Genomic DNA, 55,554 nt, shown 5'->3' on the forward strand with positions numbered 1-55,554 from the left:
GCCGGATGGTAGGGCCGCGAGCCGCGACCGGCGTACGCGCTGACCAGATGGCTGAGATCGAGCTGATCGACGATCTCCACCACGAACCGCGCCAAGTGGTCTTCGGGCAGGTACTCCTGCACACTCGCCGGGAACAGGTCTGGCGTGTCCCGATCCACCGTCACGAAATTGACCGCCATGCTGCACACTCGCGTCTGCGTGAACCCGGACCTATTGTACCCGGCCTGCGGCCCGATAAGTCGGACAGCCTCCTAGTGGGGCGCATTGCGCGGCCAGTGCTCCAGGTGCTTGCGCATCACATCTTTGACGGCGTCCGGCACATTTTGGAACGCGGCCTGGCGCATGCCGTCGGCCAGGAACTCTGGCATGTCATAGGGCAGCCGACGGCCCATCGCCTGAAACGTCCGATCCATCAGCTCGGGGTCGAGCGAGCGGGTTGCGGCGATGCCGGCGTTGAGATTGATGACACGCCAGGGTCGCCAGGCGTCGCCGCGGTTCTCATCGAGCTGCAGACGCACCGATGCCGCCTGAATGACCTCTTCCATCAGTGCGCACAGCGCCCGCAGCTCAGCCGGCGCACTGGTGGCGTTCACCACCATGCCGAAGCCGTCTGCGGTGCCCTCGAGGTTGTCGATGGTGGCGCCGCGGCGAGCGACCCAGACGCCCATCGCGGCGAACATCCGCGCGACCGTGTCGCGCTTATCCATGATCTCGACCTTGCGCACCAAAAAGGCCAGACGATCCAGGAGGTCCAGCCCGTAGGCGCACAGCTCATCGAGCTCGTCCTGCGCCAACTGCGCTGCACCCATTTCCAGGGCGCCGGCGATTTGGAAAAAATCCGACAGCGCCCGCGCCAGAGCCAACAGCCCGGATTCATCCTCCATGACCGACTGCGCTTCCCCTGCCCTCGCCAGCACGGCCTGCGTGATCTCCAACGCGAGGTCTGAAATGGCATCGTTTTCGATCACCAGAACATTCGTCGACACAATGCTCACCTACACAGACTGGCAGGCCGGCGCATGAATCCAGCCCATCACGGCGCCCGGCGGCGCCCGCGCCAAAAACCATTGCGCTGGCGCTCCAGTATTTCAACCAACGCCGCGCGTCTTGACCTCCGCGCTCCCGCCCCAAATCCTCGGGCCAGCGTTGACGCAGCGCCCTGCCGACCTCATCCACCGGAGACGTCCATGACCGAAACCGCCGCAGAAGCCATCGCCGATGGCAAATACGTCGAACTCACCTACCTCGTGCGCGACAGCAAAACCGGCGACGTGCTGACGGAGGTCTCGCGACCGCTGAATTACGTCCACGGCGTCAACGAGATCCTGGCCCCCGTGATTACCCAAGAACTCCAGGGCAAGACCCAGGGCGAGCGCGTCGACCTGCTGGTGGACTGCAACGAACTCTATGGCCCGAGGGACGAATCACTCGTGATCACCGAAAAGGTCGCCGTCGTGCCGCGTGAATATCGCCAGCTCGGCAGCCAGATCCTGATGGAGAACAACCTTGGGCAGATGAAAAGCTTTCTGGTCACCAAGATCGAAGGGGACAGTATTACCTTCGACGGCAACAACCCGCTCTGCGGCCGGGAAGTCATCTACCAGGTCAAGATCCTGCAGGTCCGCGAGGCCACGCCCGCCGAGCGCGAGCACGGCGGCCAGTTGCCGCCTGCGGCCCCCGAAGCTTGAGTATCCGAGCAGCCATCCAAGGCGCCCGCCGGTACAATCACCGGAGCCGGGCGCCCCGCGCCGACGCATGTCTCCGCGGAGCGTCTGTAGAGGTAGCGTCGTCCGCACCCAACCCGCGACGACGGCCCAACGCCTCAGGGACGCTTCGGCGTCTTGTACTGCACTTCTTTCTGCAGCGAATCCCACACGGTTTGGTATCCCACAAAGCCCTTCTCGTTGGGCTGCATCTGCTTGGTGGTGTAGAAGCGTGCCTTTCCTTCCGGCACCTTAGGCCTGCTCTTGGACTGCTGACTCATGGGTCACCTCTCTCGACATGACATGGTGGAACGATTGGAGCACGGCTACGACACACCATAGCGGCTCCGGCTAACAAAGTATGTGCACCAACGCCATCTCAATGCCGCCGCACACAGTTACCGACGCTGCGTGTCCGACAAATGCCGGCGGTTCGGCATCAGCGGGCGTAGACGACGTCTGGCGAGGCTCTATTCAAGCATTTTCTGCAGTGTTTCGTAGACGAATTCGTGTGTATACGCATTCTCGCCACAATGGGTCAGCGCTGCGTCTCCGGTGCGAAACGTCAGGTACGGATGCACCTCGCTGCCGTCGATCTCGATGGCCGAGGTATCGTCTATCGTACTGGCGACGCTGAAGGCGATGCTCGCCGTCGTCTCTTCCAGGGCCTCACCGCGCAAGCCCGCCTCCTGTAGCTTGACCCGGATACTCTGAACAAGCGCCCGAACGAACAGAGCCTGCTGTTGTTCGAACAACGTCGGGTCCAGGTTTAGGCGCATATGTTCTTACCCCTGCCGCCAGCGAACATGATCGTTATCTTCGGTGTCCGATTACAGCGGCACCGGCTTTACACCCGACAACTCGGGGCGCGGCTCAAGCTTGCCACCGGCCGCGATTTCCGCCTCGGTCGCGTCCCGAACCGTCAGGACTTCGAGTTCGAACACGACGTCCCGACCGCAGAGTGGGTTGTTGCCATCGATGGTCAAGGTTTTCTCATCCATCCGGGTGACCAGAAAGGTCTTCCGGTCGCCCTGCGCGTTTTCCATCACGATGGTCGTTCCCACCTCCCTGTACTCTTCGGGGACGTTGTCGATGCGATCGGTGATGACCAACGATTCGTCCCGCGGGCCGAAGAGCTTGTGACAGTCCAGCTCAACCGCGAGCGTCTCACCGGCGGCCCTGCCCTCCAGCTCGGCCATGACCTGTGATGACAGCACGTCGTTGACACCGTGGACGTAGCCCAGGGGGAAATCCACACCCGTGAGCTCCTGACCCGTTTTCGCGTCGCGCACTTTGTATTGCAGCTCGACGTACTTGTTGTGCTGTATCGTGTCTGTCATGACCTAGAAAATCGAAGCGGCGAAGATTCGGACCTCGCCTTTCTCGTAGCCAAGGACCATCCGCCCCAGCCACTCGCCTTCCTTTTGCGTGCTGCGCACCCGATAGAGGACTGTCACATGCTCGCCGCGGCGGATGAGGCCGAGAAAGTCTCGCTCTTCCACCAGGTTGCGGGAGAGCTCACTGTGGGCGAATTGCTTGCCAAGCTCCACCTCGTTGAGGCCGAGCAGCAGCTGGTACGAGAACTTACGAATGAATTTGCCGTATTGGCCCTTGTTGGAATACTGGATCAGCTCATCCCACAGCGGATGTGCGATCTCCAGGATTTCGTCGTCTGTCTTATCGTTGATATTCATGTCCCGTCGACATCTCGCAACGTCTCAGGTGCTCTGCGACCCGGTGGCCAGGCTATGTGGTCAGGCCATGGCCTGTCGCCGCAGTCTCCCAGTGATGGGGCGTCATGTCCGCCTGTGTCGAGGTGGTTATCGTCGGCGTCTGCCGGCTGACGCACGGGCCACACGGCTACAGATCTACCGCAGAAGCCATGTCCCACCGGTGCCGGGCCCCAGGGCACCCTCCCTGGTGCCCTTGCGGGGTATGCCTAAGCCGCCTTCGCTGCGGGCTCATCCTCGATCAGATGATAGCAGGGCGCCTTTTCCATGGTGTACTCGCCGGTCTCCGGATCGCGACGGGACACCGTCAGCACATGCCAGTTCTCATCATCCACTTTCATCGCGTCACCGCGATAGTAGTAGCCCGGCCAACGGGTTTCCTTGCGGAACAGGGTGTGATGCATGACCGCCTCGGATGTGAGGTGGCGATGCTTCAGCTCCCAGGCCCGCAGCAGCTCGTGGATATTCTCGGCCGCAAGCTTGTCGAGGTCTTCCTCCAGCAGCTTCAGCTTTTTCAGGCCGATGTGCAGCAGCTTCTCGTTGGTCATGTAGTTGACCGTGACGCCGCCGCAATACTCGTCCATCAGCTTCTGCAGCCGATCGAGACCCTGACGCGGATTGATGTAGTTCGGGTTGACCGTCCCCGCGGTGATCTCGTTGCGATAGACCTTGTAGTGCTCCATCGGCTTGTAGATCTCTTCCTTGCGGCGGTTGATCTGGGCGTCGGAAATGCGAATGCCCTCGGCCTTACCGTCGTCGATGTACTTGCAGGCGGCCTTGGCCGCGAGACGGCCTTCGGTGAAGGAGCCGGAGGAGAACGCGTGCGGCGTACCGCCCACCGCGTCGCCGGCGCCGAACAGACCCTCGACCGTGGTCATGCGGTTGTAACCCCAGAAGTAGTCATCCGGCGACACGTCCTCGGGGCCGCTGCACCAGGCGCCGCAACCCGTGGCGTGAGAGCCCATGACGTAGGGCTCGGAGGTGGTCAGCTCCGGGTTCTCGTACTTTGGATTGACGTCGGTGGCGGCCCACAGCACCGCCTGGCCAACGGTCATGCCCAGGAAGTTGTGCCAGCCGATCTCCTCGAGATGCGGATCCTGGAAGGCTTCCATGGTCACCATGTGGATCGGGCCGCGACCGGCGTTCACCTCATTGATGAATGCATGGTTGCGCAGACAGGTCGGAATCGGCCTGTGTGTGCGGTGCGATGCCTCGATGTCGAGGTAGCGCTTGCCGACCATCTTCTCTAGATCGGGGAACCACTTGGATTCGTATTCTTCGCCCAGTCCGTTCTGGGTGTAGGTCTTCAGGTGCAGGAAGTATGCCCCCACCGGCCCGTAGCCGTCCTTGAAGCGCGCGAGCACGATGCGGTTTTCCATCTGCGTCATCTTCGCGCCGGCGCCGATCAGCAGCCCATAGGCAGAGCCGGAGGACCAGGGCGCATACCACACCCGGCCCGCGCCTTCGCCCACGGAGCGCGGCTTGAAGATGTTGGAAGCGCCGCCGGCGGCCACGACGACGGTCTTCGACTTGAAGACGTGATAGTCACCGGTGCGCACATTGAAGCCCACGGCACCGGCGACGCGGTTGTCCCTGGTCTCATCCATCAGCAGATGGGTGACGCAGACACGGTTGAAGACCTTGTCTGCGGACTTCTTGGCGGCCTCTGCCACGATGGGCTTGTAGGACTCGCCGTGGATCATGATCTGCCAGCGACCCTCGCGCTGGTAGGCGCCGGTCTTGGGGTTACGCATCAGCGGCAGACCCCATTCCTCGAACTGGTGCACGGTCGAGTCCACGTGCCTCGCCATATCGAACAGGAGGTCTTCGCGGACCATCCCCATCAGGTCGATACGGGCATAGCGGACATGGTCTTCGGGATTATTCTCACCGAAGCGGGTGCCCATGTAGCAGTTGATGGCGTACAGGCCCTGGGCCACGGCACCGGAACGGTCGATGTTAGCCTTCTCGGCGACGACGATTTTCTTGTCCTTGCCCCAGTAGCGGGCCTCGAACGCGGCGCCGGTGCCACCCAGGCCTGCGCCACACACCAGGACGTCGATGTCGTCCTCAACCACTGTTTTGTAGCCCATTATTCGTACACCCCTGTCTTGAGTTTGAGACCAGCCGACTCGAGCGTGTGCAGACCGCCATCATCGAATCGGATGTATTTCGGCTCGTTGTACAGCAGCTGGCTGTCACGCACCTCCTGGCTCGGCGGCGGCGCGTCGGCCAGCTGGGGGATATGCTTGCCCCAGGGCTTGGTGGTGATGGGCGCCAGCAGGTTCATGTCCTTCTCGCCATTGCGGAAGATGATGCGCCAGGCGATGACACCCTTCTCCTCGTCGCGGCGCACGCGGACAGAATGTCCGAGGGGCGCGAAGTCCGCATAGCCGCGAACATCGATGGCATTGTGCGGGCAGGCCTTGACGCAGGAGTAGCACTCCCAGCACATGTTCGGCTCGATATTGTAGGCACGGCGCACCTTCGGATCGATGTGCATGATGTCCGAGGGGCAGATGTCGACACACTGGCCGCAGCCGTCGCAGCGCGTCATGTAAACGAAGGTTGGCATATGCAATTCCTCTTCGTGATGAAGTCAGCGGCTAAGCATCAGTAGTGGCTGGGGGCCTCACGCTTGATGCCCAAGCCCATGTTCGGCGGATTGTCGCCCATGTACTCCGGGATGTCGGGATAGCGCTCCTTGCACTCCGCGCTGGACAGATCCGGAATCTCCGGCAGCTTGTCGCGGGAGCCGTCGGCGACGGCGACTTTCTTTTGGAAGGCGGCGGCGGGCTTGAAGAACATGTGGGCAAACTTCGACCACAGGATCGTGCTGAAAAGCGTGGTGGACGCCGCAATGAACACGATGAAGGCGATGATGCTCAGCGCCGAGGCGGCACCGGTGATGGCCTGCATGGCGGACCAGACCAGCGCGAAGGTCGCCGTTAGCAGGAGCGACACGACGAACAGATCGGACTGATGCACGTTGTACCACTGGTTGCCCTCAGCACGGACATCGACCCGGATCTTGAACCAGAACCAGTAGCCACCAAAGCAGATCGACAAGGCACCGAGATGCCAAAGGAGTGCGGTGATGGGTGTGCCGCCTTCGGCCGCCGGCAATCCGAAGATCAAGATGGCCGTGGTCACCACGAAGAAAATGAACCCATACATCGTAAAGAGATGCGAGATCCGGCGATCGCGATTCTCGAACTCGCTTGAGCGCAGCACCTCGTTGGCGAAGGTGCTGACGGCCAGACCGATCTTCTCGCCGCCACTGACCTCGCGCTTGGCGATTTTCTTCAGCGCCTGACCTTTCTCGAAGAAGTACTTGCCGCTTTTCTTGTGGACGACATCAAGCAGGGTGCCGCCGATGACCAGAAAGACCATCAGAACGACATACGCTTGCATGACCCCCGGTTCCAGCGGCAGGCTCGCGGACAGAACCTCGAAAGGGTTACTTGTGATCATTGGGATGGTGACTCCACTTGGCTGATGTCCTCGACTACATCAAGGGATATGGACCTGAGCTGCCCGCGCTCGGGGCAGACCGGCGATGCCGATCGAACGGATATCCCACCACTCTACCAAGGTGTCAGCTGGGGTATCCGCTGGTGTATCGGCAAAGTTGCGCCTTGTGGCGACAACGATCCCGCAGTCTAAGCCTCTCGGCCTGTGGCGCGCGACTCATACATTTTTCGGGCACCATAACCAATGCTAATGAGGGTTCCTGCTGGGGCCAGTGGCTGGTGTGATAGCGGTTTTCCCGAGGTACGTCAACGGGCGGCTCACCGAGCGCCTGTGTCTCGGCGCCGCCATCACTGCCGGCTCTGGCCACCGCGCGCGGCCTTGCCCGCCTGGTGCTGCGCTCCAGCGCTCGCCGTCGGCGACGTGGACCACATCGGCATCCGCGGGCGCGCGCCTCGGCGCCGGCGAGCGTGTGCGCGCGGCCACAGCGCCGATGGGCCCGCCACCGCATCATCCGTCAGCGACCGCTGTCACCCGTCGTCGCTGAATGGATCATCGGACAATAACCCCACGATAACTGGTGCATAAGTCAGCACGGCACCCTGCAAGACCCCGAGGCGCTCAACGGTATCGGCGAGTCGCACCCGTAGGGCCTGATCCTGCGGCCGTGCCAGCAATTCCCGCAAAACATCGAGCACCGGAGCGATTTCTTCAGCGCCGACATGCTGCTCGAGCAGCATCAGCGCTTCCTCGATGCTCGTCACATCCAGACGGTGATCGAATCCGGTCATTTGCTCAGGCCCCGGCAGGTGGCGATGTTGCGGCGACAGGGTTTGACGGGGCCCCGGCGCACCGCCGGCCCGGTGGTCTCGTCATGCGATGGGCGACGGCGACCGACGGCGTCATTGATAAAGGACGCCATCTCGACGTCCCAGCGCGTAGGCGGACTCCCCCGCCGCCATGCGCAGTCGCGCTTCGATCCGAATCTTGTCCATCACTTCACGGTCGGCGATTTCCGGATAAAGCGGATAGAAGCGCGCCACATCCAGGGCATTGGCCTTGGCCGCCACCTCCATACGCCGCCGCTCATTCGGGCTCACGCCATGCAGCATGAGTAAGCGCGGCGCCTGGCGCTGCAAGTAGCGCTGACACAGGTCCCGTTGCTCGTCGTCATCCCAATCTTCGCGAATCAGGAATGGCGGAAAGGCTTCGGTCTCGTGATACCGCCGGGTGAACCAGCGCGCCTTCGGCTTGCTGCCCGCGCGCTCGGCCACGCGCCGTTCCAGCCGATAGTTCACCGGTCCGTAGGACATGCTGCGCTCGGTCTCGCTGGCTTCGATGGGCATCACAGCAGCCGGTAGCGCGGCCCACTCCGTCAGCTTTGGAAATGACGCCATTTCCGAGGCGTCGATGCACGAGAAAATCAAGGCCAGCGGTGACTCGTCTTTGGGATCGAGCAGCCAGTATTCGTAGCGATCTGCGGCCGCAAACGGCAGTTGTGCGTCCAGCAGAAACTGTGCGAGGTCGAGTATGCGCTGGTCGACCTGACCGCCCGCCGCCGACGGATTGTCGATCACCTGCTGCAGATCGCAGTACCTGATATGCGCCGCCCGGGTGAAACGACCGCGGTGGCCGCCCGGCCCCACACCGGGGCCACGACTTTTGGCATAGATGAATTGGAACTCCCACACATCACCGTCGATCGAGAGCGCACGAGCATCCGCAGACTCGGCGATTTGCACCTGCGCCGAAAACGGCTGCAGGATGCGCTGTGAGTGAGCTTTGATCATGGACGCGACATCACCATCGGGGTAGGTTCTCGGGGGCCGGGCACATGGGGACAGGTGGACGGGGCTGGACGCATGGCGTTGGGCGGATACGTTGCCGCAGGTTGCTATGCGGCATCGCCCTCGGGGACACGCCCGACCGACATCGAAGCCAGGCCTGAACGATCTGCTGAACGGTCCCGCCGCAGCGACGTTGCGAACACCGCGGGCAGTCCGGTGACACCGGGCCAGATGCACGACGGCTGGTGTAAACCGCAATGCACCGCCTGGGAATCCATGATAACGGGAAGTGCATCCGACGGAAAGCGGGCCGCCCGGGGACACCGAGGTGACTCGCCGCGCCGCTCTGCAGCGGGCCGACGGGAGGCGACAGAAAGGGTGGGGATGGCCCAGATCCGTCCATGCGCCGGAGCCCCGGGTGACACCCGGGCGGGCGACGGCTGCGGCTGCCGCCGGTCGCATTCTGGTAAGTGCTTGATTGAATGGCGCGCCTGACAGGATTCGAACCTGTGACCCCTGCCTTCGGAGGGCAGTACTCTATCCAGCTGAGCTACAGGCGCGGGGAAGGGGCGAACAGCGGGCCGCTGGATGGCTCGATGCCCGACGCACAAGGATAATCTGCTCAGGCGCGGTTGTCCACGACGGCCGACGCACAGAGGCGTGGTTTCGTGGCTGTTTCTGTGGCGGCGCATGCGCGATTTGCTGCCTGAGGCCTGACGCTGCGCCGGGTCGTGCGGCGCCGCATCCAGCGCCGGGCCGCTTCAGCGGCCCGCGGCACGCGCTCAGCCGCCGCCCAAGAGCCCCTTCAGCGCCGCCAGCTGCGCGCTGCCATGGGCACGGGCCTCGGCGTCGTCGCGCGGCTTGCTGTCGGGCTGGTGCAGTTCGGCGGCGGGGAGCTCGCCGAGGAAGCGGCTCGGCTGGCAGGCGACGGTCTCGCCGAAGCGCCGGCGGCGACGGGCGCGGGTGAAGGTCAGGCTCTGCTGGGCGCGGGTGATACCGACATAGCACAGGCGGCGCTCTTCCTGGATGCCCAGCTGGCCTGTGTCGGCGTCCGCGGCGGCGTCGCCGTCACCGACTTCGGCGGCGTCTTCCAGGCTGCTGCGGTGGGGCAGCAGCGCTTCTTCCATGCCCACGAGATACACATGGGGAAATTCCAGCCCCTTGGCGGCGTGCAGGGTCATCAGGTGCACGCGATCGCCGCCCTCGGCCTCGTCCTGGCGCTCCAGCACATCGAGCAGCGTGAGCCTGGCCACCAGGTCGGGCAGCGTGGCACCGGCGGCGGCATCGGCGGCGCGCTCGCGGTGTAGGCGCTCCAGCCAATCCACCAGGTCGGTGACATTGTCCATGCGGCGCTCGGCGGCGGCGCGGCTCGGGGCGTTGTCGCGGCACCAGCCGGCGTAGTCGATGCGCGCCACCAGCGCGCGCACGGCGGCGACGGGGTCGGCGGCGGTGCTCGCCTGGCTGCGGTGCTCCGCCAGCAATGCGCCCAGCTCGGCGAGGCGGCCGAGCTGGCGCTTGGGCAGATGCGGCGCCAGCAGGGGGTCGGCGCAGGCGGCGGCCAGCGGCTGCTCACCCTCGGCGGCGAAGGCGGCGAGGCGCTGCAGCGTGGTCGGGCCGATCGCCCGGCGCGGCACGTTGACCACGCGCAGGAAGGCGGCGTCGTCCGCCGGATTGGCCAGGAGACGCAGATAGGCCATGACGTCTTTGACCTCCGCGCGCGCGAAGAAGGAGGTCCCGCCGCTCAGAAAATAGGGCACGCTCAAGGCGCGCAGCGCCTGCTCGAAGGGCCGCGCCTGATGATTGCTGCGGTACAGGATGGCGATGCTGCCGTAGGGCCGGTCCTTGGTGAGGTGGTGGTGCTGGATCTCGGCGGCGACCCGCTCGGCCTCATGGGCCTCGTCGCGGCACACCAGCACCCGGGCGGGCTCGCCGGGACCGAGATCGCACCACAGGCGCTTGTCGAACAAGTGCGGGTTGTGGCCGATAAGCGCGTTGGCGAGCTTGAGAATGCGCCCGCTGGAGCGGTAATTCTGCTCCAGCATGACCACCCTGAGGGTCGGATAATGGTCCCGCAGCCGCGCCAGGTTGTCCGGGCGTGCGCCGCGCCAGGCGTAGATGGACTGGTCGTCGTCGCCCACCACCGTGAAGGCGGCGCGCGGGCCCACCAGCAGGCGCACCAGCTCATATTGGGCGCCGTTGGTGTCCTGATATTCGTCCACCAGCAGGTGGCGGATGCGGTTCTGCCAGCGCTCACGCAGGTCGCGGTCGTCGCGCAGCAGCCGCACGGGCCGGGTGATCAGATCATCGAAATCGCAGGCGTTATACGCCGTCAGGCTCTGCTGGTAGTGGCCGTAGAGCTCCGCGAGCATGGCCTCGAAGTCGTCTTCGGCGGTGCCGGCGGCGCGGGCGGGGTCGATGAGCTCATTTTTCCAGCGCGAGATGCGCGCCAACGCCGCGGCGGGCGTCACCGCATCCGCCAGCGCATGCTCGCGCAGGTGCTCCTTCAGCACCGTGGCGGCATCCTCGGGGTCGAACAGCGAGAATCCGGGCCGCAGGCCGGCGGCGTCCACCTCGCGTCGCAGCAGGTTGAGCCCGAAGGTGTGGAAGGTGGACACCTTGAGCCCGCGCCCGCGCTGACCCTTGAGCAGGGCACCCACCCGGGCCTTCATCTCCCGCGCCGCCTTGTTGGTGAAGGTGAGGGCGACGATGGCATGCGCCGGCACCCCCTGCACGCGGATCAGGTGCGCGATCTTGCGGGTGATCACCCGGGTTTTGCCGGAGCCCGCGCCGGCGATCACCAGCAGCGGGCCGCCGGTGTGCGCCACGGCCTCGGCTTGGCGGGGATTGAGCGCGGACATGGGGCAGTGGCAATCGGGCTGTTGGACGTTTGCAGCGGGCAGGCGCCGGGTGCGGCGCCGGTGGGGTGTGGGGCGAGCACGGGTGCCGGCGCACGCCCTCCGGCATGACGGGCCGTCAGCGCGTGGCCGCGGGCGCGCGCAGCAGATCATCCAGCCGCGCTTCGAGGGCGGACTGGGCGATGTCGCGGGTGATGAACACCAGCCGCGAGCGCCGGTCCGGCGTCGGCCAGGCTGCAAGCTCCAGCGGTTTCGCGAGGCTGTGCTGCACGCCGTGGATCACCACCGGCCCGGCGCAGCCCTGCACGTTCAGCATCCCCTTCACCCGCAGCAGGTCCGGTCCCGCCAGCGCACCGAGGGCCTGCATCAGCGCGGCCGGCACGTCCGCGGCCAGCGGCGCATCGCGCAGGATACAGAAGGCGCGGATGTGATCGTCGTGGCGGTTCGGGTCGTGCCCGTGCCCGTGCCCGTGCCCGTGCCCGTGCCCGTGCCCGTGCCCTTCAGGGTGATGATGCGCCTGATCGTGGTCGTCGTGCGCATGCTGGCCATGGGTATGGGCGGGCGCCGCGCCGGCTTCGTCGATGCCGGTCCGTGCGCCCGCCCCATAGGCCTCCGCATTCAGCCAGCGCAGCACGTCCGCCGGCTTGCTCTGCGGCTGGAACGGCCCCAGGCCGAGCACCGCCGCCGGGTCGACGGCGCCGTGTGTCACCGGCACCTGCGCCGCAGCCGGGTTGATGTCCGCCAGACGCCGTCCCAGCGCCGACTGCGCGCCGTCGCCGGCGAGATCCCCCTTGGTCAGCAGCAGCCGGTCGGCGACGGCCACCTGCTTCACCGCCTCCGGATGGGCGTCCAGCGTGGCGGCGGCGTTGGCGAGGTCGACAACGGTCACCACCCCGTCGAGACGATACCGGCGGTTGATGACGCCGATCGTCATCAGCGTGTGCAGGATGGGGGCCGGGTCCGCGAGCCCGGTGGTCTCGATCACGACGCGGTCGAACTGCCGCTCACCGCCGCGCGCGTAGCGCCAGTGCGCGTCCTTGAGGGTGCTCACCAGATCACCGCGCACGGTGCAGCACAGACAGCCGCTCGCCATCTCCACCACCGTGTCGTCCGGTACCCGGCTCATGAGCAGGTGATCCAGGCCCACCGCCCCGAATTCGTTCACGATCACCAGGGTGCGCGCCAGCGCCGGCTGCCGCAGCAGATGGTTCAGCACCGTGGTCTTGCCGCTGCCGAGGAAGCCGGTGAGCAGGGTGAGGGGTATGTGCATGGAGACTATTGGCGGATATGTGGTGAGGGGCCGCACGGGCGTTGCGCCGGCTCGGCGCCGGGCGCCGTCACGCACGACTGAGCCGGCTCGGTGTCGCCATGGTATACCCGACGTCGATCGAGCTTCGGCATCAGCTCAAGGCCTGCGTCGATCCCCTGGCCTGGCCCCAGGTGACGCTGATCTTCATGGTCATCCTGGCCACCGTGGTGGTGAGCGAATGGATCTCGGCGCGGTTGCGGCATGCGCCGATCTGAGGCCGCCGCCGGCCCGGCGCTCAGGGCTGCGGCGCCAGCACATCCCGCAGCCACACAAGCGCCGCGGCCACGTCCGCGGCCGCCGGCAACGCCGGCCGCGGCGGGCGCTCGCGCATCACCACCGGGATGCCGCGCTCGCGGGCCGCCTGCAGCTTGGCGGCGCTGGCGCTGCCACCGCTGTTCTTGCAGACGATACAGTCGATGTTGTGGGCCTCAAGCAGCATGCGCTCGGCATCCAGGTCAAAGGGGCCGCGGTCCAGCAGCAGCTCGGCGTGGGCGAAGGCGGGCAGCGGGCTCGGCGGACTCACGCAGCGCACCAGAAACCAGACATCGTCCAGCAGCGCGAAGGGCGCGAGCGCCTGCCGGCCGACGGCCAGCAGCACCCGGCGCGCGCCCAGCATGCGCAGCGCGACGACGGCGCCGTACCAGTCGTTCACCGGCTCCCAGCGATCCCCCGGCACCGGCGCCCAGGCGGGGCGCTCCAGGCGCAGCAGCGGCAGGCCCAGGTCGGCGCAGGCCTGGGCGGCGTGGTCGCCCATGGTGGCGGCGAAAGGATGCGTCGCATCGATCACGGCGGCGATGCGCCCGCCGGCGAGATAGGCGGCGAGCCCGTCGACACCGCCGAAGCCGCCGACGCGCAGCGCGCCCGCGGGCCGACGCGGCTCGGATGTGCGCCCGGCGAGGGAGGTCACGACGCGCAGATCCGCGCGATCGGCCAACGCCTCGGCCAGCGCATAGCCTTCGCTGGTGCCGCCGAGGATCAGGACGCTGGTGATGGAGGCTTTGCACATGCGGCGTTTAATCCGGCGTCACACAATGGTCGGCGCAAAGGTCGCATGTTTGGGTGACGGCATCAGCGCCCTGCCCGTTCCACGGCATCGCGCAGCAGCGCGGCGGCGCGATAGGCGCCGTGCACCATCTTGGTGTAGGGCAATAGCACGAACAGGGCGAGCACCGTGCCCAGGTGCACCGCCAGCAGCAGACCCATGGCGCTGGTGCCGCGCAGTGCCAGCAGCGCCAGGCCGGTGGCGGCCACGGCGAGCAGCAGCCAGGTGAGGGCGACGTCGGCGCCGCGGCTGGGCGGGTGCGTCGGCGCGGGATCCTCCCGGCGGCGCAGCCACAGCAGCCCGATGCATCCCACCACCATGCCGATGCCGCCGGCGGTGCCGAGCAGCACCGGCGCGCTCAGCAGCGGATAGGGCGCGGGCTGGCCGAGCATGTGGTGCCGCAGGGCGGCGACGGTGGTGGCGCCGAGGCAGAGCAGGAAGCCGTAGAACAGCGCGTGGTGGAAGCGCCGGCGCCGCCGTGACGGGCGATGATCCAGATCCGCGCAGCCGGGGCCACCGCCGGATTGGTGCTTCAGCGTCAACAGGTCCAGCGCCGCCCGTGCGAGGGCCCCGCCCCCAGCCCCCCTGCCCGGCCCCGCAATGCGCGGCGCCGGCGCCGTCGTCCGCCAGAATCGCCGCACGCCCACGGCGATGGCGAACAGCGCGAAGCCCAGGCTGAGCACTGCGCCGGCCGTCATGACGCTGAGCGGCACCACCGCGTAAAACGCACCCGGACCGGCGTGGGCGGCGAACAGGGTCGGCGCGGGCACCGTCAGCACCACCGCCAGCGTGAAGGCCAGCACCACGGCGACCGCCAGCAGCCCCGCCCGGCGCCCGTGGCCGGCGAACGACCCGGCCAGGGCCCGCGGCCAGGCGTAGCGCGCGTAGCTGTGCCAGCGCTGCCGGGCCAGTGCCCGCGGCAGATTCACGGCAAAGGCGTGGGGCGGCGCGTACTGACAATCGTAGAGGCAGCTGCGGCAGTGGTGACACAGGTTGGCGAGATGGTCGAGGTCACCGGGCGTGAGTCGGTGGCGGCGTTCCGCGGCGCTGAACACCGCACAGAGCCCGTTGCAATAGTTGCAGATGTTGCAGATGCCGAGCTGTCGCCGGGTCTCGGCACCGTCGGCCGCCGCAGCCGGGTCGATGACGCGCGCGGCCGGGGCGTTCATGGATGGCGCCTCCGGGGCCGGCGCCGACGGCGGCGGAGCGGCGGGGACGGCGCGCCCGCGGCGCATCAGCGGGCACCACCGCCGGCGCGGCCCGCGGCCCGCGCGGCCTCGCGCCCGGCAATGCGCCCGAACACCAGTGAGATGCTCACCGCGAGCCCGGACAAATAGCCCTGCGGGATCAGGTTCGCGGCCATGATCATGCCCGCCGCAAAAACATTGTGCACAGACCCACCATCGGCCCATGCTACCCGCGTGCGGGTGTCCACGGCGACACCGTGGTGGGCGAAAGTCACCCCGGGACGCATGGGGTAGGCAGCGAAGGGCGGCTCGGCGATGGGGCGGGCGTGCGCAGACTTGGGCGGCACGAGCCCAACCGTGCACCAGTCAGCGGTGGCGAGCGGGTCCGCCGGCGGCTGGATGCTCGCATTGTAGGCGGCGACGGTGGCGGCCAAGCCCGGGGCATCCACGCCCGTCGCGGCGGCCAGCGCCGCGATGCTCGGCGCCTGGATGGGCGGGTACAGCGCCGCCGGCGCTGCCCGCAGCCCGGCGGCGTCCAGCACCAGCCAGCCGGTCTGCGCCGGATAGGCCGCCAGCCGCTGCCCCCAGCGGGCATAACGGGTGGAGGCGGTGTCGGCCCCCTCGTCGTGCCGGCGGCGGCCGGCGCAGTCGACGACGATGCCGAGGGGCATGCCCCGGATACGCGTGACAATGCCGCCGTCCGCCGCCGGTGAGCGCGCATCCACCGCCACCAGGTACAGCCCGGCCCGGTCGCCGGCGGCCACCGCCCCCGCCGCCAGCAGCCAGTCGAGCAGCTCGCCGCGGACGTGCGGAGTCCCACGATTGATGAAGCCGGCCGCCGCCTGTCCCCAGTGCCGTGCGAGCCGGATCGGGTCGGCATGGGCGCCGCCACAGGCGAGCACAAAGGCGCCGGCGCCCATGGCCCCCGCCGCCGTCTGCGCCGCCGTCGCGCAACCGCCACTGCGCACCAGCGCATCCGCGCGGCAGCCCGGCATGAGCGCCACCCCCAGGGCCAGCGCCCGGTCCGCGAGCGCACGCACCGCCGCCATGCCGCCGCCCAGAAAGAATGCGGTGCGGCGTGAATAGGGCAGCGGACCCTGCGCCGGGCGTTGCAGCGCGACACCCTGGGCCAGCAGCCAGTCCGGCAATTCGCGGCTCTGTGCCACCAGGGTATCCAGCAGCCGCGGATCGGCGCCGCCGCCGCTGGCGCGCAGCAGGTCGGCGCGAAACTGTGCGGCCGGATAGGCATCCGGCGTGTATCGATTCGGCGCGTCATGCGCGTAGCGAAAGTTGCGTGAATGGCGCGTGTTGCCGCCGAGCAGCGGCGGCGGTGCGGCATCCAATAGCCGCACCCGCGCGCCCGCCGCCGCGGCCTCGAGGGCGGCGGCCAGCGCCGCCGCGCCGCCGCCGATGACGAGCACGTCCGGATTCCGGCTGGAAGGGTGCAAAATCGGGTGACCGTTTGACAGCGGTGGGAGCGGTCAACAAAATCCGACGCTCGATCGCATCGGCGCCGCAGGCGAGGCCACAGCAGTGTCCGCCGCGGGCGCAGGCGAGGCAATGACCAACGACAGGTGAGCCCCTTGCAGCCATTCATCCCTACGCCTTGCGGCGCCCGTCGCGGCCCTGCGAGCCGCCATCGCCCGGTGCTTGCGGGCCCGGTCCCGCTATGGGCTCGACTGGTGACCGCACCGGGGGCCACACTGGGGGCCACACCGGCGATACGCCACCATGGGTAAGGTCTGGTTCGTCGGCGCGGGCCCCGGGGCGCCGGACCTGATCACGGTCCGCGGCAGCCAGGTGCTGGCACAGGCCGATGCCATCCTCTACACCGGCTCGTTGGTGGCGGAGACGGCGCTGCAGTGGGCGCCGCAGGGCTGCGAGATCGCGGACTCCAAAGCCATGGATCTGGCGCAGGTGACGGACTGGCTGCTGACGCGCGCCGAGCGGCATGCCACCGTCGTGCGGCTGCAAACCGGCGACCCCACCCTCTACGGCGTGCTCGCGGAGCTGGCCCGCCCCCTGGATGCGGCGGGGGTGGACATCGGCATCGTGCCCGGCGTCTCATCGGCCATGGCCGCCGCCGCCGCCGCCGGCGAGTGCCTGACGCTGCCGGAGGTGACCCAAACCGTCATCTTCACCCGCTTCGCCGGGCGCACGCCCATGCCGCCGGGCGAGTCCTTCGCGGCGCTCGCCCGACACGGCTGCACGCTCTGCGTGTTTCTGTCCATCGAGCGCATCGCCGCCGTCGCCGAGACCTTGCAGGGTGCCGGATGGACCGCGGACGCCCCGGTGGTGGTGGTGCACAAGGCCACCTGGCCGGGCGAAGAGCAGGTGCTGCGCGGCAGCCTCAGCGACATCGCCGCACGCTGCCAGGCCGCCGGCATCGTGCGCCAGGCGATGATTCTGGTGAGCCCGGCACTGGGTGCGCGGCGGCGGGCCGGCGCGGCGACCTCCAAGCTCTACGACGCCGGGTTCGAGCGGCGGTTTCGGGGCAAGTGACCGGGGCTGGGGCCGACACCTGAGCGCCGGACCGGCGCGGGCGGGGTCGCCGCGCGCCTGCCCCGCAGCGTGCAGCGGTGCGCCATGCCAGTTGTCACGCCGCTATGGCGTCTCGCATTTGGTGTTGCCGTACGCTTCGAGGCAGCGCCGCTGGGCACATTGGGTGATCCGGGCGTTGCGCTCGCGCGCGTTGATATCGACGGTCTCCACGGCGACGTAGGGGACGGAAACCTGCATCGTCTCGGCGGTGCACTTGGTCTTGCCATTGACGGTCTCGCAGACCGTCTCCCCGGTCGGGCGCTCTTCGTACCGCGTCTTGTTCACCAGTCGGTCCTCATAGACCGGCGGCAGCTTGTCCAGCCATTGGGCTTCGCAAATGCCGCGCTCGGCACGGTACTCCGCCGTACCGCAGCCCGCCAGCAGGGCCAAGGTCATCGACAGCGTGGCGTATATCCGTGCCCGGGCTGACAGGGTCATGATGGAGCCTCGCGCTGGTCTGTGATCGTTGGTGGGCCGCAGGCTAACGCGCCGCGCCCCGGATGCAAAGCCAAAGCGCCGGGAAGCAGCGGATCGGCTCACACCCTTGTGTGCTTCGGCCCCCCCAGACTGGCCAAATCCGACCGGGCCCGCCACAATGCCCGGCCCATGTGCCTGCCAAATCCCCACTCAGCATCGTGAAGCACTGGCTTTGGCTATCCGTCGGCGTGCTGGCTCTGGACCAGGTCAGCAAATGGCTGGTGCTCGCGGCGCTGGCCCCCTATGAAGTGGTCGAGCTGGTGCCAAACCTGAACCTGACGCTGATGTTCAACACCGGCGCCGCCTTCAGCCTGCTGTCGGATGCGGGGGGCTGGCAGCGCTGGCTGTTCACGGCCTTTGCGCTGGCGGTGACACTGGTGCTGGTGATCTGGCTGCTACGGCTCAAGCCGGGAGAGGGCTGGCTCGCGGCGGGGCTCGCGCTCATCATCGGCGGCGCCGTCGGCAACCTCATCGACCGCGTGCTGCTGGGTCATGTGGTGGACTTCATCCAGGTCTATCTGCCCTTCATTCCACTGGCCCTGTTCAACCCCTGGCCGTCGTTCAATGTGGCAGACAGCGCCATCTCCGTCGGTGTGGCGATGCTGATCATCGAAAGCCTGCGCGGGGAGCGCGGGCTCGACGCCGGGGCCGAGCGCTGAAGCGCAGGCTGTGCCCAGCCGAACGGCTCCCGCGCTCACGCCGTGCGGACTGATGCGGCGGAACTGGTGGGACAGGTTGGCGGGGCGGGCCGGCGCGATGCCGGCGCCGCGGCTTACTGCTTGGGCGGCACGTAGCCTTCCGGCATCATGGCACCCTCGCCGAAGAAGAACTTTTCCATCTGCTCTTCCAGGAATTTGCGGGCCTTGGGGTCCATGGGGCTCAGGCGATTCTCGTTGATGAGCATGGTTTGATGCTTGAGCCAGTCGCCCCAGGCCTGCTGAGAGACGTGCTCGAACACCCGCTTGCCAAGTGCGCCGGGATAGGGCTGGCGCGGCAGGCCTTCGGCTTCACGGCCGAGCTTCACGCAATGAACCATTCGTGTCATAGGGCTTCTCCGTTGTCGTGGCGGGCGATGGGGGCATCGATGCGTCGTAGTGAGGTGACGGCGTCGTCGAGGAGCCGACGAATCGGCGCGGGCAGGCCGAGATCGCCCGGCTGCATGGGGTCCACCCAGCGGCTGCCGGGCGCATCGCCAACCCGATCCGAAGTCGCAGGCAGGCGCAGCAGCGCCGCGTCGATGTCCAAATGAAAGTGGGTGAAGGAATGCCTGCGCGCAGCCAGCATTTCAAGCCGTTGTGGTGCAGCACCCAGGCGCCGTCGGCACCAATCCACGGCGGCATCGGCGACGGGCTGGTGCAGTTCGGCCCCGGCCAGGGCCGGCGGCACCCAGAGGCCGCCCCAGACGCCCGTGGGCGCCCGGCGCTCCAGCAACAGCCGTCCCTGCGGGTCCACCACCAACAGCAGACAGGTGCGACGCACCGGATGCGCGCGCCTGGGCTTGGGCGCCGGGTAGTCGCGCTGGGCACCCCGGTGCAGCGCCACGCACCGCACCGCCAGAGGACAGCGCCCGCAGGCGGGCGCCGCGCGGGTGCACAGCGTCGCACCGAGATCCATCATCGCCTGATTGTAGGCGCCGACCGACGGCACCTCGGGTGTCAGCTCGTCGGCGAGCCGCCAGAGCGTATTCAGGACAGCACTCTTGCCCGGCCAGCCGGGCACCGCGAAGCAGCGTGCCAGCACCCGTTTGCAGTTACCGTCCAAAATGGGCTCGCGCTCGCCGTGGGCCAGGGAGCGGATGGCCCCGGCGGTGGAGCGGCCGATGCCGGGCAGCGCCGTCAGCGCCGCCATTCCCCGCGGCAGCTCCCCCCCATGTGCCGTCATCATCATGCGCGCGGCCTTGTGCAGGTTGCGGGCGCGGGCGTAGTAGCCCAGCCCGGACCACAAGTGCAGCACGGCATCCTGGTCCGCGGCCGCCAGCGCCGCCAGGTCGGGAAAGCGCGCCATGAAACGCTCGAAGTAGGGGATGACCACGGCGACCTGGGTCTGCTGCAGCATGATCTCCGACACCCAGACCCGATACGGCGTCGCCGGGCGCTGCCAGGGCAGATCTTTGCGGCCATGCGCGTCGAACCAGGCCAGCAGCGCCGCAGCGAAGGCGCCCGGCGGCCAGGGCTGCGGGGGCAGCTCGGCGAGCAGATCGGTCCGTGTGACGTGCGTTTGCATGACTCGCCTTGGGGCGTAGGCTCAGAGTCCGAACAGGTTGCGCAGCCCCTGCTCCAGGCCTTGGACCCCCGTGGCGTCCTCCAGTTGTTTCAGGACATTGTCGTCACCGCCAAGCTCGCGGCGGGCGGCGCGGCGGGCCGCCTCGGCCACGGCGGGGCCGAGTTCGACGGCGACGTCGGGTGCGTCGATGGCACCCGACAGCTGCACCGGCACCTCGATTCCGGCGAGATCGCGCACATCCGGGCCGTCCGGCGGCTGCACAAGGGTGGCGACGAGATCGGCGTCCAGGCGCTGCGCGGACAGGTCCAGCGCGCCGTCGCCGGCCAGTGCGAAGAGCCGCGCCCGGGCGTCGATGTCACGGCTGCGGAAGACGCCGTCCTCGCCATCGGCGCTGAGGCTGAGCCGCGAGAAGGCGAGGCTGTCGGGCGTGACCTCGAGACCGATGACAGACAGCAGCGGGCCGAAGCTCGCCGCCGCCTGGTCCAGCGCCGTCAACCGGCCATCCTGCACCCGCAATCGCAGGCTGCCGGAGAGCCCGCGGCGCAGCGCCGCGGCATCGCTGCCCGCGGCGGCGAGTGCCGCGACCAGATGCACCCGTCCCGTCGCCTGCGGCACGCCCTGCAGGTCTGTCAACAAGGCGCCGAGGTCGGCGCCCGTCACCTCGGCTTGCAGTGTCTGCCAGGGCGGCGCGGCGGGTCGCAGCGTGCGCTCGATCCGGGCCTCGAGGGTGCCGCCGTAGAAGGCGCCGGCGGTGATATCCATGCCGGTGCGGCGGTCGCGCTTAACGGCGCGGATGCCGAGGTCATGATAGGCGAGTGCGCCCACCCGCAGCGACTCTGCGCCGAGCGCCAGCACGAGGTCCGGCGCGTGCGGCCCCGTCGGCAATGCCGGCAGGTCCGGCTGCGCCGGAGCCGGTTGCACTGGACTCGGGTCTGCCGGTCCGGGCAGCGCCGCCTCGCTGACGGGCATACAATCGTCGGCGGCGGCGCCCGGGGCGCCGGCATCGGCGGCGCCCGATGCGGTCAAGTACCGGTCGAGGTCGAGCCGATCCAGGCGCAGCACAACCGCAGCCGTGGGTGCGGGCCCCAGCCCGACGCTGCCCGCGGCGCGGGCACGGGTTGCGTCCAACCGCAAGGCCAGCGGCGCGACGTCGAGCCGGTCGCCGACGCGCTCGAAGCCGCCGGCGAAGGCGAAACAACGCAGCCCCCCCGGGGCGCCGGGTACGGGCTGCTCCAGGTGGCGGGCAAGCCAACGGCGCAGATCCAACGGCGCGAGCCGCAGACTGCCGCGGACCAGACCGCCGGCGGGCCCGATGACCCAATCACCGCGCAGGTCTAGATCAGCTGGGGGATCGGCTGGGGGCTCGGCTTCCGACAGCCAGAACTCGCTGATGTGCCAGACACCATCGGCATTGCGCTGCGCACGCTCGGCGGCGAGCACCGGCGCCAGGTCGCGGAGGCCGCCCAGCCGCAGATCCGCCGCCGAAAGCCGCAGCGGGGCCAACGTCAGCACCGGCAGTGCGGTGGTATCGACGCGTGCGGTGAAACGAAAAGTCCCGGCGATACGCCCATCGGCGGCGTCCAGCGGCAGCCGCGCCGACACGGCGATGGGACCGGTGCCAGCCGAAGACGGCGCTCCGCCGGCCTGGGTCCACAGCGGCCAGCGCAGGCGCTTGGCGCCCGCCGGATAGCTCAGGGTCAGCTCGGCACCGCTCACGCCCGGCAGCTCGAGGGCGGCGAGCCAGGGCGACGCCGCGCGTCGCGCCCGGCTCAGCGGCCGCAGCGCGATGCCCTCGGCCCGCAGCAGCGCCGGCTCGGCATGGCCGGTGAGCAGCGCCGGCAAGGTAAGATCCAGGCGCACGGTCTCGGCGCTGGCGAGCGTTGGGGCGTGCGTCGGGGTGGTCGTGGCAGCCGTCGCCAGGATGCGCACGGACCCCAGCACGATTTGCGGTCGGGGCAATAGTGTCAGCCCGGTGATGGCGTCGATCTGCACCGGCAGACTCAGCGCCGCGGTGGCCTCGGCTGCAAGGCGCTCACGCAGTGCCGCACGGTCCACCAGCATGGGTGCCGCGGACAACAACGCCGCCGTCAGCACCACCATGACCAGCACAGTCAGCGCCACCGCCCGCAGCAGCTTGTCCTTCGCGATCATTGCTTTGATCAGGCCTGCCACAGCGGGCTTTTGGGTGTTCGCCGACGGGGCGTCAGCCCCCCGCTCACCGCCAGCCAACGGTCAAATACCAGGCGCTCATGGTCAATGGGCTAAATCGGTGCGTACCGCAGTGTCACGGCCCTTCGCCGCCGCAACGCCAACAGATATCGAAGCTGCCGTCCACCAGCTCGCCGCAGCCGCGACAGACCCAGGAGCGGGTCGGCCCACGGTGCTGGTCTGCCAAGAACTCGTCAAGCAGCGCGCGGGCGCGCCCCAGATCATCGTCGCGCATGATCCACACGCTGGGGCAGAGATCCGCCGGCAATTCACCGATGGCGCCGGTGAGATAGTCGCCGAAAATGGCGTTGTCGACCCGATGGCGCTCGAGTAAGTCACTGAGCAGCTGGGCCTCGAAGCGGTTGCCGGCCTGGTAGAGTCGCTGCATGAGGATGGGGGAGCTGGAGCGGGTGATGGGAATCGAACCCACGTCATCAGCTTGGGAAGCTGAGGTTCTACCATTGAACTACACCCGCGTCGACGCCTGATTGTAAGCACGCGCTCACGCAAACGGCAAGGGCTGGATCGGCACAGCGCGACGGCTCGGGCCCCGCCGCCGTTGCCGCCGTGGGCGGCGGGCACATCGTCAGCGTACGTCGGTTACCCGCGAGGGCGTCAGACCCGCTCGCCGTCGTACATGCGCGCGACGGTATCCTGGTAGCGCGCGAGCACCTGGCTGCGCTTGATCTTCATCGTCGGCGTCTGCAGGCCGTTGTCGATGGTCCAGGGCTCGAGGGTCAGGCCCACGCGGCGAATCTTGGCGTAGCCCGGAAAGCCCGCCAGGGCCTCGCGCATGCGCCCGAGCATGGCCTTGTGCAGCGCCGGGTCGTCGAGGCTGGCCGGGGCTTGCGGGGCGAGACCGAGCTCCCGGGCGAGGGTGGGCCAGAGATCGGCGTTCAGCACCGCGAGCGCACTCAGGTACGAATGCCCTTCGCCGATGACCATCACCTGCTCGAACAGCGGGTCCATGCTCAGGGCCATCTCCATGTCCCCCGGCGGCACTTTCTCGCCGTTGGAGAGCACCAGAATGTCTTTGATGCGGCCGGTGATGTAGACATAACCGTCGTCGATGCGCGCCTGGTCCCCGGTGCGCAGCCAGCCGTCCGGCTCGATGATGCGGGCGGTGGCCGCGTGATTGTTCCAGTAGCCCAGCATGTTGCAGGGACCCAGCACCTGCAGCTCGTCGTCGGGACCGATGCGCGCCCGAACGCCCCGCAGCAGCCGGCCGACGCTGCGCGGACGGTTGTCCTTGAGCGGATTCACGGAGATCACCGGGCTGGTCTCGGTGAGCCCATAGCCCTGTAGCAACGGCAGCCCAAGGCCAATGAAGATCCGCCCCACCGCGAACGGCAGCGCCGCGCCGCCGCTCACCGCCGCCCGCATGCGCCCGCCGAGCCGCGCCATGACGGGGGCGGCCACCTTGCGCCGCAACAGCGGCCAGAGCAACAGCAGCGGGTGCCAGCCGCGTCGGCCCTGGCTGACCTCGAAGCGCAGCCAGCCGACGTCCACGGCCAACCGGAACAGGCGCTGCGCCAGCTTGGAGCGCGTCTGCAGCTGGCTCTGGATACGCTGGTAGACACGCTCGAACACCCGCGGCACCGCGATGATCACCGTCGGGCGGATCGCCTGTAAATCCTCGCCGAGCTGGGCCACCGAGCGCGCGTAGGCCACCGCAGAGCCCGTCATCATGGGCAGGAACAGGCTGGCGGTGCGCTCCAGGGTGTGCGACAGGGGCAGGAACGACAGGAACACGTCCTCCTGATACACATCCACCATGGTAATGGCGCCGTGGGCGTTGCTCAGGATGTTGTGATGACTGAGCATCACCCCCTTGGGCCGACCGGTGGTGCCGGAGGTGTAGACGATGGTGGCGAGCGCGTTCGGGTCAGCGTCGCGCCGGTCCGCCGGCGGGCTTGGCCCAGCCTCCGCCGGCAGCCAGTCGGCGGCGGCCACCGCACGGGGATCTTCGACGGCGCGCTGGTGCGCGTCGCCACGGCCGTCGACGATCACCACCCGCTGCGGCCAGGGATCGTCGCCGATGGCCACCGCGAGCCGGTGCCAGCGCTTCGCATCCTGGATACAGAGCAACTTCACCGCCGCGTCTTGCAGAATATAGGCGGCGTTGTCGGCACGGTCGTCGGTGTATAACGGTACGGTCACCAGTCCGAGCGATAGCGCCGCCTGGTCGATGATGACCCAGTCCGGACAGTTGCGCAGCAGGATGGCCACCCGGTCGCCGGGCTGCAGACCTTCGGCGGTCATGGCCGCGCGCCACCGCGCCACCGCCGCCGCGGCCTCGCGCCAGGTCATTGCCCGCCAGGCACCGGACTGGCGATCGTGCCAACGGTAGGCGACGCGCTCCGGCGAGCGGCGAGCGCGCCGCTGAAAGAGCCCATCGAGCGTGCGTGCCTGCTCGACGGAAATCAGATCCTCAGACCAAGTGGCCAACTGTGCGTCCTCGTCATCGGGCGGGCGCCAGGGACACCCGCGGCCATTACGCTTTCATGCTGCTGCAGACCCGGAAGTCTATTGTAAAATTTCAGGCTAAACACCTAGACTCCAGCAGCAACACCGCCGACCGCCCATGCAGATCACCATCAACGGCGAAGCCACCGAGATCGCGGACGACCTGGACATGGCCGCGCTCATCGCCCGCCTCGGGCTGACGGGCCGGCGCATCGCCGTGGAAGTGAACCAAGAATTGGTGCCGCGCAGTCGTTTCGAGGCGCATCGGCTGCGCGACGGCGACCGGGTGGAGATCATCCACGCCGTAGGCGGCGGCTGAGCTGCGGTAGATATCCGTTAACACGATGCCGGCCGCCCCGGCGCCAACAGCGGCTGCGCGCGCTTGCCAGGCATCACCGCGGGCGACGACACCCGTCGCCGCCCGCGCCAACAAGCCGCGCCAACGCCTCACGGACGCAACCGCCCGCCCCCAAGACACGCAACGAGAGATGCCAATGCCGCAAGACCAAGCCATCAATGCCGGCCAAGCCACCGACGGCTTCACCGTCGCAGGGCGCCGCTTCACCTCGCGTCTGCTGGTGGGCACCGGCAAGTACAAAGACCTGGATGAGACCGCCCGCGCCATCGACGCCAGCGGCGCAGAAATCGTCACCGTCGCCGTGCGCCGCAGCAACATCGGCCAAAACGCCAACGAGCCGAACATCCTGGATGCATTGCCGCCTGAGCGCTACACCATCCTGCCCAACACCGCCGGCTGCTATGACGTGGACAGCGCGGTGCGCACCTGCCGCCTCGCCCGCGAGCTGCTCGACGGCCATAACCTGGTGAAGCTGGAGGTGCTGGGGGACCAGAAGACCCTGTTCCCGGACGTGCTCCAGACCATCGAAGCGGCCAAAGTACTGGTGGCCGACGGCTTCGATGTGATGGTCTACACCAACGACGACCCCATCATCGCCAAACAGCTCGAAGACATCGGCTGCTGCGCCGTCATGCCGCTGGCGGCCCCCATCGGCTCCGGCCTGGGCATCCGCAACCCCCTCAACATTCTCACCATCGTCGAGCAGGCCTCGGTCCCCATCCTGGTGGACGCGGGCGTTGGCACCGCGAGCGATGCGGCCGTGGCCATGGAGCTCGGCTGCGACGGCGTGCTGATGAACACCGCCATCGCCGCCGCCAAAGACCCGGTGCTCATGGCCAGCGCCATGCGTAAGGCCATCGAGGCGGGCCGCGAGGCCTACCTGGCAGGACGTATGCCCGCCAAGCGCTTCGCGTCGGCGTCGTCGCCCATCGAGGGGGTCTTCTTTTGATCAGCTGGGGCGCGCGCGACGCGCGTCGCTGCTTGCCACTCGCAAGCCATTGATCATGTCGCGCTGCGATCGGTATCGGGCCTGACGCGATCAACCCAACGCCGAGGTGCCCGCCCGGGTTGTGCCTTGACGCGCTCACCCACCTGTCGATAGCCTGAGATGACTCGTGCCCCTGAGATCGTAGGGGCCGACCATCATGCCCCCAAGGCTGTCACCACAGCGCGGATGAAAGTACGACTAACGTCATGAACCGTCGTCATGCACTCGTTGGGATCGGGCTGTTCGCCCTCTGGTTGTCCGTGGTGACCGTGGGCACCAGCGCTGCCTCGCCCCCTGTGCCGTCGGCGGATCCGCCTGGTGCCCGCCTGGCACTGGCCAACCCGGCCTCGCGCAACTGCACCGAGCAAGGCGGTGAGCTTGAGATGAAAACGCTCCCCGATGGTGGCCGCTACGGCGTCTGTGTGTTCGCCGACAATCGCCAGTGCGAGGAATGGGCGTTATTCCGTGGCGAGTGCCCGGCCGGCGGCATCAAGATCACGGGTTACGATTCGGACATGCAAATCTACTGCGCCATCACAGGTGGCGAGGTCAATATGCAGGCCGGCACCTGCCAACGGCCCGACGGTAGCGTCTGCTCACTCGAAGACGACGCTGCCGGCGCCTGCGCCAACCGCCAACCCGCCCACTGAACGGCCGGCTACGCGCTCACTGCCCAAGCCGGTCACGCTCCACCCTTGCTGCCTGAGGACGCACGCGACATGTTTACCAAGGTTCGGCTTGACCAACTCGAAAGCAGCGCCAGCAACCTGACCCCCACGTTCGCCGCGCGCGAGATGGCCGAGCCTGTGCCGCGCTACACCCTGCCCGAGCACGAAATGGCGCCACGCAGTGCCTACCAGCTGATCCACGATGAGCTGATGCTCGATGGCAACTCCAGGCTCAATCTCGCGACCTTCGTCACCACCTGGATGGAGCCCGAGGCGCGCCAGCTGATGGCCGAATCCTTCGACAAGAACATGATCGACAAGGACGAGTATCCGCAGACGGCGGAGCTCGAAATGCGCTGTGTGAACATTCTGGCGCATTTATGGAACGCGCCGGCGGAGGAGGCGTCCACGGGCTGCTCGACCACCGGCTCCAGCGAAGCGGCCATGCTCGGTGGTATGGCGCTGAAGTGGCAGTGGCGCAAGCGCCGTCAGGCCGCCGGTCAGCCGGCGGACAAGCCGAATCTGGTAATGGGCGCGAATGTGCAGGTCTGCTGGGAGAAGTTCTGCCGCTACTGGGAGGTCGAGCCGCGCTTCGTGCCCTGCGAGGGCGATCGCTTCATCATCGACCCCAAGCTCGCGGCCGAACTGTGCGACGAGAACACCATCGGCGTGGTGGCGATCATGGGCTCCACCTACGACGGCAGCTACGAGCCGGTGGCCGCGGTGGCGGCGGCGCTCGACGAGCTCCAACGGACCCAGGGTCTGGACATCCCCATCCACGTCGATGGCGCCAGCGGTGCCTTCATCGCGCCCTTCCTGCATCAGGATCTGGCGTGGGATTTCCGGCTCCCACGCGTGAAATCCATCAACACCTCAGGCCACAAGTTTGGCCTGGTCTATCCCGGCGTCGGCTGGATCATCTGGCGCGACAAGGCGGAGCTCCCCGAAGAACTGGTGTTCCACTGCGCCTACCTCGGCGGTGACCTGCCGAACTTCGCGCTCAACTTCTCGCGCCCCGGCAACCAGGTTGTGGCCCAGTACTACAACTTTCTCCGCCTGGGCCGCGAAGGCTACACCCGGGTCCAGGCGGCCAGCCGGGACGTCGCGCGCTACCTCTCGGGTCAGATCGCCGAGCTCGGCCCCTTCGAGCTGATCTCCGACGGCTCAGACATCCCGGTGTTTTGCTGGCGCCTGGCCGAGGAGAGCAATTTCAGTCTCTACGACACCGCCGAATTCCTGCGCCATCGCGGCTGGCTGGTGCCAGCCTATCCCATGCCCGCGAATCGTCAGGACCAGGTGGTGCAGCGGGTCGTGGTGCGCGAGGGCTTCAGTCACGATATGGCCGATCTGCTGCTCGACGATCTGCGCCGTACGCTGGATCACTTCGCATCCAAGCCCGGGCACCAGCCGACCCGCGAGGGTGGGCACTTCCACCACTGAGCCGGGCGCCCGTAGGCCGCTCCCTCGGGACGCATCACACACCAATTTCCGATGAAGGGCATCCAGATCCGCGCCACCGATGCTTGGATCGGCGCCTCCTTCTGCGTCGGCGCCAGTTGTTTCATGATCGGCGGCGCTTCGGCGTCGGTCGCAGCCGGTTGGGCAGTGCTCGGACCCAAGGTCCTGAATGGACTCTTTGCGATCGGTGCCGTGTTTTTCACGCTCGCGGCCTGGGGACAATATCTGCAGGCGGTCAATGCGCAGACCGGCGAGCCCGATTCTGCGGCCACCGCCCGCCGTTGGCGTTGGTTTGGGATTCGGGCAGGCAGTCTGGGGTGGTGGGCCAGCGCCGTCCAGTTGGCCGGAACCCTGATGTTCAATCTGATGACCATCGATGCACTGGGGCCCGGTCTGCTGGGCTTACGTGCCGACCTGGCCGTCTGGAGCCCGGACATCATCGGCAGCCTCTGCTTTTTGGTCGCGAGCCAGCTGGCCGTGATGGATGTCTGCCGACACGCCTGGTGCTGGCACTGGCGCTCCCGCCCCTGGTGGATCGCAATGGTGAATCTGGCGGGCGCCATCGCCTTCCAGATTTCGGCGGTGTTCGGTTGGTACCGCCCCGGCGCGGCGGCGTCCCTGGGGCCTTGGTGGGACAACTATTGGACGTTCATTGGGGCCCTGTGCTTTTTGATCGGCGCGGTGCTGTTGTTGCCGGTCCCCTCGAGACAGCCGGTGGCGGCACCCTGAGGCGCCGGCGGGCGACCGCTGCCGTCCTCGACTCAGGCGCCCGGCTTGACCAACGCCGCCGAGAAGTCCCGGTGCAGGTAGCCGTCGACGATCGTCACCTCGGCGCCCAGTGCCGCGGCCCAGGCCTCGACCTCTGCGGGCTGGCGGTAATTGAAGGTCTGGGAGTTGTCCTTACCGTGCAGTAGATTGAAGACGAAGCCGCCGCCGGCGGCGGCGTAGCAACGGCCGACGGCCACGCGGGTCTCCTCCAGGGTCAGATTGTTCAGGGCACCGCTGCAGACGTACCAATCGGCCGCCGGCAGCGGGTCCGTCAGCACGTCGGCCTGGACGATCTCGGCGCCGGTGCGCTCACGGGCCACCGCGACCATGCGCTCGTGCAGGTCGACGCCGAGGTAGCCCCCCGGCTCATCGCCCTGGGCGCGCAGATAGATCAGAAAATCGCCGAAGCCGCAGCCCAGGTCCACCAGGCTGAGCCCGCCGAGGGTCTGCGGCAGCAGTTCCCGCAGCACGCGAAAGCGGGTCTGCTGGGAATTGGCGGATTGGTAGTGCAGCCCCTCGGCGGTGTCGCCATAGTGGCTCAGGACGTGGTCGTAGAAGTCGTGGACGCTGATGCGGGGCATGGCGGAACGGCTCGCAGGCCTCGGCTGGCGGGTGGCGGTACAATGGCGCGCGATCATACCGGGTTGGGCCGCCGCTGACGCGGGTGTCGACGGCGGGACTGCTGTGATGCGCGCCACGGGCACGTGTCCAGGGCATCCGCCAACGGCCGCAGGCCACCGCCCGACCCCGCAGCCACTAGAACCCCGGAGACGGTCGCGACAAGACGTCCAGCAGCCCGCGCCGGCGTGTCCCGATCGCCGCCCGATAAGCCAGCTCCTCACCCTTCGCCGTGCCAACAGTGATCCATCGTGACGACCCGAGCCAGCCGCACCATCGCCCGGTGCGCAGCTTCGTACTGCGCGAGGGTAGGCTCACGGCGGGGCAACGGCGGGCCTTTGAGGCGCTCTGGCCGCGTTTCGGCGTGGCTTGGCAGCCTGGCACCCCGCTCGATCCTGTGGCCGTGTTCAACGTGCCACAGCCGGTGGTGCTCGAGATCGGCTTCGGCAACGGCGAGTCCCTGGCGGCGCAGGCCGCGGCGGACCCGGCGCGCAACTATCTCGGCCTGGAGGTGCACCGCCCCGGCGTCGGCCACCTGCTGCTGCAGATCGAGCGCCTGGACATCGCCAACCTGCGGGTGATGCGCGCAGACGCCGGGGCGCTGCTGCAGCCGCCGCCGGCGGGCGGCCTGCCGGCGGCATCGCTCGCGGCGGTGCAGCTCTTCTTTCCGGACCCCTGGCCGAAGCAGCGCCATCACAAGCGCCGCATCGTACAGCCGGCGTTCATGCGCAACGTGGCCCGTGCGCTCGCCCCCGGCGGCGTCTTCCACGCCGCCACCGACTGGGCACCCTATGCCGAGCACATGCTACAGGTTCTGGAGGCCATGCCGGCGCTGTTCGAGAATACCGCCGGCGCCGGGCGCTTCACCGAGCGTCCCGCGAGCCGACCGCCGACGAAGTTCGAGCGCCGCGGCGAGCGTTTGGGCCATCGGGTCTTCGACCTGGTGTACCGGCGTCGCTGAGCCGGACAGCCGGCCACCGCCGCGTCGTCGTTGCCAGCCCCCGCGTGCGCCGGCGCAACCGCTGCCCCCCACCTAACCCATCCAGCACCTCACCCCCAAGCCATGTCCGCGCTCCGTCTGCAAGCCCTGCGACTGCGTCTGTTGGCGCCCGTGGATCTCAGCATCGACGCCGGCGAGCTGGTGTTCCTGTCCGGCCCGTCCGGCGCCGGCAAGAGCCTGCTGCTGCGCGCCATCGCCGACCTCGATCCGAACGGCGGCGAGGCCTGGTGCGGCGACACCGCGCGCTCGTCGGTGCCGGCGCACCTGTGGCGACGACGCGTGGGGCTGCTGCCGGCGGAATCCGGCTGGTGGGCAGAGCAGGTGGGCGGGCATTTCCCAACCGCGCCGGACACGGAGCCCCCGCTCGCAGCCCTGCTCGCGCGCCTGGGCTTCGGCCCTGAGGTGCTGGACTGGGACGTGCGCCGACTCTCCACCGGCGAGCGCCAGCGCCTGGCCCTGGCCCGGCTGCTGGCCAACCGGCCCGAGGTGCTGCTGCTGGACGAGGCCACCGCCAACCTGGACCCCGAGAACCGCACCCGCGTCGAAGCTGTCATCGCCGACTACCGCGCCGATGCCGCGGCGGCGGTGTTCTGGGTCAGCCACGACCCGGAACAGCGCGCGCGCATGAACGGGCGCCGACTGGTAATCCGCGACGGACGTATCAGCGCCGAGCAACCGGCGGCGGATGCGGCGCAGGCGGACCCATGAGCCTCATCTCCCTGAACCCCGTCGACTTGGTGCTGGCGGCTGCCCTGGTGCTGCTGCTGGCGGCACTGTCCTGGCGGCTGCACCTGGGCGTGGAGCGGCGCATGCTCATCGCCGCGGCCCGCGCCACCGTGCAGCTGGTGCTGCTGGGACTGGTGCTGAAGGTGCTCTTCGACACCACCAGCCCCGTGCTCATCGGCCTGCTGGCGCTGATGATGCTGTCGGTGGCGGGCTGGGAGGTCATGGCCCGGCAGACCCGGCGCTACCGCGGCCCCTGGGGCTACGGCATCGGCGCCCTGTCCATGTTCCTGTCGTCCTTCAGCATTACGGTGCTGGCGCTGACGGTGATCATCGGCGTCGAGCCCTGGTATCAGCCGCAGTACCTGATTCCGCTGCTCGGCATGCTCCTCGGCAACACCATGACGGGCATCGCCGTCGCCCTCGACGGCCTCACCCGGCAGGCCCACGACAACCGTGAGCGCATCGAGGCGCGGCTGCTGCTCGGTGCCCCCTGGGGCGAGGCCATCGCCGATATCCGCCGCGACGCCCTGCGCGCCGGCCTGATCCCCATCGTCAATGCCATGGCCACCGCCGGCATCGTCAGCCTGCCCGGCATGATGACCGGCCAGATCCTCGCTGGCAGCCCGCCCATGGAGGCGGCCAAGTACCAGCTGCTGATCATGTTCCTGATCGCCGCCGGCACCGGGCTCGGCAGCCTGGCGGCGGTGTGGATCGGCTCCCGGCGGCTGTTCGACGAGCGCGCGCGGCTGCGGCTGGATCGGCTCGCGCCGGGGCGCCGCTGAAGAGCGCCGGCGGACGCTGCGGATTTCGCCCCACGCCCACACACCGGCATAATCCCCGCCTCCACCGCATTGCCAAGGCTGCCGCACAGCCCGGAGCTGCCATGCCTCAAGCGTCATCGCACGAGCCGGGCTCGGACTTTCGCAACCTCTACCGCCACGGTCTGATGCGCGCCGCGGTGTGCGTGCCGGAGGTCCGTGTCGCCGAGCCCAACTTCAATGCGCGCGCCACCATCGCCCTGGCCCGGCAGGCGCACGAGGCCGGTGCCGTGCTGGCGCTGTTTCCCGAGCTGGGGCTCACCGCCTACAGCAACGACGATCTGTTCCACCAACAGGCGCTGCTGGCGGCCGGGCTGGACGCCCTCGCCGAGGTGGTCACGGCCAGCCGTACGCTGCGTCCACTGCTGGCGGTGGGAGTGGCGCTGGCCGTCGACGGGCGGCTGTTCAACTGCGCCGTGGCGGTGCATGCGGGCCGGGTACTGGCGGTGGCGCCCAAGAGCTATCTGCCGAACTACCGGGAGTTCTACGAGAAGCGCCAGTTCGCCGCCGCCGGCGCCGCCGTATCGGCGCAGATCGAGCTCCTCGGCGAGCACGTGCCCTTCGGCAACGATCTGCTGCTCACCGCGGCCAATGTGCCCGGCCTCACCTTGCACATGGAGCTGTGCGAAGACCTGTGGACGCCCATTCCGCCCAGCACCGAGGCGGCGCTCGCCGGCGCCACGGTGCTGCTGAATCTGTCCGCCAGCAATATCACCGTCGGCAAGGCGGCGTATCGCAACGACCTCATCGCCGCCCAGGCCGGCAAGTGCATCGCCGCCTACCTCTACTCCGCCGCCGGCCCCGGCGAGTCCACCAATGATCTGGCCTGGGACGGCCATGCGGTGGTGTTCGAGCAGGACCGGCTGCTGGCGGAGTCGGAGCGCTTCCCCGCCGGGGCACAGCTGGTGCTGGCGGACATCGACCTGGACGTGCTGCAGGCCGAACGGCTGCGCACCACCAGCTTCCATGACAACGCCGCCACCCATCGCGAGCGCCTGCGCGGCCTGCGGCGGGTGCGCTTCGAGCTGGCACTGCCCGCGGGCGACCTGGGGCTCAGGCGCCCGCTCCGGCGTTTCCCGTACATCCCGGCGGCGGCCGCCGACCGCGATGCCCTGTGCTACGAGGCCTACAACATCCAGGTGCATGGACTGGCCAAGCGGCTGGCGGCGAGCGGCATCCAGCGCATCGTCATCGGCGTGTCAGGCGGGCTCGACTCCACCCAGGCGCTGCTGGTGGCGGCACAGACCATGGATCGGCTCGGCCTGTCTCGCAGCAACGTCCTGGCCTACACCATGCCGGGCTTCGCCACCAGCACCGAGACCCGCGACAACGCCTGGGCCCTGATGCGCGCCCTCGGCGTCAGCGCACAGGAGATCGACATCCGCCCGTCCTGCGAGCAGATGCTCAAGGACCTGGGCCACCCCTATGCCGACGGCCAGGCCGTCTATGACGTGACGTTCGAGAACGTCCAGGCCGGTGAGCGCACCAGTCACCTGTTCCGGCTCGCCAATCACCACGGCGGGCTGGTGCTCGGCACCGGCGATCTGAGCGAGATCGCACTGGGCTGGTCCACCTATGGCGTCGGCGACCAGATGTCCCACTACAACGTCAACGCCTCGGTGCCCAAGACCCTGATCCAGGATCTGATCCGCTGGCTCATCGCCACCGATCGGTTCGACGCCGCCACCAACCGCATCCTGCAAGCCATCCTGGACACGGAGATATCACCGGAGCTGGTGCCGGCGGGTGCGGCAACGGGCAAGGACCAGCGCGGCATCCAACGCACCGAGGCCAGCATCGGCCCCTACGAGCTGCAGGACTTCAACGCCTTCCACATCACCCGCTATGGGTTGCGACCCAGCAAGGTCGCCTTCCTCGCCTGGCACGCCTGGCGCGACAAGCACCGGGGCGAGTGGCCGGACAACCTGCCGATGGAGCGCCGTAACCAATACGACCTGGCCACCATCAAGCACTGGCTCACCGTGTTCTGCCGGCGCTTCTTCGGCGGCAGCCAATTCAAGCGCACCTGCATGCCCAACGCGCCCAAGGTGGGCGCCGGGTCCTTGAGCCCCCGCGGCGATTGGCGGGCGCCGAGTGATTCGGAGCCGGAGGTGTGGCTCGAGGACTTGCGACGGCAGGTGCCGGACACTGAGCCGGGAGCAGACTGAAGGCCGTCCACAAAGCTAGATGCGCGGGTTCTATGGTTTGCGAATCTTCAAGGCGTTGCTGCGGGTGGTGAGGGGTCGCCGGCCGCCCGGCGCGGCCCTCCAGATGCGGGCGCAAGGCGTCCTAACCTTTCGCGGCGCGCGCCTTGGCCACGGATTCGGCGGTGATTTCGCCGGCGGCCATGCGCGCCACCTTAGCGAGCACCTGAGCCTCCAGATCCTGCTTGAAGCCGGCGACGCGGGCGAGGAGGTCGGCGTCGGCCACGGCGAGTATCTGCGCGGCCAGCAAGCCGGCGTTGCGGGCGCCGTCGATGGCCACCGTGGCAACGGGCACGCCAGGGGGCATCTGCACGATGGACAGGAGTGAGTCCTCACCGGACAGCGCCCGGCTCTTCACCGGTACGCCGATCACCGGCAGCGGCGAGATGGCAGCGACCATGCCAGGCAGGTGGGCGGCGCCGCCGGCCCCGGCGACGATGACCTTGAGCCCCCGCTCCACCGCAGCGCCGGCGTAGTCGTAAAGCCGCTTCGGCGTGCGGTGGGCGGAGACGATGGTCATCTCGAAGGGCACGCCGAGGTCGCTCAGCGCGTCGGCGGCGCCCTGCATCACGGGCAGATCCGAGTCGCTGCCCATGATGATGCCCACCAGCGGCTGGCGCGTTTCCGGGGACGGGCCCTGACTCATGCCCTGACTCATGCCATTGTTTCTCCTTCGATGCGGATCAGGTTGCGGACCCGCTCGGCCTTGCTCCGCGCCTGCTCGATCTCGGCGTCCAGCACGGTCACATGGCCCATCTTGCGGTAGGCGCGGGTCTCCGCCTTGCCGTAGAGATGCACCGACACCCCGGGAATGGCCAGTGCCGCCCGGAGTCCGCAGATCACCGGCCGGCCGGTGAAGCCCGGCTCGCCCAGCAGATTCAGCATGGCGGCCGGCCGCACCAGGTCCGTGACGCCCAGCGGCAGGCCGGCGATGGCGCGCAGGTGCTGCTCGAACTGATCGGTGACACAGGCCTCGATGGTGTAGTGACCGGAGTTGTGGGTGCGCGGCGCCACCTCGTTCACCAGCAGGTCGCCGTCGTGGGTGAGGAACAGCTCCACGCCAAAGATACCCACACCCACCAAGGCTTCCACCGTGGCCACCGCAAGGTCCTGTGCGGCCTTGGCGATGGCGTGATCCACCCGCGCCGGCGCTAACAGCATATCCAGCATGTTCTCGCCGGGTCGCATGCGCATCTCCACCGGCGGATAGGCGCAGGTGGCGCCGTCCTGCCCGCGGGCCACCATCACCGCCAGTTCCAGGCGGGCCGGCACGAAGCGCTCCACCAGCGAGGGCACCGGCAGATGCTGATCGAAGTCGGCGGGCGCGTGCATCACCTGCACGCCGCGGCCGTCGTAGCCGCCGCGGCGCGCCTTCTGCACCAGCGGATAGCCGAAAGCGGCGAAGGCCTCCGGCGCCGGCTGCTCCGCCGGCACGAAAGCCACGCTCGGGATGCCCGCCTCCGCCAGCACCTGTTTCTGGCGCAGCTTGTCCTGGATGTCGGCGAGCAGGCCGGGGCAGGGGAAGATGCGATGGCCGGCGGCGGCGAGCTCAGCGAGGGTGTCGGTGTCGATGTCCTCGATGTCGAAGGTGGTCACGTCACAGGCGGCCACCAGTTGCTCGAGCGCCGCCGGGTCGTGGTAGGCGCCGACGATCTGCTCGCCGGAGAGCTGCCCCGCCGGGCTGTTGGGATAGGGATCGAGCACGGTGCAGGTGCAGCCGATGCGCTTGGCGGCGGCCACCAGCATACGCCCGAGCTGGCCGCCGCCGATGATACCGATCTGGGCGACGGGGTAAGGATAGCGATCGTCGCTGGCGCTCATGCGCTCGCCGTCCGCTGCCGGCGCAGCCGCTCGCGGGTCTGCTCGAAGGCATCGCGCGCATGGCCGAGCCGCTCGACGATCTCGGGCTCGTAGGCGATGGCGAAATCCAGAAAGGTGCGCGCCACCAGCGATAGCTCCCGCCCGCGCCAATGCAGCAGATGCCAGCGGCGCATGATGGGAAAGCCCTGGACATCCAACAGCGCCAGCCCGGCGCCGGCGCTCTCCAGGCGCAGCGAATGCAGGGACAACACCGAAAGACCAAGTCCGCCGACGATGGCGTGCTTGATGGCCTCGTTGCTACCGAGCTGCATGCGCACCCGCGGCACCAGCCCGGCCTGCTCGAAGCATTTCACCACGGCATCGCGGATGCCGGAGCCGGGCTCGCGCAGGATCAGGCTCTCGCCGGCCAGGGCCTCGATGGGGATGTTGCGCTCGATGGCCAGCGGATGGTCGATACGGGCCACCACCACCAACGGATTCGGCGCAAACGGGATGCACTCGATCTGCTCGTTCACCTCCCGCGGCTGCCCGGCCACATAGAGATCGTCGTCGTGGCCCATCAGGCGCTCGAGGATGTGCTCGCGGTTGGTGACACCCAGGGAGACCTCGATGCCTGGGTATTTTTTGCAAAACGCGCCCAGGATTTCCGGCGCCACGTATTTGGCCGTGGTCACCACGCCGAGCCGCAGGCGTCCGCGCTTCAGGCCCTTCAGGTCGGAAAGCTTCACCTCAAGGTCGGTCAGCGTGCTGAGGATCTCGCGGCAGGCGGCATAGACCTCGCGGCCGGCATCGGTGGGCTCCACCGTACGACCCACATGGCGGAACAGCGGCGTGCCCAGGGTCTCCGAGAGCTTCTTGATCTGCATGGACACCGTCGGCTGCGTCAGGAACAGCTCCTCGGCGGCGCGGGTGAAGCTGCCCAGGCGCACGATCGCCTCCAGCAGCTGGAGCTGGCGTAGGGTCGCATGGCGGATTAGGTAATCGGCCCCGCCCGGGAAGGCGTTACGGCCGTCGTTGGCATGAGACATGGCGGCGCTGCGGTGTGCACCGAGCGACGACGCCGGGCTGCCGTGCAGCGCAAGCGCCAGTGCCGGCCTAGAAAGACACGGTGAGCATACCGAGCCGATCAGCGCATCCGCTGGAACTCGCTTTTGGCGTTAAACGCTGCAGCATAGCGCGTCATCCGGTCGCATTCCAGCCTTAAGCGGCCGCATTGACACGGATGCTCATCTGCCAGCGCGTGGATGGCGCATGAAGGTGACAGAGCCGCTCGCGCCGCCCCGGGTGGACGCCACCCGGGACGGCTGCCTGGGAGAGGGCTGCCTTGGGGGGCGGGCAACTGGGTCCCAAGCCGCTAGCCCCGCTCCGGCATCCTCAGTCCGGCCAAATACGGGGGAAGCGCTGGTAGCTGTCGTCGCGCTCGGGGGCGAGTGCCGGGCCACGGGTGGTGGCGCCGGGCTTTGGGGTGCTGCGCCGACGGCCGCTCAGGCCGCTCTTGCGGGCGCTGGCGCTGCTGGCGGCGGACCCGCCGGACGGGGTGGCCTTTTCTTCGCTCATGGGACTGGATCCTCTTGTCGATCAGCCTTATTGGTCAGCCTTTGGCAAAACCATCCACGCGCTCGGCGAAGGCTTCCGCCGCGGCGCTGATCTCACCGCTGTCCTCATCGGCGAACAGCGTGAAGTTGACATAGGTGCGCCCGAAGCTCTGGTTCGGGTAGATGCCGGTTTCCTCCGAGAGGTCCGCCACCTGGTCCAGGAAGTCCCGGAGACTGTCGTAGTCCGGGAATTCCAGCCGTCGCTCCAGGCGCAGTGGACGCTGGCGCCGCCGCCAGCCGTGGGGCGGCGTCGGCGGCCCTTGCGCCGGCGGCGGGCCGGCGTCGCCGTCAGAAGTAGGCCCGGTCATCGCGGCCTCCGTCGGGGGCGAGGCCGAGGGACTCCAGCCACGCATCGATTTCACCGGCGTGGTGCTGCTCCTCGCGCAGCAGACCCTCGAAGAAGACGGCGTTCTCCACATCGCCGATGCGCCGGCAGAATGCGGTGGCCTCGTCATAGAGGGCCACGATTTCGGCTTCCAGGGCCTGATCCTGCAGCAGCAGGTCCACCAGGTTACGGGCCACGCCCGCCGGGCGCAGTTGCGAGGCATTGGGCGCGACGCCCAGGCCCAGCATGCGCTTTACCAGCCGCTCGGCGTGCTGTAGCTCTTCGACCACCTCGCGGCGGAAGCGGTCGGCCGCATCCTTGAGCCCCCAGGCATCGGCGAGCCCGGCCTGGGTCATGTACTGCTGCACGGCAGAGTACTCCAGACTCAAGGCCCGGCCGAGGTAACCGAGGATTCGGGGATGAATGCTGGCGCTGCGCATATTGGAAGTCTCGAGCTTGGAGGAACGAGTGGCTGCGTCGGAGCGCCCTCGTTACTCGTTCCCCGTCACTCGCTCCTGGGCGCTTCAGTCAGGCGTGTTCTCGCCCTTGGGCAGCACCGGCTCCACCTCGCGGTGCGGGCGGGCGATGATGTGCGCGGCCACCAGGCCGTCGCCGACACGCTCACAGGCGTCGGCGCCGGCGCGCACCGCGGCGTTGACCGCGCCCGTTTCGCCGCGCACCAGCACGGTCACGTAGCCGCCGCCGACGAACTCACGGCCGATGAGGCGCACTTCCGCCGCCTTGGTCATGGCGTCCGCCGCCTCGATGGCCGGCACCAATCCGCGGGTTTCGATCATGCCGAGGGCGATGCCCATGGTCTCGTTTGCCATTGTTGTATCTCCGTTGGGTTTGTGCGCCGGGCGTCACCAGCCCGGTTCGCATGTTCTGAAGCCTAAGTGGACCGCGGGCACCGACTCCGTACTATGGCCTTCGGGCCAGGCAAGACGGGACGGCCGCACCGAGCGCTCAACCTCACTCGCCGCTGCTGCCCTTGGGCAATACCGGCTCCACCTCGCGGTGCGGGCGGGCGATGATGTGCGCGGCCACCAGGCCGTCGCCGACGCGCTCGCAGGCGTCGGCACCTGCGCGCACCGCGGCATTCACCGCGCCCGTTTCGCCGCGCACCAGCACCGTCACATAGCCGCCGCCGACGAACTCCCGACCGATCATGCGCACTTCGGCCGCTTTGGTCATTGCGTCCGCCGCCTCGATGGCCGGCACCAGGCCGCGGGTTTCGATCATGCCGAGGGCAATGCCCATGGTCTCGCTCGCCATTGTTGTCTCCGTCTGTCTCAGCTCGTTGAACCTGCCTAGCGGGATTCCGGTAGACGCTGCCACCGGAAGGATTCTGTTGTAGTAACGCTAACGCCCTGGCCTGCCGGGCGCGAAAGAGTCGCCGGCGCCCGCCAGGAGCGGCTCCAGCTCCGAGTGCGGCCGGGCGATGATGTGCGCCGCCACCAGGCCGTCGCCGACGCGCTCGCAGGCATCCGCCCCCGCGCGCACCGCGGCGTTCACGGCTCCCGTTTCGCCGCGCACGAGGACGGTCACATAGCCGCCGCCGACCCACTCCCGACCCACGAGGGCAACCTCCGCCGCCTTGGTCATGGCGTCAGCAGCCTCGATGGCTGGCACCAGACCCCGGGTCTCGATCATGCCCAGTGCAATACCGAACGGCCGCTCGGCCATGTCTTGAGTCCTCAAAAGGCGCTTGGACCTCAGGCCGCCCGCGCCGGGTTACTGTTGTGCTGTGCCGGCGTGCCGGCCGCATCCTCGTTGTTGCTGGGCGCGGTCACCTGCGGTTCGGCGATCGTCTCCGGGGCCCAGTCGTCGATAATGCCGCCGATGGTCAGGTCGGTCAGCACATCGGGATTGCCCATGGCAAAGCGCGCTGCCGAGCCGGTGGTGGTGAATACCCAGTTGCCCGGTCGCGTGCCCACGGGATCGGTGGCCACCTGCAGCTTGCCCTTGCGGTCCTTGAGCACGCGCAGGGCACAGTGATCGAGCCCCGCCACGCGATGAGTGCAATACAGGGTGCCCACCACCTGGTTGATCTCCATTGCGCGCCGCCCCCAGCCCTACTCCGCCTGCCAGTCGTCGATGATGCCGACGATGGTCAGATCGCTGGGATAGGCCTTACTGCCGGCGGCCTCCCGCGCGGCGGAGCTACCGACGCAGATCACCCAATCGTCCGGCTTGCAGCCGATGGCATCCACGGCCACCAGCTGGCTGCTGCCATCCTGCACCACCTGCAGGTGCTTGTGCTCGAACTCCGGAATCCGGTACGTCGACACCAAAGGCTTGACTACACGACAAATCTTCATGGCTCGTCCGCGTCGCCCCCGCCGCCTCAGTGCGCGCCCGCCGCCGCCGGCGCCAGCGAAGAGCCGACGATCTCGATGGGCGCTTGTGCGTCGCAGTCCCGCACCGCACGCAGGCAATGCAGCAGCCCGTCTTCGCACAGCTTCGGGTAGCGGGCCTTGAGCGCCGCCGCCACCCGCTCACACCGATTCACGGCGCGCTCGCGGGCGCCGGGCACCTGGCCGTGGTAGTCGAAGCGCACCACCAGCGGCACCGGCAGCTGATGCGAAACGTTGAGACCCGTGAAGATCTTGATGCCCACATCCAGGTCCGCGGCCCCTTCCTCCACCGTGTCGAGGTAGGCGAAGTAGGTGAGATTCCGCAACTGAATCTCCTCGAACCCGATGCCGGCACCGATGAAGCGCTCGGCGTGGCCAATGTCGGCATAACCGCCGTCGTGGTACTGGCGCACGTAATCGATCTGAGAGATGTTCTGCTCGATGAGCCAGGCGATGAGCTCGGTCATGCCCGCCCAGGCGGCGCCGCCCGTCTCCGCCGCCGGCCGGCGGGCACGCGGACCGGCGGCCTTGCCGGGTGCGTGCGCGCGCACCAGTTCCAGGATACGGGCACGGGCCTGCTCAGCCTCCAGGCCGTGAGTGATCTCGTAGACCTTGCCGGCGTCGAGCCACTCGTTGAGGTCGCAGTAGCCGTCGGCATCGGGCACGTGCACGCGGATGGCATCCGTGTCCGTATCCATGCCAATCAGCAGCAGATCCACAGAGGCACCGCAGCAGAAGCCGTTCTCCACCGCCTGGCGGAAGCCCTTGAGACGTTCCCAACCCTCACGCGCGGCGGCGGCGTCGTCCGAGCCGTGGGCGGCACAGCCCTGGTGGGCCGGATCGACACTGCTGAAGTGGTACAGCACCACTTTCAGGTAGCGGGTCGGCTCGTCGGCGGTGTTGGGCACGCCCTCGCGCAAGCGCAGGAATTCGGTCTCGACCCATTTCTCGACGGTGTTCTCGATGTCGAACAGGGAGCCCGCGTAGGACTTGCGCCGCACCGAGCCATAGGGCAGCCGCAACACATAGCTGACGGCATGGGCGAGACGCCCGTCCGCGCAGGGCGTCACGTCCATTAGATGGAAGCCGCACCCCTGCAGGAAGGCTTGGAAATCGGCGCCGTCGCGCCCGCCCAGCGGGTCGTCGGTATAGAACACATCGCTGAAGCGATGGTAGGTCTCGAACACGCTAGCGGCGAAGAGGCGGCGCATGTCGAGTCCGGTCACCCAGGTGGACTCGAGGATGTGCGCCGGCAGCTCGAAGCCGAGGTCGCCGCGGGCGATGGCCTGGGCACGTTCGATGAAGTCCGGCTCGCAGCGCTCGCTGGCGATGCGCTTCAGCACCGGCACGATGGCATCGAAGGCCCCTTTCACCGACGACTCGTAGCCGTGCAGCCGCGCGTTGACGGCTGCATCCGTGAGCGGATGCAGCCCGGCGCCACCTCGCACCTGCGCCCGCGTGCCCGCGTGGGGTGCTGTCGCAGGCGCCTCAGTGGCCGCGTGATGGACTGAGGCCGTGGCCACTGCGCGCTGTAAGGCCTTGGGCGACGGCGCCGCTGCGCGCCGGGCGCGTGCACGCTCTGCCTGCGCCCGGCCCGCGCTGCCGCCGCGCAGGGCCTCCGCGGCCTGTGCGCGCTGCGCAGTGCCCCGCGGTCGTGCCGAGGCACCGGGCTGCGGACGCTCAGCGGGCGCCTCACGGCCGGCGGACGGCCGTCGTGCAGGCGCCAGCGCCGGGGTCGCGAGACGACGGCTGCGCGGGGATTTCGCGGGATGACGTGGCATGACTGCTATTGCGCTCACCGAGGGCTCGGCGTCAGCCGCGGGCGCCGCCCGAGTAAGTGATGAGTGCGCCGCGGTCGGTGGAGCCGGCGGCGCCGGTCACCCGACTGGTGGGCACGCTGGTGTCGTCGTTGCGCTTGCGCTCCGTCGGGGGCATGGCACTCATGGGTCCGGGCCGCGTCGGGTTGCGGCGCCTGGCCGAGGTGCCCTCGGTGCCGGTGACGCGCTCGCCGCGGTCCCAGTCATCGCCGGTGATCTTGATGCCGGCACTCTGGCCCTCGCCGGTGATGCGGGAGCTACGCGGCGTTGCGGCCTCCGCTGCGACGGGCTCAGCGGCGGCGTCGACGTCGACGTCGACGTCGGTGGCCTGATTGCTACCTGGATGAGCGGCGGGGTGCGGCTCGGGGGTCATCAGATTTGGGCGGGGGCGCTTATGATCGAAGCGCGCCTGCTCGGTGCCCGTGATCTTGCCGCTGGCCATGCCAAAGGGACCGGTGATGTGCTGACTGGACTCGTAGGACGTGCCCGTCACGGCGCCCTGCCGTACCCTGGCAGCCGCGGCCTCCTGTGCCGGCGAGCTGACACTGAAGCCCTGCCAGGGCGCTTGCTGAACACCGGCGTCCCCCTCGACGGCGTGGGCGATTGATTGAGGGAAGTCCGGCGCGCCCGGCTGGGCGCCGTTGCCGCCGCAAGCCTCTGCCCACTGGTCCTTGCCGACATAGGGCGTGCCGGTGAGTGGCTCGCAGGCGCCTTTACCGGCGCCGGTCACACCGCCGCCGAAGCTGCGCCCGCCGGCCTTCGGTGCGCTGATGCCCGGCTGGATGCCGGTCATGGCGGGTCCGGGCGTCATCGCGAGCGGCCGGGCACGCTGCTGGATGTCCTGCTGCTGATCGGGCGTGCAGTAGTCCGCCGCCTGTTCCAGGCCGGCATAGGGCGTGCCGGTGATGGCCTTGCAAGTGCCCGGCTCATCACCCGTCACCCGGGCGGAGCGCCCAGTCTGCGTGCCGGAGACGAACTTCCCCTTGTCGGTGGCCGATCGCCCCACTTTCGGGGGCTCGGGCGCGGCCTCGACCTTGCACGCCTGGTATTGGGAGAGGTCGACATATTGATCGCCCGTCACCAGACGACAGCTGCCGGGCTCGTCGCCGGTGACCTTGGGCGAGCGGCCGACCCGTGTGCCGGTCAGGCTACCGCCCGCGAGGGTGGTGGACTGACTGACCTTGGGCGGCACGATGTCGGTGCCGATGTCCGAGGGCGAAGTATATTGGGTGCCGGTTGGCCTGATCTCGGCGCCCAGCTCATCGCCGGTCACCTTCGCCGAGCGGCCCACCATGTTGCCGGAAACGCTCTCGCCACCGTAGGTACTGTCGGCGCCGAGCTTCATCGGTCCGGGCGCCGGACGGGTATCGCAGAAGGACTCGTACTGCGTCGGCGACAGGTATTCGGTGCCGGTCACGTGCTTGCAGGTGCCGGGCTCGTCGCCGGTCACCTTCGGTGAGCGACCCACCTCGTTGCCGGTGACCCGCTGGCCGTGGCTGGTGGGACTCTCGTGCACCTTGTGCACCCGGCCCGCCGGCTCTGCCTGGCAGAACTCCCGGAAGATGTCGGCGCCCATGTATTCAGTGCCCGTGACGTTGCGGCAGGTGCTGGGCTCATCGCCGGTGGTGTGCCAGCTGCGCCCGACCTTGGTGCCCGTCACGAACTGGCCCAGGCCCGTCTCGCTGACGGCGACCTTCCAGGGCTGATCGGCGGCGCCTTGTCTCGTGTCTTGTTGCGCCTTGCGCTTGTTCGGATGGATGCGGCCCACGGGCGGCGACTTGCGCTCGCCGGCGCCGCCATTGGTGCTGCGTTGCGCACGGACCTTTTGCGCCAGTTCCCGGGCGGTCAGCTTCGGGTTGGCCTGCCGCGCCAGGCTCGCCGTCGATTGGACACCGGCGGCGGCGCTCTTGCCGCGGCTCGACAGGGCCGCGCGACGAGCCAGCGCCTGCATGCGCGCCGGCGGCTTGGCGCCTAGCGCGGCGTCGGCACGCCTGTTGCGCAGTGCGGCGCCGGGGCCGGTATTGCCGTTGCCTAAGCCGCTCAGCTTGGCCGGTGCTCCAGGCTGATGCGCCAACCGGCTCAGATCCGCCGCCGCGGCTTGGCTGCTGTGCTGGCCCGCATCGTTGCCGCCGCAGCCGCAATCACCGTTGTGACCCTCGCGCTGCGCCGGTGCGGCGGCGGCGCCCTTGAGCCCGTCCTGCGGCGTGCGCACGCGGTCATGGCTGTGCTGGGCGCGACGGCCGTCCCGTGCCATGGCGGCGCGGCGCTGGCGCGCAAGCGCACGACTCGCGCCGCTTGGAGACTGGGGAAATGCCTGTGGAATGCCGGTCGCACGGGCTGGTGACGACGCGTTACCACTCGGGCCCGAGCGCTGGTGTTGCGCGCTGGGCCGTGCAGCGGCCACAGGCGGCGTGGACGCGGGGGGCGGGGCGGTTACGGTAGTCGCCGGCGCCGACGGCTGGCGTGATGCGCCGCGGGTCCGTTCCGGCGCGCTGGTGCGCACGCCCTGCTTGCCCTGGGTCGACATAGCCTTGCGCCGGGCCAGGGCCGCTTCACGGCCGCTCGATTTCAGGTTCGCTTTGCTTGCCATGTAATTCGTTCCAGTGCCTGTTGCCTTGGGCGGCGTCGGTTGCTCTGTCGAAATCCGGGTGAGCGGGGAGGTGCGCTCGCGGCGCGCGGCAGCGGGCAATAACGGGTCGTCCCGTCGCTGCGCTGGCTCGCCGGCGGCACCCGCCAGATGCACGAAGACCGAAAAGGCGGTCATCGGCAGGGACAGCGCGTTACGGTCGCGCCGGGTGGCGGGGCCTGCGGCCTGGCGTCAGGCGCGCGCCGACCCCGGCTGACCGGCTGCGGGATCAGGCCCGGCCCTGGAAGACCACGAACGCCGAGCCCTGGCTCTGCGTGTAGTTGTCGTAGCCCGTGAGCTTCACGTGGTGATCGGGGTAGGCGCGATGACAGGCCTCCAGCTCCGCGACCACATCGCCCAGTTCCTGGGCGCCGAAGAAGGGCAGCTTCCACATGGTCCAGTAGTCGTCCATGGCCTGGCTGGGGTGCACGTGCTCGATGGCTGGGGTCCAGCCCTGGGCCAGGATGTAGGCGATCTGGGTGTAGATCTCGTCCTGACTCATGGGCGGGAGGAAACCGAAGGTCTCCAGGGTCTGCTTGGTCTGGTAGTCACCCATGGTGCTGTTCTGAAGAGGCATGGCGTCGTTCCTGCGTCTGCGGTTGATCTGGCGTGCTGTGGGCGGTACCGCCGCCGTGCCGGGACGAGGCCCGGCGGCGGGCGGTCTCGCGGAGCGATCGAGCGTCGGTTACTTGACGTCGAGCTTGTCGACGGTCTCGAACTCGAACTTGATCTCCTTCCACGTCTCCATGGCGATGGCCAGCTCGGGGCTGTGGCGAGCCGCCTCGCCGAGGATGTCGCGGGCCTCCTTCTCGATCTCGCGGCCCTCGTTGCGGGCCTTGACCGACGCCTCCAGCGCCACGCGGTTGGCGGCGGCGCCGGCGGCGTTGCCCCAGGGGTGGCCCTGGGTGCCACCGCCGAACTGCAGCATGGAATCGTCGCCGAAGATCGTCACCAGCGCCGGCATGTGCCAGACATGGATACCGCCGGAGGCCACCGCGAAAACACCGGGCATGGAGCCCCAGTCCTGATCGAAGAAGACACCGCGGGAGCGGTCTTCGGGCACGAAGGACTCGCGCAGCTGATCGACGAAGCCGAGGGTGGAGGCACGGTCGCCCTCCAGCTTACCGACGACGGTGCCGGTGTGCAGGTGGTCGCCGCCGGACAGACGCAGGCACTTGGCCAGCACACGGAAATGGATACCGTGCTTGGGATGGCGGTCGATGACGGCATGCATGGCGCGGTGGATGTGCAGCAGCATGCCGTTCTCGCGGCACCAGTTGGCCAGGCCAGTGTTGGCGGTGAAGCCACCGGTGATGAAGTCATGCATCATGATGGGCGAGCCGACTTCCTTGGCGAACTCGGCCCGCTTGTACATCTCTTCCGGCGTGGCTGCGGTGACGTTCAGGTAGTGACCCTTGCGCTCGCCGGTCTCGGCCTGAGCCTTCTGGATGGCCTCGCCGACGAACTCGAAGCGGTCGCGCCAGCGCATGAAGGGCTGGGAGTTGACGTTTTCGTCGTCTTTGGTCATGTCCAGGCCGCCGCGCAGGCACTCATACACGGCACGGCCATAGTTCTTGGCGGACAGACCCAGCTTCGGCTTGATGGTAGCGCCGAGCAGCGGGCGACCATACTTGTTGAGGCGGTCGCGCTCGAGCTGGATACCGGCGGGCGGACCGCCACAGGTCTTGATGTAGGCGATGGGGAAGCGGATGTCTTCCAGGCGAAGGTGGCGCAGGGCCTTGAAGCCGAAGACGTTGCCGACCAGGGAGGTCAGCACGTTGACCACGGAGCCTTCTTCGAACAAATCGATGGGGTAGGCGACGAAGGCGTAGAAGGACTCGTTGTCGCCCGGTACGTCTTCGATGCGGTAGGCACGGCCCTTGTAGTACTCAAGATCGGTCAGCAACTCGGACCACACGGTGGACCAGGTGCCGGTGGAGGACTCGGCGGCCACGGCGGCGGCGACTTCTTCGCGCGGAACGCCCGGCTGGCCCGTCACTTTGAAGCAGGCCAGCAGGTCGGTGTCCAGCGGGACGTAGTCCGGCGTCCAGTACATGTCCCGGTATTCTTTGACACCGGCGTCGTATTTCTTCGCGCTCATGCTCAGCTCCCGTGGTTTGTTCTGCGTCTGCTTCGCCTGTCGAAGCTGTGGAAATTCCGGCCGGGGAAGATACTCCGAAGGGTCGTTAGAGCGAAATCGATTGTTTCAATCCGAGACATGTGATCCCGTCTATCAGTTGATCTGAAGCAACAACAGCGCTCGCGCCACCCGACTCAGTCCGCCATTATTGCCCGAGCACGGGACACGAAGGAAGAGCAGGCGACGCACAGCGGCCGCTTCGGCGTCGCCGCCGGGTCTGATTGACCGATTGCCGGAGGGATGCGGCCAGGAGCCGGCGCCACATCGACGCCGGCGACGTGCGCATCAGCAGGGGCACCGGGCCGGATGTGGAAGGCGCGCCCGGGCGCGTCTGAGAGACGCTCAGGCGGCCCGTGAGGCCTGGATCATTTCGTAGGCCTGGCGGATTTCGTGCGTCTTCTGGCTGGCGAGCTTGATCATGTCCTCGGGCAGCCCCCTGGAGACCAGCTTGTCCGGGTGGTGCTGGCTCAGAAGCTTGCGATAGGCGCGTCTGACGGCGTCGTCCGAGTCTTTGGGCTGGACACCGAGCACCGCATAGGCCTCCTTGAGCGATGGCCCGGCGGCGGGTGCCCGGCGCCCGGCGTCACCGCCGGATGCACGACCGGCGTCCTGTTGCCAACCGCCCTGCCAGCCACCCTGCCGGCCGCCGGCACGACCTGCAGCGAAGCGCTGCTGCATCCGGATCAGATTCTCCAGCTGTCGAAACAGCATGGGCGAGACGCCGAGGCCGGTGCGGATCTGTTCCAACAGCTGGCGCTTGGCCGGGGAGGGCTCGCCGTCGGCGTAGGCGGCCTGGATCTGCACCTCCAGGAAGAGCTGGATCAGCAGCCGTCGGCCCATGCACTCGCGGCGGAAACGCGCGATGACGCCGGCGAGGTCGAAGCTCGGCTGCTTACCCTGACGAAACAAGGCGATGGCCGCGCTGCGGCGTTCGCCGGAGAGCTGCAGACGGGACATCACCGTTTCGGCGAGCGCGATCTCGCGCTCGGAGACGCGCCCGTCGGCCTTGGCGATGTGCCCCATCACCGAGAAGGTCGCCGCGAAGAAGGCGCTCTCGATACGGCGGCGGTCGCCGAAGGGGAGCCCATAGCGATCCGCAAGCGAGGCGACGCCGCGGTCCACCCCATGGCCGAGGGTGGCACCCAGTAGCGCACCGATGGGTCCGCCGGCGGCGAGCCCCAACAGGCCGCCGACGACCTTCCCGAACCAGCTCACGTCACTTGCCCTTCAAATACTGCTCGTCCGAGAAGGAGTAGACCCATTCCGGGCGAAAGGCAACGAGGATAACCATGATCCAGCCGTTCAGCATGGCCTCGGGCAGAAACATCAGCGGAAAAAAGGGCAGAACGGTCTGGCTCAGCTCGGCGAAGGTGTAGGCACCACTGCCCACCAGCAGCCATGCCGCCATGTAGCCCATGGCGACGCCCACCAGCCCGGCGGTGAGAAAGCCGTTCACGAGCACGTAGACGAAGAACTGCTTCGGCAGGTAGTGGCGGATCAGCACCAGGGCGACCTGCGTCAGTGTGATGGGCAGCACGCTGCTCACCAGGGCATTCAGCGCGAAGCCGTCCCAGGCCATGGCGCCGTTGACATAGACACCGAGCAGCGCCAGCGAGGCCGCGATGACGGCGAAGGACCAGCTGAAGATCAGCGTCACCGCCGTGAGACCCAGCAGATGGTAGTCCAGCCCCGGCTGCACCTGGGTGTCCATCTGCCACAGGAACATCAGCACTACCGTGGCGCCGAAGAACACATGTGTCAGCTTCGCCGCCAACAGCCTGCGCCAGGGCGCGAGCCACAACGCCAGCCCCAGGCACGTCAGGTAGAGCACCAGCGCGGTCCAGGTGGCGGCGGAGGAGAACAGGGCAGGGTCGAGGGACATGAGCGAGTCGTGCGGCGCCGCCGCGCGCAGTGAATTCTCGCGAGTAGGTTGGGTTGCGACTGCATAACACAAATACCAGATGCGGCTGTGCAGGGGCGTGGACACGCTGCCTCGGTTTCATCCAGACCCGTTCGAGCGCATGCTGGTGGGCCAGGCGACCGCCAACCAAGCGGCGATCGTCACACCCGATCCGCTGATCGCGCGGCATCCAGTTTCGGTCCAATGGCGAGCCAACGCCATGGCCCCGGAACCCAGCCCCACATCGGCCGCGCCGACATCCGCCCTTGGCACCGCACCCAAGAGCGCGCACTTGATGGGACCAAAGCCCAGCGGACCCGTCCCGGGCAGCCAACATCCCAACGGAGCTTGACGACATGCGCTACCGCCCCCTCGGCCGCACTGACCTCGAGGTCAGCGCGCTCTGCCTCGGCACCATGACCTTCGGCGAGCAGAACACCGCCGCAGACGCCGCGGCGCAGCTCGACCGCGCCGTCGCCGCCGGTATCAATTTCATCGACACCGCGGAGATGTACCCGGTGCCGCCCAAGGCCGAGACCATGGGCCGCACCGAAGACTACATCGGCCGCTGGCTCGCCGAGCGCGGCGGCCGCGACCAACTCATTCTCGCCAGCAAGGTGGCGGGCCCCGGCGACTGGCTGCCCTACATCCGCGGCGGCAACAACCGCCTGGACCGCGCCAACATCGAGCAGGCGCTGGAAGACAGCCTGCGCCGGCTCGGCACCGACTACCTGGATCTCTACCAACTGCACTGGCCCGACCGGCAAACCAACTTCTTCGGCAAGCTCGGCTACGAGCACCCGCCGCAGGACGATAGCGTGCCGCTGCTCGAGACCCTGGAAGTGCTTGGCGATTTGGTGCAGGCGGGCAAGATCCGCCACGTCGGCCTCTCCAACGAGACGCCCTGGGGCACCATGCGCTTCCTCGAGCTCGCCGAGCGCCACGGCCTGCCGCGCATGGTGAGCATCCAGAACCCCTACAGCCTGCTGAACCGAACCTTCGAAATCGGCCTCGCCGAGGTGGCCATGCGCGAGCACTGCGGCCTGCTGGCCTACTCGCCGCTGGCCTTCGGCGCGCTGAGCGGCAAATACCTGGACGGGCAACGCCCGCCGACGGGCCGCCTGACGCTGTTTTCGCGCTTCACGCGCTACTCCAACGAGCAGGCCATCGCCGCCACCGCGGCATACGTGGCCATCGCCCGCAAGCACGGCCTGGAGCCGGCGCAGATGGCCCTGGCCTTCGTCACCAGCCGGCCTTTCGTCACGTCCAACATCATCGGCGCGACCACTCCGGCGCAACTGGAGCAGAACCTGGCGAGCGTCGACCTGGAGCTGGCGGACGAGGTGCTCGCCGACATCGAGGCGGTGCACACCCGCCAACCGAACCCGAGTCCGTAAGTCAAGGGGTGACCGCCTCATCATCGCGCCGGTCCCGCCGCCGGGAGTGCTCGCCGTGCTGGCGACCCTCGAGCCGATCGACGCGACCTTCCCGGGCGTCCACGACCGGCTGCCGGAGCCGGCGGATCTCTAGCCGCTCGCGGCCATGCCGAAAGGGGTCCCTCGCCGCCTCATAGGCTTCCCATCACCGCGACCCGGTGCCCGCGCACAAGCAGACGTTCTCAGCCGGTTGCGTGGTCCCTTGGGCGGTCGGCATCCCGTAGGCCATAAGCCAGCGCCAGCAGGATGGCGCCGCCCAGCAGCATGGGCAGCGTCAGCACCTGCCCCATGGTGAGCCAGTCGAAGGCGAGATAGCCGATGTGGGCATCGGGCTGGCGAACAAACTCCACCATGAACCGGAACAGCCCGTACAACAGCAGAAACAGGCCGGATACCGCCATGGTCGGCCGCGGACGGCGCGAGAACCACCACAGCACCGCGAACAGCAGCAAGCCCTCCAGACCGGCCTCATACAGCTGCGAGGGGTGCAGCGGCGGGCTGAATGCGGTGCCCGCCGGCAGCCCGGCGCAGTATTCCGGGAAGCGCACACAAGGCAGCTGCATGGCCCAGGGCACCCAGGTGGCGTGGCCCCAGAGCTCACCGTTGATAAAGTTGCCGATCCGCCCGGCGAAGAGCCCCAGGGGCACCAGCGGCGCCACGAAATCCCCCACCTGGAAGTAGCGCAGCTGGTACCTGCGCGCAAACAGGCCGATAGCAATCAGCACGCCGATGAGCCCGCCGTGGAAGGACATACCGCCTTCCCACACCTTCAGGGCATTCAGCGGATTGGCCAGGATTTGGTCATAACCGTAGAACAGCATATACCCAAGGCGCCCGCCGGCGATGACACCGATGACGCTGTAGAACACCACGTCGTCCACCATCGCGGCGGTCCAGCGCGAGCCGGGCCGCGAAGCCCGCCAGCGCCCGAGCAGCCAGGCGGCGGCGAAGCCGATGAGATACATAAGGCCGTACCAGTGCACCCGCAGCGGGCCGAGCTGGAAGGCGACGGGGTCGAGATCGGGGTAAGTCAGCATGGCTGCGGATGGTAGCACGGGCACCCGAGCCCTTCGGCTGACCATCATATTGCCGCCCCGAGTCAGGCGCGGCGGATGATGCGACGAGCGGTGCCTAAAACCCCTCCGCGCCACCTGCACCCGGCGGGGAACATCCCCATAATGACTGAGACTAAGGTGCACGCACCGCGCCACTGCGGCCGTCCCGACACCATTGGCTCTATCACCGTCGACATGAGTACCGCCACCACCTTATCCCCGCAGGCCAGCATGGGCGAGCTCCACGCCGTCGCCCGACGCTTCGCCGCCGCGGCGCCCGCCTGCGACTACTGGACCCTGCGCCTGGTAGACGAGGTGCAGGAGGGCCTCGCCGTTCGCGACGACGTGCCCGAGCCGAGCAGCATTGGCGCGAGCCGCGGCGCCATGATCACCATCGTCGCCGGTGCCGGCATCGGCTACGCCGCCACCGCCGATCTCTCGCCCGCCGGCCTCGCCGCCGCCGCCGAGCGCGCGGCGGCCGCCACCGCCCTGCATGGTCGCCTCGGTCTCTTCGACGCCAAGCTCGCCCCGCGCACCGCTGTCCGCGACGCCTACCACAGCCCCGTCGAGCAGCCGTGGACGCAGATGACCCTGGCGGACAAGCTCGGCCTGCTCAGCGACGCCTGCGCCCGCCTCGACCTCGGCGAGCGCATCGTCGAGCGCGCCGCCTGGCTCGGCCACCGGCGCGTCAGCCAACTGCTGGTGAGCAGCGACGGCGCGCACATCGAGCAGGGCTTCGACTTCGTGCACGCCGGTCTCGCCGCCACCGCCCACATCGCGGGCCAAACCCAGACCCGCACCGGCGGCGGCCAAGACCACCCCGGACAGGGCGGCTTGGAGCGCCTCGCCGTCGCACCCCTGCTGGAGGACGCCGAGCGCGTCGCCGGCGAGGCCATCGCCCTGTGCGAGGCGCCGGAATGCCCCAGCGGTCAGCGGGACCTGCTGCTGCTGCCGAGCCAGATGACCCTGCAGATCCACGAGTCCATCGGCCACCCGCTGGAGCTCGACCGCATCCTCGGCGACGAGCGCAACTACGCGGGCTTGAGCTTCGTCACGCCGGACATGTTCGGCACCTATCGCTACGGCTCCTCGCTGCTCAACGTCACCTTCGACCCGACCCTCGCCGGTGAATTGGCGAGCTATGCCGCCGACGACGACGGCTCGCCGGCCCGGCGCGTACACCTGATTCGCGACGGCATCCTCGAGCGGCCCCTCGGCGGCGAGCTCTCGCAGCGCCGCGCGCGCCTGTCGGGCGCCGCCTGCGCCCGCGCCTGCGCCTGGGACCGCCCGCCCATCGACCGCATGGCCAATATCAACCTCGAGCCCAACGAAGAAGGCTTGGACGAAATGATCGCCCGCGTCGAGCGCGGCGTGCTCATGGACAGCAACCGTTCCTGGTCCATCGACGACAGCCGCAACAAGTTCCAGTTCAGCTGCGAGCTGGGCCGGCTCATCGAGGACGGCGAGCTGAAAGGTCTGGTGCGCAACCCCGGCTACCGCGGCGTTTCCGCGCGCTTCTGGCGCAGCCTCGACGGTGTCGGCGGGCCGCAGACCCTGGAGGTGCGCGGCGTGCGCAACTGCGGCAAGGGCGAGCCCAACCAATCGGTCTATGTGGGTCACGCCTCGCCCCCCTGCCTGTTCCGCGACATCGACGTCTTCGGGGGTGGGCTATGACACCGGAGCGCTTCTTCGACCTGTTCACGGCCCTGGAAGCCGGCCTCGGCGGCACCGAAGTCCTGTTCGCCGGCCTCGGCGCCGAGCGCTCGGACTTCGTGCGCCTGAACCAGAACCGGGTGCGCCAGGCGGGCAGCGTAGACAGCGCGGCGCTCAGCCTCACCCTCATCGACGGCGCCCGCCAAGTGGAGGGCAGCTGCCAGCTCGGCGGCGATGTGACGGCAGATCTCGGCCGCGCCCGCGCCCTGCTCGGCCAGCTGCGCCAGCGCATCGCCCATGTGCCGGATGACCCCTACCTGCATTACAGCCGCGAGCCGGCCAGCTCCCAGCAACGCATCGACGCCGACCTGCCCGACGCCGCCGAGGCCATCGGCACCCTGACGGACCTCGCCGACGGTCTGGACCTGGTGGGCATCTGGGCCGCCGGCGACGTGGTGGATGCGCTGGCCAGCTCCGTCGGCCACCGCCACTGGCATGCCAGCCGCAGCTTCAACCTGGACTGGTCCTGCTATGTGGACCGCGACAAGGCGGTCAAGGCCAGCTACTCCGGCTTCGACTGGCAGCCGGCCCAGCTGCGGCACAAGCTCGAGCGCCAGCGTGCGGACCTCGCCGTGCTGAGCCGCCCCGAGCGGCGCATCGAGCCCGGGCGCTACCGCGCTTACCTGGCGCCGGCGGCGCTCGCCGAGCTGATGGACCTGCTCGCCTGGGGCGGCTTCGGGCTGCGCGATCATCGCACCCAACAGACACCGCTGCTGCAGCTCGCCACCGGCGAGACGCAGCTGAGCCCGCTGCTGACGCTGTTCGAAGAGCACAAGCGCGGCCTCGCCCCCGGCTTCACCGCCGAGGGCTTCGCCAAGCCCGCGCAGGTCACCCTCATCGAGGAAGGCTGGTACCAGGACTGCCTCACCGACGCCCGCAGCGCCCGGGAATACGACGCCGCCGTCAACGCCGCCGCCGAGTATCCGGAGTCGCTCGCCATGGGCCCCGGCGATCTCGCCACCGCCGACGCCCTCGGCCAGCTGGACACCGGTATCCTCATCGGCAACCTGTGGTACTGCAACTGGTCCGACCGCAACGCCTGCCGCATGACGGGCATGACCCGCTTCGGCACCTTTTGGGTGGAAAACGGCGAGCCGGTGGCGCCCCTGGCCGTCATGCGCTTCGACGACAGCCTCTACCACCTCCTCGGCGACCGCCTGCAAGCCCTGACCCGCGAGCGCGAGCTGCTGCTGTCGGCAGAGACCTACGATGGCCGCAGCACCGACAGCACCCTGCTGCCCGGGGCACTGATCGGCGGCATCGACCTGGCACTTTAGCCCAACTGCGCGGCGATGGTCTAAGCGGCCGCCGCTGAGCTTGGCCTTCGGGGCGCCCGGGCGCGCAGGCTCGGCGGCGGCGCGCCCCCTGGGTTCGCCCGGGGGCGCTGCGCCCGTTCCCGCATGATCGTCGGCCCGTCGGGGCGCGTGACGCTCAACCGAGCCCGGCCACCTCGACAATCAGCTCCGCCACATAGGCGGGGTCTTCCTCATGGGCGAGGTGGCCGAAGCCGCCCACCAGCTTCATGCGGGCGCGGGGATCCACGGCGAGCACGCGCTCGGCCTCCGCCGGCGGCACCGTCTTGTCGTTGCCGAAGGCCACCAGCAACAGCGCCGGCTCCAGCGCCGGCAAGTCCCGGGCCAGGGGCTCCAGATCCCAGTTGGCCATCATGTTGAGCGCCGCGGCGAGGTGGCCGGGGCTCGCAATCAGGCGTCGATAAAAGGCGATATCCCGCTCCGTGAGCCGTGAGCCCGTGCTGTCGGCGAGGCGCTGCACGCCCTTGGGATCCTTGCGCGCGCCGCTGGCGAAGAACTTGGGCAGGAAGGAATTGCGGGCGAAGAACTTGGCCGCCGGCGAGAACCACTTGCCGGCGAAGCCCGTCAGCGGCATCAGCGCACCGGACAAGCTCACGATGAGCCGCGGCCGGATCAGGCCGTCCAGCGCCATCCGCACCAGCACCGCTGCACCGGCGGAATGGCCGACGGCGATCTCCGGCTCCAGCCGCAGGGCGCGCAGCAGGGCGCCGAGCTGCGCGGCCATGCAGCTGAGGCAGATCTCCGGCGGCGGCGGCGTCGCCGTGAAGGCATGCCCAGGCAGATCCGGACAGACGACGGTGCAGCGCTCGGCCAGCAGCGGCAACAGCCCGCCGAACGAGTGCGTGGACGCC

Annotated in this window: 57 protein-coding genes, 2 tRNA genes and 1 pseudogene (1 of these 60 only partly in view); 16 read left to right on the plus strand and 44 right to left on the minus strand. The window is 68.5% G+C overall.

What is annotated here, in order from left to right:
- Positions 1–179, minus strand: a pseudogene (locus QZ588_RS07055) (IS5/IS1182 family transposase); the annotation flags it as partial.
- A 72-nt stretch (positions 180–251) separates the two neighbouring features.
- Positions 252–986: a hypothetical protein gene (locus tag QZ588_RS07060; RefSeq protein ID WP_295541236.1), complete on the minus strand. Its 735-nt coding sequence runs from the start codon at positions 984–986 to the stop codon at positions 252–254.
- Between the two features lie 201 nt (positions 987–1,187).
- Here QZ588_RS07060 and QZ588_RS07065 point away from each other — a divergent pair, with 201 nt between their 5' ends.
- Positions 1,188–1,688 carry a peptidylprolyl isomerase gene (locus QZ588_RS07065; protein ID WP_295541237.1) on the plus strand — a complete coding sequence of 167 codons (501 nt, stop codon included), beginning with the start codon at positions 1,188–1,190 and terminating at the stop codon, positions 1,686–1,688.
- A gap of 134 nt (positions 1,689–1,822) precedes the next feature.
- On the opposite strand, the gene QZ588_RS07070 is transcribed toward QZ588_RS07065, so the two are convergent.
- The 12 genes from QZ588_RS07070 to QZ588_RS07125 form a co-directional block, all read right to left on the minus strand.
- Positions 1,823–1,984 carry a hypothetical protein gene (locus tag QZ588_RS07070; RefSeq protein ID WP_295541239.1) on the minus strand — a complete coding sequence of 54 codons (162 nt, stop codon included), beginning with the start codon at positions 1,982–1,984 and terminating at the stop codon, positions 1,823–1,825.
- 189 nt (positions 1,985–2,173) lie between these two features.
- A complete protein-coding gene (locus QZ588_RS07075; RefSeq protein WP_295541241.1) occupies positions 2,174–2,482 on the minus strand; it encodes a hypothetical protein in 309 nt (102 codons plus the stop codon).
- Between the two features lie 51 nt (positions 2,483–2,533).
- Entirely contained in the window at positions 2,534–3,043 is a 510-nt protein-coding gene (locus QZ588_RS07080; RefSeq protein WP_295541242.1) for a peptidylprolyl isomerase, read from the minus strand.
- A 3-nt stretch (positions 3,044–3,046) separates the two neighbouring features.
- Complete coding sequence (locus QZ588_RS07085) at positions 3,047–3,397, minus strand: hypothetical protein (RefSeq protein WP_295541244.1); 351 nt, start codon at positions 3,395–3,397, stop codon at positions 3,047–3,049.
- Between the two features lie 245 nt (positions 3,398–3,642).
- Positions 3,643–5,526: an adenylyl-sulfate reductase subunit alpha gene (gene aprA, locus QZ588_RS07090; protein ID WP_295541246.1), complete on the minus strand. Its 1,884-nt coding sequence runs from the start codon at positions 5,524–5,526 to the stop codon at positions 3,643–3,645.
- Positions 5,526–6,008, minus strand: a complete 483-nt coding sequence (gene aprB / locus QZ588_RS07095) for an adenylyl-sulfate reductase subunit beta (protein ID WP_295541248.1) — start codon at positions 6,006–6,008, stop codon at positions 5,526–5,528. Before aprB ends, aprA begins: the two co-directional genes overlap by 1 nt.
- 38 nt (positions 6,009–6,046) lie before the next feature.
- Positions 6,047–6,907 carry an adenylyl-sulfate reductase gene (locus QZ588_RS07100; protein ID WP_295541250.1) on the minus strand — a complete coding sequence of 287 codons (861 nt, stop codon included), beginning with the start codon at positions 6,905–6,907 and terminating at the stop codon, positions 6,047–6,049.
- Positions 6,908–7,434: 527 nt separating this feature from the next.
- On the minus strand, positions 7,435–7,695 hold the full coding sequence (locus QZ588_RS07105; RefSeq protein ID WP_295541252.1) for a hypothetical protein: 261 nt from the start codon (positions 7,693–7,695) through the stop codon (positions 7,435–7,437).
- A gap of 111 nt (positions 7,696–7,806) precedes the next feature.
- The gene (locus QZ588_RS07110; protein WP_295541254.1) at positions 7,807–8,694 is read right to left on the minus strand and encodes a hypothetical protein; all 888 of its coding nucleotides are present in this window, start codon (positions 8,692–8,694) and stop codon (positions 7,807–7,809) included.
- 480 nt (positions 8,695–9,174) lie between these two features.
- Positions 9,175–9,251, minus strand: a tRNA-Arg gene (locus QZ588_RS07115).
- Between the two features lie 222 nt (positions 9,252–9,473).
- Positions 9,474–11,549: a UvrD-helicase domain-containing protein gene (locus QZ588_RS07120; protein WP_295541256.1), complete on the minus strand. Its 2,076-nt coding sequence runs from the start codon at positions 11,547–11,549 to the stop codon at positions 9,474–9,476.
- A 115-nt stretch (positions 11,550–11,664) separates the two neighbouring features.
- Entirely contained in the window at positions 11,665–12,816 is a 1,152-nt protein-coding gene (locus tag QZ588_RS07125) for a GTP-binding protein (RefSeq protein ID WP_295541258.1), read from the minus strand.
- Positions 12,817–12,914: 98 nt separating this feature from the next.
- Here QZ588_RS07125 and QZ588_RS07130 point away from each other — a divergent pair, with 98 nt between their 5' ends.
- Positions 12,915–13,070 (plus strand): hypothetical protein, encoded by a 156-nt coding sequence (locus QZ588_RS07130; RefSeq protein ID WP_295541259.1) that lies wholly within the window; start codon positions 12,915–12,917, stop codon positions 13,068–13,070.
- A gap of 20 nt (positions 13,071–13,090) precedes the next feature.
- On the opposite strand, the gene QZ588_RS07135 is transcribed toward QZ588_RS07130, so the two are convergent.
- From QZ588_RS07135 to tcuA, 3 genes are all read right to left on the minus strand, one after another.
- On the minus strand, positions 13,091–13,861 hold the full coding sequence (locus QZ588_RS07135) for a cobalt-precorrin-6A reductase (protein ID WP_295541261.1): 771 nt from the start codon (positions 13,859–13,861) through the stop codon (positions 13,091–13,093).
- 62 nt (positions 13,862–13,923) lie between these two features.
- On the minus strand, positions 13,924–15,066 hold the full coding sequence (gene tcuB, locus QZ588_RS07140) for a tricarballylate utilization 4Fe-4S protein TcuB (RefSeq protein WP_295541263.1): 1,143 nt from the start codon (positions 15,064–15,066) through the stop codon (positions 13,924–13,926).
- Positions 15,067–15,131: 65 nt separating this feature from the next.
- Positions 15,132–16,532, minus strand: a complete 1,401-nt coding sequence (gene tcuA, locus QZ588_RS07145; RefSeq protein WP_295541265.1) for an FAD-dependent tricarballylate dehydrogenase TcuA — start codon at positions 16,530–16,532, stop codon at positions 15,132–15,134.
- 283 nt (positions 16,533–16,815) lie between these two features.
- Between tcuA and cobM the strand changes: the two genes are divergently transcribed.
- On the plus strand, positions 16,816–17,586 hold the full coding sequence (cobM, locus tag QZ588_RS07150; protein ID WP_295541267.1) for a precorrin-4 C(11)-methyltransferase: 771 nt from the start codon (positions 16,816–16,818) through the stop codon (positions 17,584–17,586).
- A 102-nt stretch (positions 17,587–17,688) separates the two neighbouring features.
- Here the strand turns inward: cobM and QZ588_RS07155 are convergent, their stop codons facing one another.
- Positions 17,689–18,063 carry a hypothetical protein gene (locus QZ588_RS07155; RefSeq protein WP_295541269.1) on the minus strand — a complete coding sequence of 125 codons (375 nt, stop codon included), beginning with the start codon at positions 18,061–18,063 and terminating at the stop codon, positions 17,689–17,691.
- Positions 18,064–18,260: 197 nt separating this feature from the next.
- Between QZ588_RS07155 and lspA the strand changes: the two genes are divergently transcribed.
- A complete protein-coding gene (gene lspA / locus QZ588_RS07160) occupies positions 18,261–18,761 on the plus strand; it encodes a signal peptidase II (RefSeq protein ID WP_295541270.1) in 501 nt (166 codons plus the stop codon).
- A 113-nt stretch (positions 18,762–18,874) separates the two neighbouring features.
- Here the strand turns inward: lspA and QZ588_RS07165 are convergent, their stop codons facing one another.
- From QZ588_RS07165 to QZ588_RS07190, 6 genes are all read right to left on the minus strand, one after another.
- Entirely contained in the window at positions 18,875–19,147 is a 273-nt protein-coding gene (locus QZ588_RS07165) for an oxidative damage protection protein (protein ID WP_295541271.1), read from the minus strand.
- Complete coding sequence (mutY, locus tag QZ588_RS07170; protein ID WP_295541273.1) at positions 19,144–20,325, minus strand: A/G-specific adenine glycosylase; 1,182 nt, start codon at positions 20,323–20,325, stop codon at positions 19,144–19,146. The genes QZ588_RS07165 and mutY overlap by 4 nt, the downstream gene beginning before the upstream one ends.
- A 21-nt stretch (positions 20,326–20,346) precedes the next feature.
- Entirely contained in the window at positions 20,347–22,476 is a 2,130-nt protein-coding gene (locus QZ588_RS07175; RefSeq protein WP_295541275.1) for an AsmA-like C-terminal region-containing protein, read from the minus strand.
- A gap of 133 nt (positions 22,477–22,609) precedes the next feature.
- Positions 22,610–22,963, minus strand: coding sequence for a DUF2007 domain-containing protein (locus QZ588_RS07180; RefSeq protein ID WP_295541276.1), 354 nt, complete (start codon positions 22,961–22,963; stop codon positions 22,610–22,612).
- Positions 22,936–23,009, minus strand: a tRNA-Gly gene (locus tag QZ588_RS07185). The genes QZ588_RS07180 and QZ588_RS07185 overlap by 28 nt, the downstream gene beginning before the upstream one ends.
- Positions 23,010–23,148: 139 nt before the next feature.
- Positions 23,149–24,981, minus strand: a complete 1,833-nt coding sequence (locus QZ588_RS07190) for a long-chain fatty acid--CoA ligase (RefSeq protein WP_295541277.1) — start codon at positions 24,979–24,981, stop codon at positions 23,149–23,151.
- A gap of 136 nt (positions 24,982–25,117) precedes the next feature.
- Between QZ588_RS07190 and thiS the strand changes: the two genes are divergently transcribed.
- The 5 genes from thiS to QZ588_RS07215 all read left to right on the plus strand — a co-directional run bounded on the left by thiS (position 25,118) and on the right by QZ588_RS07215 (position 29,200).
- A complete protein-coding gene (gene thiS / locus QZ588_RS07195; RefSeq protein ID WP_295541278.1) occupies positions 25,118–25,318 on the plus strand; it encodes a sulfur carrier protein ThiS in 201 nt (66 codons plus the stop codon).
- A 175-nt stretch (positions 25,319–25,493) separates the two neighbouring features.
- The gene (locus QZ588_RS07200) at positions 25,494–26,306 is read left to right on the plus strand and encodes a thiazole synthase (protein ID WP_295541279.1); all 813 of its coding nucleotides are present in this window, start codon (positions 25,494–25,496) and stop codon (positions 26,304–26,306) included.
- A gap of 245 nt (positions 26,307–26,551) precedes the next feature.
- A complete protein-coding gene (locus QZ588_RS07205; RefSeq protein ID WP_295541281.1) occupies positions 26,552–26,995 on the plus strand; it encodes a DUF333 domain-containing protein in 444 nt (147 codons plus the stop codon).
- Positions 26,996–27,064: 69 nt separating this feature from the next.
- Entirely contained in the window at positions 27,065–28,453 is a 1,389-nt protein-coding gene (locus QZ588_RS07210; RefSeq protein WP_295541283.1) for a glutamate decarboxylase, read from the plus strand.
- 51 nt (positions 28,454–28,504) lie between these two features.
- Positions 28,505–29,200, plus strand: coding sequence for a hypothetical protein (locus QZ588_RS07215; protein WP_295541284.1), 696 nt, complete (start codon positions 28,505–28,507; stop codon positions 29,198–29,200).
- Positions 29,201–29,232: 32 nt separating this feature from the next.
- Here QZ588_RS07215 and QZ588_RS07220 read toward each other — a convergent pair whose 3' ends face one another.
- Positions 29,233–29,820 (minus strand): class I SAM-dependent methyltransferase, encoded by a 588-nt coding sequence (locus QZ588_RS07220; protein ID WP_295541286.1) that lies wholly within the window; start codon positions 29,818–29,820, stop codon positions 29,233–29,235.
- Between the two features lie 278 nt (positions 29,821–30,098).
- Between QZ588_RS07220 and trmB the strand changes: the two genes are divergently transcribed.
- The 4 genes from trmB (at position 30,099) to QZ588_RS07240 (ending at position 34,569) form a co-directional block, all read left to right on the plus strand.
- Positions 30,099–30,818: a tRNA (guanosine(46)-N7)-methyltransferase TrmB gene (gene trmB, locus QZ588_RS07225; protein ID WP_295541287.1), complete on the plus strand. Its 720-nt coding sequence runs from the start codon at positions 30,099–30,101 to the stop codon at positions 30,816–30,818.
- 102 nt (positions 30,819–30,920) lie between these two features.
- Positions 30,921–31,565 (plus strand): ATP-binding cassette domain-containing protein, encoded by a 645-nt coding sequence (locus QZ588_RS07230; protein WP_295541289.1) that lies wholly within the window; start codon positions 30,921–30,923, stop codon positions 31,563–31,565.
- Positions 31,562–32,365 (plus strand): iron export ABC transporter permease subunit FetB, encoded by an 804-nt coding sequence (gene fetB / locus QZ588_RS07235; protein WP_295541291.1) that lies wholly within the window; start codon positions 31,562–31,564, stop codon positions 32,363–32,365. Before QZ588_RS07230 ends, fetB begins: the two co-directional genes overlap by 4 nt.
- A gap of 101 nt (positions 32,366–32,466) precedes the next feature.
- Positions 32,467–34,569, plus strand: a complete 2,103-nt coding sequence (locus tag QZ588_RS07240) for an NAD(+) synthase (RefSeq protein ID WP_295541293.1) — start codon at positions 32,467–32,469, stop codon at positions 34,567–34,569.
- Positions 34,570–34,690: 121 nt separating this feature from the next.
- On the opposite strand, the gene purE is transcribed toward QZ588_RS07240, so the two are convergent.
- From purE to QZ588_RS07325, 17 genes are all read right to left on the minus strand, one after another.
- Complete coding sequence (purE, locus tag QZ588_RS07245) at positions 34,691–35,263, minus strand: 5-(carboxyamino)imidazole ribonucleotide mutase (protein WP_295541295.1); 573 nt, start codon at positions 35,261–35,263, stop codon at positions 34,691–34,693.
- The gene (purK, locus tag QZ588_RS07250) at positions 35,260–36,426 is read right to left on the minus strand and encodes a 5-(carboxyamino)imidazole ribonucleotide synthase (protein ID WP_295541297.1); all 1,167 of its coding nucleotides are present in this window, start codon (positions 36,424–36,426) and stop codon (positions 35,260–35,262) included. The genes purE and purK overlap by 4 nt, the downstream gene beginning before the upstream one ends.
- On the minus strand, positions 36,423–37,454 hold the full coding sequence (locus QZ588_RS07255) for a LysR family transcriptional regulator (protein ID WP_295541299.1): 1,032 nt from the start codon (positions 37,452–37,454) through the stop codon (positions 36,423–36,425). Before QZ588_RS07255 ends, purK begins: the two co-directional genes overlap by 4 nt.
- A 346-nt stretch (positions 37,455–37,800) precedes the next feature.
- Positions 37,801–37,983 carry a hypothetical protein gene (locus tag QZ588_RS07260; RefSeq protein WP_295541301.1) on the minus strand — a complete coding sequence of 61 codons (183 nt, stop codon included), beginning with the start codon at positions 37,981–37,983 and terminating at the stop codon, positions 37,801–37,803.
- A 34-nt stretch (positions 37,984–38,017) separates the two neighbouring features.
- Complete coding sequence (locus QZ588_RS07265; protein ID WP_295541303.1) at positions 38,018–38,329, minus strand: 4a-hydroxytetrahydrobiopterin dehydratase; 312 nt, start codon at positions 38,327–38,329, stop codon at positions 38,018–38,020.
- Positions 38,310–38,786: a ferritin-like domain-containing protein gene (locus tag QZ588_RS07270; protein ID WP_295541305.1), complete on the minus strand. Its 477-nt coding sequence runs from the start codon at positions 38,784–38,786 to the stop codon at positions 38,310–38,312. The genes QZ588_RS07265 and QZ588_RS07270 overlap by 20 nt, the downstream gene beginning before the upstream one ends.
- Positions 38,787–38,870: 84 nt before the next feature.
- Complete coding sequence (locus tag QZ588_RS07275) at positions 38,871–39,176, minus strand: BMC domain-containing protein (RefSeq protein WP_295541307.1); 306 nt, start codon at positions 39,174–39,176, stop codon at positions 38,871–38,873.
- A 142-nt stretch (positions 39,177–39,318) separates the two neighbouring features.
- Positions 39,319–39,621, minus strand: coding sequence for a BMC domain-containing protein (locus QZ588_RS07280; RefSeq protein ID WP_295541309.1), 303 nt, complete (start codon positions 39,619–39,621; stop codon positions 39,319–39,321).
- 87 nt (positions 39,622–39,708) lie between these two features.
- Positions 39,709–40,032 (minus strand): BMC domain-containing protein, encoded by a 324-nt coding sequence (locus QZ588_RS07285; protein ID WP_295541313.1) that lies wholly within the window; start codon positions 40,030–40,032, stop codon positions 39,709–39,711.
- Between the two features lie 29 nt (positions 40,033–40,061).
- Positions 40,062–40,403, minus strand: coding sequence for a carboxysome peptide B (locus tag QZ588_RS07290; protein WP_295541315.1), 342 nt, complete (start codon positions 40,401–40,403; stop codon positions 40,062–40,064).
- Positions 40,404–40,421: 18 nt separating this feature from the next.
- Positions 40,422–40,667, minus strand: a complete 246-nt coding sequence (locus tag QZ588_RS07295) for a carboxysome peptide A (protein WP_200240881.1) — start codon at positions 40,665–40,667, stop codon at positions 40,422–40,424.
- A gap of 26 nt (positions 40,668–40,693) precedes the next feature.
- Positions 40,694–42,151, minus strand: coding sequence for a carboxysome shell carbonic anhydrase (locus QZ588_RS07300; RefSeq protein ID WP_295541320.1), 1,458 nt, complete (start codon positions 42,149–42,151; stop codon positions 40,694–40,696).
- A gap of 364 nt (positions 42,152–42,515) precedes the next feature.
- On the minus strand, positions 42,516–44,774 hold the full coding sequence (locus tag QZ588_RS07305) for a CsoS2 family carboxysome shell protein (protein ID WP_295541322.1): 2,259 nt from the start codon (positions 44,772–44,774) through the stop codon (positions 42,516–42,518).
- Positions 44,775–45,375: 601 nt separating this feature from the next.
- Complete coding sequence (locus QZ588_RS07310; RefSeq protein WP_295541323.1) at positions 45,376–45,723, minus strand: ribulose bisphosphate carboxylase small subunit; 348 nt, start codon at positions 45,721–45,723, stop codon at positions 45,376–45,378.
- A gap of 108 nt (positions 45,724–45,831) precedes the next feature.
- A complete protein-coding gene (locus QZ588_RS07315) occupies positions 45,832–47,247 on the minus strand; it encodes a form I ribulose bisphosphate carboxylase large subunit (protein ID WP_295541325.1) in 1,416 nt (471 codons plus the stop codon).
- A 381-nt stretch (positions 47,248–47,628) separates the two neighbouring features.
- A complete protein-coding gene (gene djlA / locus QZ588_RS07320; protein WP_295541326.1) occupies positions 47,629–48,501 on the minus strand; it encodes a co-chaperone DjlA in 873 nt (290 codons plus the stop codon).
- Between the two features lies 1 nt (position 48,502).
- A complete protein-coding gene (locus QZ588_RS07325) occupies positions 48,503–49,168 on the minus strand; it encodes an energy-coupling factor ABC transporter permease (RefSeq protein WP_295541327.1) in 666 nt (221 codons plus the stop codon).
- A gap of 374 nt (positions 49,169–49,542) precedes the next feature.
- Between QZ588_RS07325 and QZ588_RS07330 the strand changes: the two genes are divergently transcribed.
- Positions 49,543–50,583 (plus strand): NADP(H)-dependent aldo-keto reductase, encoded by a 1,041-nt coding sequence (locus QZ588_RS07330; protein ID WP_295541329.1) that lies wholly within the window; start codon positions 49,543–49,545, stop codon positions 50,581–50,583.
- A gap of 221 nt (positions 50,584–50,804) precedes the next feature.
- Here the strand turns inward: QZ588_RS07330 and lgt are convergent, their stop codons facing one another.
- Positions 50,805–51,659 (minus strand): prolipoprotein diacylglyceryl transferase, encoded by an 855-nt coding sequence (gene lgt, locus QZ588_RS07335; RefSeq protein WP_295541331.1) that lies wholly within the window; start codon positions 51,657–51,659, stop codon positions 50,805–50,807.
- A gap of 249 nt (positions 51,660–51,908) precedes the next feature.
- Between lgt and QZ588_RS07340 the strand changes: the two genes are divergently transcribed.
- Together QZ588_RS07340 and QZ588_RS07345 are read left to right on the plus strand one after the other, a co-directional pair.
- Complete coding sequence (locus QZ588_RS07340; protein ID WP_295541352.1) at positions 51,909–53,351, plus strand: TldD/PmbA family protein; 1,443 nt, start codon at positions 51,909–51,911, stop codon at positions 53,349–53,351.
- Positions 53,348–54,667 carry a metallopeptidase TldD-related protein gene (locus QZ588_RS07345; protein WP_295541333.1) on the plus strand — a complete coding sequence of 440 codons (1,320 nt, stop codon included), beginning with the start codon at positions 53,348–53,350 and terminating at the stop codon, positions 54,665–54,667. The genes QZ588_RS07340 and QZ588_RS07345 overlap by 4 nt, the downstream gene beginning before the upstream one ends.
- A gap of 154 nt (positions 54,668–54,821) precedes the next feature.
- Here the strand turns inward: QZ588_RS07345 and bchO are convergent, their stop codons facing one another.
- On the minus strand, positions 54,822–55,554 hold the 3' portion of the coding sequence (gene bchO / locus QZ588_RS07350; protein WP_295541335.1) for an alpha/beta fold hydrolase BchO. It continues 161 nt past the right edge of the window; only the last 733 of its 894 coding nucleotides appear in the window; its start codon lies beyond the right edge, outside the window; it ends in the stop codon at positions 54,822–54,824.

It is taken from the genome of uncultured Thiohalocapsa sp., assembly GCF_913062725.1.
In the GTDB taxonomy this organism is placed as follows: domain Bacteria; phylum Pseudomonadota; class Gammaproteobacteria; order Chromatiales; family Chromatiaceae; genus Thiohalocapsa.

Bases quoted from the DNA above. Each gene is read 5' to 3' on its own strand.
- QZ588_RS07065 (WP_295541237.1), top strand. From the start codon at position 1,188: ATGACCGAAACCGCCGCAGAAGCCATCGCCGATGGCAAATACGTCGAA.
- QZ588_RS07070 (WP_295541239.1), bottom strand. From the start codon at position 1,984: ATGAGTCAGCAGTCCAAGAGCAGGCCTAAGGTGCCGGAAGGAAAGGCA.
- QZ588_RS07075 (WP_295541241.1), bottom strand. From the start codon at position 2,482: ATGCGCCTAAACCTGGACCCGACGTTGTTCGAACAACAGCAGGCTCTG.
- QZ588_RS07080 (WP_295541242.1), bottom strand. From the start codon at position 3,043: ATGACAGACACGATACAGCACAACAAGTACGTCGAGCTGCAATACAAA.
- QZ588_RS07085 (WP_295541244.1), bottom strand. From the start codon at position 3,397: ATGAATATCAACGATAAGACAGACGACGAAATCCTGGAGATCGCACAT.
- aprA (WP_295541246.1), bottom strand. From the start codon at position 5,526: ATGGGCTACAAAACAGTGGTTGAGGACGACATCGACGTCCTGGTGTGT.
- aprB (WP_295541248.1), bottom strand. From the start codon at position 6,008: ATGCCAACCTTCGTTTACATGACGCGCTGCGACGGCTGCGGCCAGTGT.
- QZ588_RS07100 (WP_295541250.1), bottom strand. From the start codon at position 6,907: ATGATCACAAGTAACCCTTTCGAGGTTCTGTCCGCGAGCCTGCCGCTG.
- QZ588_RS07105 (WP_295541252.1), bottom strand. From the start codon at position 7,695: ATGACCGGATTCGATCACCGTCTGGATGTGACGAGCATCGAGGAAGCG.
- QZ588_RS07110 (WP_295541254.1), bottom strand. From the start codon at position 8,694: ATGATCAAAGCTCACTCACAGCGCATCCTGCAGCCGTTTTCGGCGCAG.
- QZ588_RS07120 (WP_295541256.1), bottom strand. From the start codon at position 11,549: ATGTCCGCGCTCAATCCCCGCCAAGCCGAGGCCGTGGCGCACACCGGC.
- QZ588_RS07125 (WP_295541258.1), bottom strand. From the start codon at position 12,816: ATGCACATACCCCTCACCCTGCTCACCGGCTTCCTCGGCAGCGGCAAG.
- QZ588_RS07130 (WP_295541259.1), top strand. From the start codon at position 12,915: ATGGTATACCCGACGTCGATCGAGCTTCGGCATCAGCTCAAGGCCTGC.
- QZ588_RS07135 (WP_295541261.1), bottom strand. From the start codon at position 13,861: ATGTGCAAAGCCTCCATCACCAGCGTCCTGATCCTCGGCGGCACCAGC.
- tcuB (WP_295541263.1), bottom strand. From the start codon at position 15,066: ATGAACGCCCCGGCCGCGCGCGTCATCGACCCGGCTGCGGCGGCCGAC.
- cobM (WP_295541267.1), top strand. From the start codon at position 16,816: ATGGGTAAGGTCTGGTTCGTCGGCGCGGGCCCCGGGGCGCCGGACCTG.
- QZ588_RS07155 (WP_295541269.1), bottom strand. From the start codon at position 18,063: ATGACCCTGTCAGCCCGGGCACGGATATACGCCACGCTGTCGATGACC.
- QZ588_RS07165 (WP_295541271.1), bottom strand. From the start codon at position 19,147: ATGACACGAATGGTTCATTGCGTGAAGCTCGGCCGTGAAGCCGAAGGC.
- mutY (WP_295541273.1), bottom strand. From the start codon at position 20,325: ATGCAAACGCACGTCACACGGACCGATCTGCTCGCCGAGCTGCCCCCG.
- QZ588_RS07175 (WP_295541275.1), bottom strand. From the start codon at position 22,476: ATGATCGCGAAGGACAAGCTGCTGCGGGCGGTGGCGCTGACTGTGCTG.
- thiS (WP_295541278.1), top strand. From the start codon at position 25,118: ATGCAGATCACCATCAACGGCGAAGCCACCGAGATCGCGGACGACCTG.
- QZ588_RS07200 (WP_295541279.1), top strand. From the start codon at position 25,494: ATGCCGCAAGACCAAGCCATCAATGCCGGCCAAGCCACCGACGGCTTC.
- QZ588_RS07205 (WP_295541281.1), top strand. From the start codon at position 26,552: ATGAACCGTCGTCATGCACTCGTTGGGATCGGGCTGTTCGCCCTCTGG.
- QZ588_RS07210 (WP_295541283.1), top strand. From the start codon at position 27,065: ATGTTTACCAAGGTTCGGCTTGACCAACTCGAAAGCAGCGCCAGCAAC.
- QZ588_RS07215 (WP_295541284.1), top strand. From the start codon at position 28,505: ATGAAGGGCATCCAGATCCGCGCCACCGATGCTTGGATCGGCGCCTCC.
- QZ588_RS07220 (WP_295541286.1), bottom strand. From the start codon at position 29,820: ATGCCCCGCATCAGCGTCCACGACTTCTACGACCACGTCCTGAGCCAC.
- QZ588_RS07230 (WP_295541289.1), top strand. From the start codon at position 30,921: ATGTCCGCGCTCCGTCTGCAAGCCCTGCGACTGCGTCTGTTGGCGCCC.
- fetB (WP_295541291.1), top strand. From the start codon at position 31,562: ATGAGCCTCATCTCCCTGAACCCCGTCGACTTGGTGCTGGCGGCTGCC.
- QZ588_RS07240 (WP_295541293.1), top strand. From the start codon at position 32,467: ATGCCTCAAGCGTCATCGCACGAGCCGGGCTCGGACTTTCGCAACCTC.
- purE (WP_295541295.1), bottom strand. From the start codon at position 35,263: ATGAGTCAGGGCATGAGTCAGGGCCCGTCCCCGGAAACGCGCCAGCCG.
- purK (WP_295541297.1), bottom strand. From the start codon at position 36,426: ATGAGCGCCAGCGACGATCGCTATCCTTACCCCGTCGCCCAGATCGGT.
- QZ588_RS07255 (WP_295541299.1), bottom strand. From the start codon at position 37,454: ATGTCTCATGCCAACGACGGCCGTAACGCCTTCCCGGGCGGGGCCGAT.
- QZ588_RS07260 (WP_295541301.1), bottom strand. From the start codon at position 37,983: ATGAGCGAAGAAAAGGCCACCCCGTCCGGCGGGTCCGCCGCCAGCAGC.
- QZ588_RS07265 (WP_295541303.1), bottom strand. From the start codon at position 38,329: ATGACCGGGCCTACTTCTGACGGCGACGCCGGCCCGCCGCCGGCGCAA.
- QZ588_RS07270 (WP_295541305.1), bottom strand. From the start codon at position 38,786: ATGCGCAGCGCCAGCATTCATCCCCGAATCCTCGGTTACCTCGGCCGG.
- QZ588_RS07275 (WP_295541307.1), bottom strand. From the start codon at position 39,176: ATGGCAAACGAGACCATGGGCATCGCCCTCGGCATGATCGAAACCCGC.
- QZ588_RS07280 (WP_295541309.1), bottom strand. From the start codon at position 39,621: ATGGCGAGCGAGACCATGGGCATTGCCCTCGGCATGATCGAAACCCGC.
- QZ588_RS07285 (WP_295541313.1), bottom strand. From the start codon at position 40,032: ATGGCCGAGCGGCCGTTCGGTATTGCACTGGGCATGATCGAGACCCGG.
- QZ588_RS07290 (WP_295541315.1), bottom strand. From the start codon at position 40,403: ATGGAGATCAACCAGGTGGTGGGCACCCTGTATTGCACTCATCGCGTG.
- QZ588_RS07295 (WP_200240881.1), bottom strand. From the start codon at position 40,667: ATGAAGATTTGTCGTGTAGTCAAGCCTTTGGTGTCGACGTACCGGATT.
- QZ588_RS07305 (WP_295541322.1), bottom strand. From the start codon at position 44,774: ATGGCACGGGACGGCCGTCGCGCCCAGCACAGCCATGACCGCGTGCGC.
- QZ588_RS07310 (WP_295541323.1), bottom strand. From the start codon at position 45,723: ATGCCTCTTCAGAACAGCACCATGGGTGACTACCAGACCAAGCAGACC.
- QZ588_RS07315 (WP_295541325.1), bottom strand. From the start codon at position 47,247: ATGAGCGCGAAGAAATACGACGCCGGTGTCAAAGAATACCGGGACATG.
- QZ588_RS07325 (WP_295541327.1), bottom strand. From the start codon at position 49,168: ATGTCCCTCGACCCTGCCCTGTTCTCCTCCGCCGCCACCTGGACCGCG.
- QZ588_RS07330 (WP_295541329.1), top strand. From the start codon at position 49,543: ATGCGCTACCGCCCCCTCGGCCGCACTGACCTCGAGGTCAGCGCGCTC.
- lgt (WP_295541331.1), bottom strand. From the start codon at position 51,659: ATGCTGACTTACCCCGATCTCGACCCCGTCGCCTTCCAGCTCGGCCCG.
- QZ588_RS07340 (WP_295541352.1), top strand. From the start codon at position 51,909: ATGGGCGAGCTCCACGCCGTCGCCCGACGCTTCGCCGCCGCGGCGCCC.
- QZ588_RS07345 (WP_295541333.1), top strand. From the start codon at position 53,348: ATGACACCGGAGCGCTTCTTCGACCTGTTCACGGCCCTGGAAGCCGGC.